The organism is Nocardia sp. NBC_00403, from assembly GCF_036046055.1.
Classification (GTDB): domain Bacteria; phylum Actinomycetota; class Actinomycetes; order Mycobacteriales; family Mycobacteriaceae; genus Nocardia.
Genome location: NZ_CP107939.1, coordinates 5,166,342 through 5,224,012 on the forward strand (window position 1 = coordinate 5,166,342; position 57,671 = coordinate 5,224,012).

The 57,671-nt window shown below is 63.6% G+C and carries 47 protein-coding genes and 8 pseudogenes (2 of these 55 cut by a window edge); 21 read left to right on the forward strand and 34 right to left on the reverse strand.

Annotated features, from left to right (window positions below; translation table 11 throughout):
* From OHQ90_RS22825 to OHQ90_RS22850, 6 genes are all read right to left on the reverse strand, one after another.
* On the reverse strand, positions 1-130 hold the 5' portion of the coding sequence (locus tag OHQ90_RS22825; protein ID WP_328400632.1) for a hypothetical protein. 641 nt of this gene lie to the left of the window's left edge; the window shows 130 of its 771 coding nt (coding positions 1-130); its start codon is at positions 128-130; its stop codon lies off the left edge, out of view.
* Positions 131-556: 426 nt separating this feature from the next.
* Positions 557-1,960, reverse strand: a complete 1,404-nt coding sequence (locus OHQ90_RS22830; RefSeq protein ID WP_328400634.1) for an MATE family efflux transporter — start codon at positions 1,958-1,960, stop codon at positions 557-559.
* Positions 1,957-3,060 carry a PLP-dependent cysteine synthase family protein gene (locus OHQ90_RS22835; protein ID WP_442941157.1) on the reverse strand — a complete coding sequence of 368 codons (1,104 nt, stop codon included), beginning with the start codon at positions 3,058-3,060 and terminating at the stop codon, positions 1,957-1,959. Before OHQ90_RS22835 ends, OHQ90_RS22830 begins: the two co-directional genes overlap by 4 nt.
* Positions 3,053-4,438, reverse strand: a complete 1,386-nt coding sequence (locus OHQ90_RS22840) for a Y4yA family PLP-dependent enzyme (RefSeq protein ID WP_328400636.1) — start codon at positions 4,436-4,438, stop codon at positions 3,053-3,055. The genes OHQ90_RS22835 and OHQ90_RS22840 overlap by 8 nt, the downstream gene beginning before the upstream one ends.
* Complete coding sequence (locus OHQ90_RS22845; RefSeq protein WP_328400638.1) at positions 4,429-5,406, reverse strand: ornithine cyclodeaminase family protein; 978 nt, start codon at positions 5,404-5,406, stop codon at positions 4,429-4,431. Before OHQ90_RS22845 ends, OHQ90_RS22840 begins: the two co-directional genes overlap by 10 nt.
* Positions 5,403-6,494 carry a TauD/TfdA family dioxygenase gene (locus tag OHQ90_RS22850; protein ID WP_328400640.1) on the reverse strand — a complete coding sequence of 364 codons (1,092 nt, stop codon included), beginning with the start codon at positions 6,492-6,494 and terminating at the stop codon, positions 5,403-5,405. Before OHQ90_RS22850 ends, OHQ90_RS22845 begins: the two co-directional genes overlap by 4 nt.
* Positions 6,495-6,942: 448 nt before the next feature.
* On the opposite strand from OHQ90_RS22850, the gene OHQ90_RS22855 reads away from it, so the two are divergent.
* From OHQ90_RS22855 to OHQ90_RS22880, 6 genes are all read left to right on the forward strand, one after another.
* A complete protein-coding gene (locus OHQ90_RS22855) occupies positions 6,943-7,134 on the forward strand; it encodes a hypothetical protein (RefSeq protein WP_328400642.1) in 192 nt (63 codons plus the stop codon).
* Between the two features lie 7 nt (positions 7,135-7,141).
* Positions 7,142-7,924, forward strand: coding sequence for a D-alanine--D-alanine ligase family protein (locus OHQ90_RS22860; RefSeq protein WP_328400644.1), 783 nt, complete (start codon positions 7,142-7,144; stop codon positions 7,922-7,924).
* 741 nt (positions 7,925-8,665) lie between these two features.
* Positions 8,666-9,532, forward strand: coding sequence for a COG4705 family protein (locus OHQ90_RS22865; RefSeq protein WP_328400646.1), 867 nt, complete (start codon positions 8,666-8,668; stop codon positions 9,530-9,532).
* Between the two features lie 191 nt (positions 9,533-9,723).
* Entirely contained in the window at positions 9,724-10,977 is a 1,254-nt protein-coding gene (locus OHQ90_RS22870; RefSeq protein ID WP_328400649.1) for a COG4705 family protein, read from the forward strand.
* 138 nt (positions 10,978-11,115) lie between these two features.
* The gene (locus OHQ90_RS22875) at positions 11,116-12,048 is read left to right on the forward strand and encodes an alpha/beta hydrolase (RefSeq protein ID WP_328400651.1); all 933 of its coding nucleotides are present in this window, start codon (positions 11,116-11,118) and stop codon (positions 12,046-12,048) included.
* Positions 12,049-12,345: 297 nt separating this feature from the next.
* Positions 12,346-13,020, forward strand: a complete 675-nt coding sequence (locus tag OHQ90_RS22880) for a response regulator transcription factor (RefSeq protein WP_328400653.1) — start codon at positions 12,346-12,348, stop codon at positions 13,018-13,020.
* A gap of 16 nt (positions 13,021-13,036) precedes the next feature.
* Here OHQ90_RS22880 and OHQ90_RS22885 read toward each other — a convergent pair whose 3' ends face one another.
* On the reverse strand, positions 13,037-14,413 hold the full coding sequence (locus OHQ90_RS22885) for a sensor histidine kinase (RefSeq protein ID WP_328400654.1): 1,377 nt from the start codon (positions 14,411-14,413) through the stop codon (positions 13,037-13,039).
* Between the two features lie 82 nt (positions 14,414-14,495).
* On the opposite strand from OHQ90_RS22885, the gene OHQ90_RS22890 reads away from it, so the two are divergent.
* Positions 14,496-15,209 carry a GOLPH3/VPS74 family protein gene (locus tag OHQ90_RS22890; RefSeq protein WP_328400655.1) on the forward strand — a complete coding sequence of 238 codons (714 nt, stop codon included), beginning with the start codon at positions 14,496-14,498 and terminating at the stop codon, positions 15,207-15,209.
* A gap of 136 nt (positions 15,210-15,345) precedes the next feature.
* On the opposite strand, the gene OHQ90_RS22895 is transcribed toward OHQ90_RS22890, so the two are convergent.
* The 3 genes and pseudogenes from OHQ90_RS22895 to OHQ90_RS22905 form a co-directional block, all read right to left on the reverse strand.
* Positions 15,346-15,777 carry an alpha/beta fold hydrolase gene (locus tag OHQ90_RS22895; protein ID WP_328400657.1) on the reverse strand — a complete coding sequence of 144 codons (432 nt, stop codon included), beginning with the start codon at positions 15,775-15,777 and terminating at the stop codon, positions 15,346-15,348.
* A gap of 140 nt (positions 15,778-15,917) precedes the next feature.
* Positions 15,918-16,523 carry an AAA family ATPase gene (locus OHQ90_RS22900; RefSeq protein ID WP_328400659.1) on the reverse strand — a complete coding sequence of 202 codons (606 nt, stop codon included), beginning with the start codon at positions 16,521-16,523 and terminating at the stop codon, positions 15,918-15,920.
* A gap of 407 nt (positions 16,524-16,930) precedes the next feature.
* A pseudogene (locus OHQ90_RS22905) lies at positions 16,931-17,278 on the reverse strand (ABC transporter substrate-binding protein); the annotation flags it as partial.
* Between the two features lie 51 nt (positions 17,279-17,329).
* On the opposite strand from OHQ90_RS22905, the gene OHQ90_RS22910 reads away from it, so the two are divergent.
* Positions 17,330-17,638, forward strand: a complete 309-nt coding sequence (locus OHQ90_RS22910) for a hypothetical protein (protein WP_328400661.1) — start codon at positions 17,330-17,332, stop codon at positions 17,636-17,638.
* A 283-nt stretch (positions 17,639-17,921) separates the two neighbouring features.
* Here the strand turns inward: OHQ90_RS22910 and OHQ90_RS22915 are convergent, their stop codons facing one another.
* The 3 genes and pseudogenes from OHQ90_RS22915 to OHQ90_RS22925 all read right to left on the reverse strand — a co-directional run.
* Positions 17,922-19,178: a cytochrome P450 gene (locus OHQ90_RS22915; RefSeq protein WP_328400663.1), complete on the reverse strand. Its 1,257-nt coding sequence runs from the start codon at positions 19,176-19,178 to the stop codon at positions 17,922-17,924.
* Positions 19,179-19,336: 158 nt separating this feature from the next.
* Positions 19,337-20,509 carry a phosphotransferase gene (locus tag OHQ90_RS22920; protein ID WP_328400665.1) on the reverse strand — a complete coding sequence of 391 codons (1,173 nt, stop codon included), beginning with the start codon at positions 20,507-20,509 and terminating at the stop codon, positions 19,337-19,339.
* Positions 20,510-20,560: 51 nt separating this feature from the next.
* A pseudogene (locus tag OHQ90_RS22925) lies at positions 20,561-20,824 on the reverse strand (DUF305 domain-containing protein); the annotation flags it as partial.
* Between the two features lie 416 nt (positions 20,825-21,240).
* On the opposite strand from OHQ90_RS22925, the gene hrpB reads away from it, so the two are divergent.
* The 3 genes from hrpB (at position 21,241) to OHQ90_RS22940 (ending at position 26,069) form a co-directional block, all read left to right on the forward strand.
* The gene (gene hrpB / locus OHQ90_RS22930; protein WP_328400667.1) at positions 21,241-23,679 is read left to right on the forward strand and encodes an ATP-dependent helicase HrpB; all 2,439 of its coding nucleotides are present in this window, start codon (positions 21,241-21,243) and stop codon (positions 23,677-23,679) included.
* Between the two features lie 839 nt (positions 23,680-24,518).
* Positions 24,519-25,223, forward strand: coding sequence for a DUF5995 family protein (locus tag OHQ90_RS22935; RefSeq protein WP_328400669.1), 705 nt, complete (start codon positions 24,519-24,521; stop codon positions 25,221-25,223).
* 558 nt (positions 25,224-25,781) lie between these two features.
* A complete protein-coding gene (locus OHQ90_RS22940) occupies positions 25,782-26,069 on the forward strand; it encodes a hypothetical protein (protein ID WP_328400671.1) in 288 nt (95 codons plus the stop codon).
* A 42-nt stretch (positions 26,070-26,111) separates the two neighbouring features.
* Here the strand turns inward: OHQ90_RS22940 and OHQ90_RS22945 are convergent, their stop codons facing one another.
* Together OHQ90_RS22945 and OHQ90_RS22950 are read right to left on the reverse strand one after the other, a co-directional pair.
* Positions 26,112-27,731: an AMP-dependent synthetase/ligase gene (locus OHQ90_RS22945; protein ID WP_328400673.1), complete on the reverse strand. Its 1,620-nt coding sequence runs from the start codon at positions 27,729-27,731 to the stop codon at positions 26,112-26,114.
* A gap of 11 nt (positions 27,732-27,742) precedes the next feature.
* Positions 27,743-28,018 (reverse strand): hypothetical protein, encoded by a 276-nt coding sequence (locus OHQ90_RS22950; RefSeq protein WP_328400675.1) that lies wholly within the window; start codon positions 28,016-28,018, stop codon positions 27,743-27,745.
* A gap of 372 nt (positions 28,019-28,390) precedes the next feature.
* On the opposite strand from OHQ90_RS22950, the pseudogene OHQ90_RS22955 reads away from it, so the two are divergent.
* The 3 genes and pseudogenes from OHQ90_RS22955 to OHQ90_RS22965 form a co-directional block, all read left to right on the forward strand.
* A pseudogene (locus tag OHQ90_RS22955) lies at positions 28,391-28,816 on the forward strand (AMP-binding enzyme); the annotation flags it as partial.
* Positions 28,817-28,892: 76 nt separating this feature from the next.
* Positions 28,893-29,522 carry a TetR/AcrR family transcriptional regulator gene (locus OHQ90_RS22960; RefSeq protein ID WP_328400677.1) on the forward strand — a complete coding sequence of 210 codons (630 nt, stop codon included), beginning with the start codon at positions 28,893-28,895 and terminating at the stop codon, positions 29,520-29,522.
* 901 nt (positions 29,523-30,423) lie between these two features.
* A complete protein-coding gene (locus OHQ90_RS22965) occupies positions 30,424-31,074 on the forward strand; it encodes a TetR/AcrR family transcriptional regulator (protein ID WP_328400679.1) in 651 nt (216 codons plus the stop codon).
* 59 nt (positions 31,075-31,133) lie between these two features.
* Here OHQ90_RS22965 and OHQ90_RS22970 read toward each other — a convergent pair whose 3' ends face one another.
* The gene (locus tag OHQ90_RS22970) at positions 31,134-31,649 is read right to left on the reverse strand and encodes a hypothetical protein (protein ID WP_328400681.1); all 516 of its coding nucleotides are present in this window, start codon (positions 31,647-31,649) and stop codon (positions 31,134-31,136) included.
* Between the two features lie 447 nt (positions 31,650-32,096).
* A complete protein-coding gene (locus OHQ90_RS22975; RefSeq protein ID WP_328400683.1) occupies positions 32,097-32,873 on the reverse strand; it encodes an SDR family NAD(P)-dependent oxidoreductase in 777 nt (258 codons plus the stop codon).
* Positions 32,874-33,349: 476 nt separating this feature from the next.
* Here OHQ90_RS22975 and OHQ90_RS22985 point away from each other — a divergent pair, with 476 nt between their 5' ends.
* From OHQ90_RS22985 to OHQ90_RS22995, 3 genes are all read left to right on the forward strand, one after another.
* Complete coding sequence (locus tag OHQ90_RS22985; protein WP_328400685.1) at positions 33,350-33,973, forward strand: TetR/AcrR family transcriptional regulator; 624 nt, start codon at positions 33,350-33,352, stop codon at positions 33,971-33,973.
* A 247-nt stretch (positions 33,974-34,220) separates the two neighbouring features.
* A complete protein-coding gene (locus OHQ90_RS22990; RefSeq protein ID WP_328400687.1) occupies positions 34,221-36,998 on the forward strand; it encodes an aminotransferase class I/II-fold pyridoxal phosphate-dependent enzyme in 2,778 nt (925 codons plus the stop codon).
* A 586-nt stretch (positions 36,999-37,584) separates the two neighbouring features.
* Complete coding sequence (locus OHQ90_RS22995) at positions 37,585-37,815, forward strand: DUF6400 family protein (protein WP_328400689.1); 231 nt, start codon at positions 37,585-37,587, stop codon at positions 37,813-37,815.
* A gap of 235 nt (positions 37,816-38,050) precedes the next feature.
* Here the strand turns inward: OHQ90_RS22995 and OHQ90_RS23000 are convergent, their stop codons facing one another.
* The 8 genes from OHQ90_RS23000 to zomB all read right to left on the reverse strand — a co-directional run bounded on the left by OHQ90_RS23000 (position 38,051) and on the right by zomB (position 43,791).
* Positions 38,051-38,449 (reverse strand): hypothetical protein, encoded by a 399-nt coding sequence (locus OHQ90_RS23000; RefSeq protein ID WP_328400691.1) that lies wholly within the window; start codon positions 38,447-38,449, stop codon positions 38,051-38,053.
* 475 nt (positions 38,450-38,924) lie between these two features.
* The gene (locus OHQ90_RS23005; RefSeq protein ID WP_328413047.1) at positions 38,925-39,329 is read right to left on the reverse strand and encodes an IS110 family transposase; all 405 of its coding nucleotides are present in this window, start codon (positions 39,327-39,329) and stop codon (positions 38,925-38,927) included.
* A 24-nt stretch (positions 39,330-39,353) separates the two neighbouring features.
* Complete coding sequence (locus OHQ90_RS23010; RefSeq protein ID WP_328400693.1) at positions 39,354-39,674, reverse strand: hypothetical protein; 321 nt, start codon at positions 39,672-39,674, stop codon at positions 39,354-39,356.
* Positions 39,643-39,957: an IS110 family transposase gene (locus OHQ90_RS23015; RefSeq protein WP_328400695.1), complete on the reverse strand. Its 315-nt coding sequence runs from the start codon at positions 39,955-39,957 to the stop codon at positions 39,643-39,645. Before OHQ90_RS23015 ends, OHQ90_RS23010 begins: the two co-directional genes overlap by 32 nt.
* Positions 39,954-40,301, reverse strand: a complete 348-nt coding sequence (locus OHQ90_RS23020) for a hypothetical protein (protein WP_328400697.1) — start codon at positions 40,299-40,301, stop codon at positions 39,954-39,956. Before OHQ90_RS23020 ends, OHQ90_RS23015 begins: the two co-directional genes overlap by 4 nt.
* Positions 40,302-40,683: 382 nt before the next feature.
* Entirely contained in the window at positions 40,684-41,109 is a 426-nt protein-coding gene (locus OHQ90_RS23025; protein ID WP_328400699.1) for a hypothetical protein, read from the reverse strand.
* Between the two features lie 556 nt (positions 41,110-41,665).
* Positions 41,666-41,860, reverse strand: coding sequence for a hypothetical protein (locus OHQ90_RS23030; RefSeq protein WP_328400701.1), 195 nt, complete (start codon positions 41,858-41,860; stop codon positions 41,666-41,668).
* Positions 41,857-43,791 (reverse strand): flagellar motor control protein ZomB, encoded by a 1,935-nt coding sequence (zomB, locus tag OHQ90_RS23035; protein WP_442941158.1) that lies wholly within the window; start codon positions 43,789-43,791, stop codon positions 41,857-41,859. Before zomB ends, OHQ90_RS23030 begins: the two co-directional genes overlap by 4 nt.
* 727 nt (positions 43,792-44,518) lie before the next feature.
* Here zomB and OHQ90_RS23040 point away from each other — a divergent pair.
* Positions 44,519-45,793 carry a hypothetical protein gene (locus OHQ90_RS23040; RefSeq protein ID WP_328400703.1) on the forward strand — a complete coding sequence of 425 codons (1,275 nt, stop codon included), beginning with the start codon at positions 44,519-44,521 and terminating at the stop codon, positions 45,791-45,793.
* A gap of 99 nt (positions 45,794-45,892) precedes the next feature.
* Here the strand turns inward: OHQ90_RS23040 and OHQ90_RS23045 are convergent.
* Both OHQ90_RS23045 and OHQ90_RS23050 read right to left on the reverse strand, forming a co-directional pair.
* Positions 45,893-46,370 (reverse strand): annotated as a pseudogene (locus OHQ90_RS23045) (transposase); the annotation flags it as partial.
* A gap of 1,767 nt (positions 46,371-48,137) precedes the next feature.
* Positions 48,138-48,380: a hypothetical protein gene (locus OHQ90_RS23050; RefSeq protein ID WP_328400705.1), complete on the reverse strand. Its 243-nt coding sequence runs from the start codon at positions 48,378-48,380 to the stop codon at positions 48,138-48,140.
* A 108-nt stretch (positions 48,381-48,488) separates the two neighbouring features.
* Here OHQ90_RS23050 and OHQ90_RS23055 point away from each other — a divergent pair.
* A protein-coding gene (locus OHQ90_RS23055) for an IS3 family transposase (protein WP_442941159.1) occupies positions 48,489-49,753 on the forward strand; the annotation gives its coding sequence in 2 pieces (ribosomal slippage) (positions 48,489-48,807 and positions 48,807-49,753; 1,266 coding nt in all).
* Positions 49,754-50,729: 976 nt separating this feature from the next.
* Here the strand turns inward: OHQ90_RS23055 and OHQ90_RS23060 are convergent.
* Positions 50,730-51,332: a hypothetical protein gene (locus OHQ90_RS23060; RefSeq protein ID WP_328400709.1), complete on the reverse strand. Its 603-nt coding sequence runs from the start codon at positions 51,330-51,332 to the stop codon at positions 50,730-50,732.
* Between the two features lie 545 nt (positions 51,333-51,877).
* Here OHQ90_RS23060 and OHQ90_RS23065 point away from each other — a divergent pair.
* Positions 51,878-53,248, forward strand: a complete 1,371-nt coding sequence (locus OHQ90_RS23065; RefSeq protein ID WP_328400711.1) for an ice-binding family protein — start codon at positions 51,878-51,880, stop codon at positions 53,246-53,248.
* A gap of 92 nt (positions 53,249-53,340) precedes the next feature.
* Here OHQ90_RS23065 and OHQ90_RS23070 read toward each other — a convergent pair.
* The 4 genes and pseudogenes from OHQ90_RS23070 to OHQ90_RS23085 form a co-directional block, all read right to left on the reverse strand.
* Positions 53,341-53,532, reverse strand: a pseudogene (locus OHQ90_RS23070) (IS30 family transposase); the annotation flags it as partial.
* 29 nt (positions 53,533-53,561) lie between these two features.
* Complete coding sequence (locus OHQ90_RS23075; protein WP_328413050.1) at positions 53,562-54,641, reverse strand: IS3 family transposase; 1,080 nt, start codon at positions 54,639-54,641, stop codon at positions 53,562-53,564.
* A pseudogene (locus tag OHQ90_RS23080) lies at positions 54,554-54,898 on the reverse strand (helix-turn-helix domain-containing protein); the annotation flags it as partial. The gene OHQ90_RS23075 and the pseudogene OHQ90_RS23080, both read right to left, overlap by 88 nt.
* A 59-nt stretch (positions 54,899-54,957) precedes the next feature.
* Positions 54,958-56,130, reverse strand: a pseudogene (locus tag OHQ90_RS23085) (IS30 family transposase); the annotation flags it as partial.
* 152 nt (positions 56,131-56,282) lie between these two features.
* Here OHQ90_RS23085 and OHQ90_RS23090 point away from each other — a divergent pair.
* Positions 56,283-56,519, forward strand: coding sequence for an IS3 family transposase (locus OHQ90_RS23090; protein WP_328400712.1), 237 nt, complete (start codon positions 56,283-56,285; stop codon positions 56,517-56,519).
* A gap of 31 nt (positions 56,520-56,550) precedes the next feature.
* Here the strand turns inward: OHQ90_RS23090 and OHQ90_RS23095 are convergent.
* Together OHQ90_RS23095 and istB are read right to left on the reverse strand one after the other, a co-directional pair.
* Positions 56,551-56,697, reverse strand: a pseudogene (locus OHQ90_RS23095) (IS256 family transposase); the annotation flags it as partial.
* A 384-nt stretch (positions 56,698-57,081) separates the two neighbouring features.
* Positions 57,082-57,671, reverse strand: partial view of an IS21-like element helper ATPase IstB gene (gene istB / locus OHQ90_RS23100; protein ID WP_442941487.1) — the 3' portion only. The gene runs 175 nt beyond the window's last position; only the last 590 of its 765 coding nucleotides appear in the window; the start codon falls outside the window, past its right edge; the stop codon is at positions 57,082-57,084.

Here is a 57,671-nt window from a genome sequence, read left to right on the forward strand (position 1 = left end):
TGAGTGGTCGCGGCATTACCGACCACCGGGCTCCCTTGCGGAAGTAGTCCATGAACACCGGTTTCAACAATTGGTTTTCGAAATAGCGCGAACGCATCATCGGTGGGGTCTCGACGATTTCATCGCCCATGATGACTACGTTGTCGCGTACGTTGAGTGCAGGGATCATTGCCGCCGACCATGCGGGAGTCTGTACCTCGGGGACCGTAGGTCCGATATCCAGTGGGCGATGAACCCGGACATGAAGGGATTCCAGCGTGCGGACGAGCCCTGCGATATCTTCGTTCAGTTCGTCGACATGGCGCTGCGAGATTCTGATTCTGGACCGTGTATCGGTCCCTGCCGGAGGCGAGAATGGTGGGTAGAGCCATGGCTTGCGTGCAAGGTCGTTGTCGCCGGAAATGTTCTCGTGAAGGAACATATCGAACGTCAGCTCGCGCTCGTGTGTGGTGTAGTTCAGCCCCGATCCTACAATTACCTCTCGGAGTGGCGACCATTCATCATAGCTATTCAGACGCATGTCGATCTCTTTCGTAAATCGGTGGATCTGGGTTTTTCAAACGAACGCGGCGGTGCGCGCGGGCTCTCGCTTGTGTAGGTCGCGGTCGAAACGCCGCAACAGCAGCGTCGCGGTGACCGCCAAGCCCGCACACAGTCCGATCCACACTCCTGGACCGCGTAGACCGAAACCATAGGCGCAGGTCAACAGCACAGGTAGCCCGACGGCCCAATAGCCGACGAGGGTGATTCGAAAGCCGCTCTTGGTGTTGCCGAGGCCACGCAGAAGTCCGACACCAATATTCTGTGCGCAGTCCAAGAATTGCTGCACGACAGCGATGAAGAGAAGGGTCTTCGCCAAAGGCAGAACGTCCGCCGCCTCTGTTTGATCGAGAAAGGGGACAAGTACCAACCGGGGTGCCGCCACATATATGATGCCCACTGCGCCCATTACTGCGACACCGAGGGTCAAAGCTATGCGGGCGGTACTTCTCGCTTCGTCGAGATCTCCCTTGCTGACCACTCGACTCACCAAGATGGACGACCCGTGCGAAAGGCCGATGGTTACCTGAAAGACGATATATGTCAATTGGATGACTACGTTGTGCGCAGCCAGCACAGTCGGACCGAAACTCCCCATGATGAGTGCGGCGACAGAGAAAAGCCCTGCTTCTGATCCATATGTCAAGCTGATCGGGATCCCGAGTCGCAGGATCGCACGAACTGTTCTCAGATCCGCGCGCCAGCCCTGGATCGACAGCAATGGTGCAAGGTGGGTGTCCCTGCGGACGATCAGGAAGAAGGCACAGCATGTCGAGAGGTTGACAAAGGAGGTGGCACAACCGATCCCGGTCAACCCCAGGACCGGAAGTCCGAACCAGCCATAGATGAAGGCGCCGTTGATGGCTGCGTTCACCCCGACAGAGCCGATGGTGACCCACAGCAGTGATCCGGGTCTGCGCATGCCTACCGCGAATTGACGGAGCACGTTCAGCCACAACATCGGCACCAGACCGAACGCCAATGCCATCATCATCGGCCGTGCCAGTTCCAGAATGCGGGCGTCCTGACCGAACCATACGAGCGAGTAGCTCAGCGCGACAAGCGCACCTCCCGCGAGCAGACCGACGAAGGTCGCCACCAGAAATGCCGCACGAACGACCTGGCGGATCTCCGATCGCGCTTGCTCGTCGAGTTGGTCGGTACCGGCGCGCGATTCCCCTTGGCCCACCGCGCCCGCCACCAAATTTCCGACCGCCGTCACCACACCCACACTCATCGTGCGCACCTGGTTGTACAGCGTTATTGCCAACCCACCCGCGGCGATCGCCTGCACACCGAGCAAGCCCATCATCGCGAGGTCCGTGGTGGTCAGTGCCACTTGCGCGAGTTGGATCCCCGCGATGGGGGCCGCGAGAGCGATCAACGGGCGACTGTCGCGCACACCGATCGCGAGGCTCATGCCGGCGTCGATCGTGCCGAGGGCCGAGTCAACACTGACGAGCCGATTTCACTGGCATATTCATCGAGCAATTGTGCGACCTCCGCTTCTGCGACCGAGTTCAGCAAGTTCTTCTCACGCATCCAATCGTCATTGAAAATCGTGTCGAGATACTTTTCGCCGCCATCGCATGCGATGGTCACCATCGTGCTGCCGGGAGGAATTTCACGCAGCCGTTTCATCGCTACATACACTGCTCCACCGACCGAACCGCCGAGCATCAAACCATTGCGTCGCGCAACTGTGCGCGCGGTCGCAAAGGCGTGAACATCCGATACCTTAACCCCCTCGTCGAGGAGGTCGTAGTCGATGGTGCTGCCGATCGGGGCGCCGGGTGGAGTGCCGGTGCCGGACTGCCAATACGGACCGCCCGGGCCACCGAATACGATCGAACCGGCAGGTTCGACACCGATCACCCTGACCGATGAACCGAGGCGACGCAGTTCACGCGCGGTACCGAATAGAGAACCGCCGGTGCCTACCGAGCTGACCAGGTAGTCCACGTCGGTAGCAAGGTCTGCACGAAGTTCGTCGGCCAGCGCCCGGTATCCCCGCGCGTTGCTCGGATTGTTGTGCTGATCGAAGAAGTAGGCGCCCTCCTCCGAAGCGGCCAGTAGGGCGGCGTGCTCTTCACGTGCGGTCGGGCTCGGACCGTCGTCGCTGGTATCGGCGACGTAGACCAGCTGTGCGCCCATGGCGACCATCGCTCGCAATTTGTCCTTGGCCGAGTGATTGTCCACGACCGCGGTGAATCGGTAGCCACGCTCGGCGGCGACCACTGCGAGGCCTAGACCTGTATTCCCTGAGGTGGATTCGATGATGTGCCCGCCTGGCGGGAGCCGACCGTCCAGCTCGGCGTCGAGCACCATCTGTCGAGCCATCCGAATCTTTGCAGAGCCCGTCGGATTGAACTGCTCGAGTTTGAGTAGCAGCCGCGATCCTGAGCCGGTTCTGCACAATTCGATGAGCGGCGTACGGCCGACCAGATCAGAGACACGCTCGGCGATGTTCTCGACTCGTTCTCCGGTACGATGATTTGTCGATTGCAGCGCATTATTCATGGCTGTGACCGCCCCCTCGATGTGAAACACCAGCGGACTCCAGTCGCCACCGGATGCGTTCCGGCGAGGTCGTGACGACGACCTTCGGTGGCAATGGCAACTGATGGAACTCCGACTCGTTCGAATCCATTTGATAGCCAGCGGTATTCGGGTAGATCAACAGATCACCTCTGCGCGGGACACGATCGAATCGAATCTTGCGCCAGGACAACATATCTGTTTCGAGGCAACTCGAGCCGCCGACGCAGGCACTCGTCGGGGTGCTCGGCTCCTGCTGGGGCCAGAGCATCGGATCCGGCAGGTACTCGCTGGCAAACCATTGTTCGGACAAGCTCAAGCTGAGCCCGGACGCGGTGATGAACCCGTAGTCCTGTCTCGGCTTGTAGCCGAGGACAGGAAAGGCCGTGAAGCCGCAGCCATCGAGCAGTGCCCGGCCTGGTTCGATCAGCAATCGGGTACCGGTCTGCGCGAACTTGGCGGCGAGATCGGAATGCTCCGTGGCAACCGAGCTGCCGAGGATCGCCGAGAGCATCTCCGCGCCTGCGGGATTCGCGTGATAGGGGTAGAACCCGCTGAAGGTCTTCCGGGTGTGGAACCAGGAATCTTGATACTCGCTGAGGAACTGCTGCCAAGGACTCGCATCGACGTAGTCGACGGCGAATCCGCCGCCGATCGAAACCGAGTTGGCTGCAAGGCCTTTGGCTCGCGCGGCCAGGCACCGGTCGATCAGATCGGAGGCTTGCCATGCGCGCGGTGCGACGCTGTACCCGGTCAGATGAAAGGAGAAGCCTTCCATCCTCAGGTGTGCGCGATGCGCTACGCACCGGTCGATCGCAAGGTCCAGCTCGTTGTCGTTGAGTCCGAATCGACTGTTGGGGTTCGACGGCGGCAGGACTCGCAACAGAATGCGGACCGCTTCGCCCGCGTCGGCAATCGCGATCACTCGGTCGAGCTCGTCGAGCTCGTCGACCGTGATCAGGCAGCGATGGCGAGTGGCCAGCCACAGAAGATCATCGCTTTTGCTGGGCCCGGTGATCACCAGATCCTCGCCTCGAACGCCGTTGGCCAAAGCATGGATCAACTCCGGCGCGCTTGCGACATCCACTCCGGTGTTCGCCTCGGCACAGGCGCGCGGCCAGCACGCGGCTTTGTTGGCCTTCTTGCCGAAATACACCTTGCCGTCGACACCGGCAGTGACCATCGCATCGACGAATGCCGCGAGATTCGTAGTGAACTGCTCGGGGTACACCACGTGAAATGGGCCGCCGCCTACCGCATTTGCCAAATCGGCGAGCAACGTCGGATCGGTTCGCACCCGAGTGACCCAGCCCAGTTCTTTTGCTGGGAGCGGCAGCGCGGCGGTCTCGGTCAGTTCCACAGTCGCAGCTCCTGTCCACGGCCTTCTTCGATAGCGCGGATTGCCAGCGCATGCCCCACTGCGATGTCGGTGACGACCAGCCCACTGTTATATGCGAAGACCCGATCCTCCGGCGTCTTTCGCCCCAGGCCGCGGCCGGCGAGTATTTCCGGTAGCTCGGCGTCGACCGGACGTAGTGTCCCATCCGGACCAGCCAGATACTTCCCCGTCACCGCCAGCTGGCCCGCACTGGTAGCAATCGCGTAGTCGGAGTCCAGCAGTGCGGAGTCCGCGACGCCGTATCCGACGTCCACCAGTAGTCCGCCCGGCTTCAAGGAGTTTGTCCGTACCTTGACCGCCGTGGCTGGGCCAGAGGCGGCCAGCACGACGTCGGCGTCGAGTACCGCACCGGTCACGTCGGTGACCACTTCGATCGTCCGATCCGGGTGGTGCTGGTGGAATACCTCCAGCACCGCGGCGATTCCAGCGTCATGGGTCCCGTAGAGCAACAGGCGATCCAAGTTCGGCAGCACCTCGAGCAGGTAGGGGAATGCCTGCCTACCCTGGGTGCCGGTCCCGATCAACAGCGCCGTCCTGGCGGCCGGTGCAGCGCTGGCCTCGACGAGAAGTGCAGTCGCGGCCGGTGTACGCAGCGACCCGATTCGAGCGCAGTCCATCAGCGCGATCGGAGCGCCGGAGTCGTCATCGTAGAGAGTGATAGTGGTGTAGTACTGCTTCTGTCCGCGTCCCTTCTCCTGCTTGTACGACGTTTTGAAGGCGACCACCCGTCGAGACCCGTCATAGCCGAGCATCGAATACGAGATCGAGTCTCGGTCCGGCACGGGAAGCGCTATCTTGGCAGGGTTTCGAGACTGGCCTTGTGCGAGAGTCACGTAAACATCGCGCACCGATTTGATCACCTCGGCGGGTGTGATAGCTATGTCCGCCAGGTCATTGCGCGAGAGCACGCGCAGCGGTATGTCATTCATTTCGACTCCAAGGAGAGATAGTCGACCTGCTGGCCGTAGCCATTCTCGGTCAACTCGGCCATCGGGCGCGGCCGATCCGGCATCGCGACATTTACCCGCTTGAGCCACCGGTCGGTGCCGTCGAATCGCGCGGTGAACGGGACGCGGCCGTGTACAACCACGTCGTTGTCGATGATCGCGACGTCACCGGGCTCGAGCACGACACGACGAGTAACCCGCTCCAGTTCGCTTCCCAACCGCAGGTAGGCCTCTCGGTATTCAGGATCGGCGTCGGCCCACGGTGTGTAGTCCGGGTCGTAGCGCAGGCACAGCCCGTCCGAGCGTTCCCACAACGTAGGAATCGGATCTGCGGCTCCCCACTTCTCCGCGTCTCCATAGGTGAGATCCGGCAGGATCGGAATCGTTGGGCGCAAGAGTATTTCGTGGTCGGCAGCGGAGAGATTCACATCGCGAACCGAGGCTATGGTCGTCGCGACACCGTCCGGGTTGCGAACGCAACCGAGAAGGAAGACGTGCGAGCGATGTGGATGAAAAGAATCTTCGGTGTGTGGGCTCAACAGAATCGAGCTGCTCGCCCCGGTCTGCACGCTCTCATACCCTCGCGCGGGCATGACATTGTTCACCAGCCGCCCCTCCTGCTGGCCTCGCCAGCCGAAAGGTTCGCCGATCATGCTGGCGAGCAACAACATTTGCAGATCCAACGGCAAACTGGCCGTGTCATCGATCGCTGCCCAGATCGGCGGAGTTCGGCCGACCGATTGCTCATCGATGAGGAGCCCGCGGATTACACATACACCCCCGTCCGTGGCCGGTGGGCATATCTTCTCGCGCAGCTCACCCTCGATATTTGCTGCCAGTGTCGAGATCGCTTGCCGGCAGCGAGGATTGGACAACCCTCCGTATGCCGCAGCCAACGTCGTGCCCAGCTGATGCAAGAACACTTGCGAATTCGCGTTCAACATGCGCATTTCAAGTGATCGTATCTCGCTTTTTACAGCAATCGACATCCTGAACTTCCCCTTTGCAGTGCCCTGCCCTGTAGAAGGACGCACGGTCGTTCGGCGATGCGCGGGAACGTGGTCGTGCACCCGGGCACGTGACCCACTCGCAAATCAAGAACGGGGTCGACCATAGCGGAGTACGGCGCGTTAGGCAAGGCATTCCTAAGCTCGGGTCAACCTGCTTAGATGTCCGAATTATGCACCCGCCCAGCGATGTTCGTGCAGACGATGACTCCTACCTCGGGGCGCTGCATGGGTAGTCGGGGCCAAGTGCTGGCTCCAGTCGGTCGGGTCTGCCCCAGGCTCGCTTGGCCGCGGGGTCCGCGATGCGGCCCGCTCGGCGTCGGTCGCCTCTGAAGGACTCGTCGCCAAACGCCTCACAGTGACCGTGGCACCTGATATGCCGCCCACTCATTACAGCCCTGACGTTGTGTCACAATGCGCCGGTGCGTATCAACGTGATCTGTGGCGGGGAGAGTGGCGAGCGAGATGTATCAATGTCTTCCGGTGCGGCCGCTGTCCAATCCCTTTGGAGATGGGGCATGAGGTCACGCTCATCGACCTTGCGGCCGAATTGCCGATACTGGCGGGACCATTGCGGTTTCCAGCCGCACTTCCTCCCTATCATGTGACGAACAATCCGCCAGATATCGAGCAGCAGCGGCTATGGCGTCGCAACATCGCGGCGTCGCTGCTCGACGAGGAAGTCCTCGCGTGCCTAACATGACGCAGATATGACTTACGTTGCGGTGCACGGCGGATGGGGGGAGGACGGGCATTTGCAGTCGTGGCTCGAAATGCTGGGTGTTCCGTTCACCGGCCCCCGCAGCGATGCCTGTTCTGCCGCATGGCACAAGTCGCGAGCCCTTGCGATCCTTCAGGTCGCGTCCGTGCCGACGGCGCCCCGTGTTATTTATCGAGCGAATGATCCGGTTGCCGAGTCGGAGGTGCGGCGGATTCTCGGTGATGGACCGGCCGTCGTGAAGCCGGCGACTGGAGGCTCCAGCGTCAATATTTCTGCCGTTCGTGGAATCGAAGAGCTCCACTTGCTCGACGACTTGGCTGCATCGGAGGGGGAACTGCTTGTGGAGTCATACCTTTCCGGCAGGGAGTTCACGGTGGGAGTGTTGGGAGAAGAAGTATTCCCTGTCGTTGAAATACTGTTGGCATCTTCACTATTCGACTATCAGGCCAAGTATCAGATAGGTGCGGTCACTGAAGTGTGTCCCGCTGAGATATCCTCAGAATTTTCTGAGCAGTTGCAGGAAATTGCGATGCGCGCGCATCGAGCGCTGGGTTTTTGTCGGTACTCGTACTCCCGCATCGACTTTCGCTGCGACGCCGATGGAATGCCGGTGTGCTTGGAGGTCAACGCTCTTCCAGGCCTCACCCCGGGCAGCTTGCTGCCCTTGGCTGCGTCCAGGGTCGGATTGTCGTACTCGCAACTCACGGAACGCATCGTCGATCTCGGGGTGGGGAGAGTCGGTGGTGCTCTGGCTGTCAGGGCGCGTGGATGACACCGCACTGATCTGGCCATGACCTCATCGGCTCGTGCGGCCGTACCGTGAAGACACAGTCGTGTTAGGTTAGCATCACCTTAGTTTGAATGGTATGCATGAACCGCTCGTCGATCGCTTCTGTGGTTTCGACGGGCCGCAGTCAGGGATGCCCTTCGACGCGGCAGGGAGTCGCCCTCTCGATGAGGGGGAGGGCGACGACCTTGTCCTACCGATGGTTGGGCGTCGGTCTCAGCGTCCCTTCGGATTCGAGCCTCAAAAGTCACGATCTGCGTACAACACTAAGTTTGCCTTGTCGAACCATGGTTATGTTCGGTGTGGTTCAGCTTGGGAGTGAATGTGATTAAGCAGATGTTCGCTTCCGGTGCGCCTTCGGTTGCCGCTCAGTTGTTCGGTAGCGACTTGATCGGGGTGAGTGGGGGCTCGAAACCGGAATCGGCGTCATGATTTTGGTCGCTTTCCTCGTGAAATCGCAACGGGACAACCTCGCCCGCAACGAATACATTGAACATGCCGGATCGGCCGAGGGTATGGGGCTGCCGAATTGTTAGTGCAGCGCTGCAAGTCGTGAGCACCGGTTCACCGTCCCCCAGCGGGCTGTGAACACGCTGAGCGGCCCAACGTCACCACCTGCGGGAACAGTCGATCCTATGAAAACTGAAGCACTCTTTCAGCGTGCTCTCAGCGGTGGGTTGTCATGCTACAGATCGGGTCGGTATCGCACTGACGAAGAGAGGATCGATGGTGAACAACACTGCTCGCAGTCTGCTGGTCGACTACAAGCTTCCCCAGGTCACGGTGATGTTCTGGGTGCTCAAGATCGCCGCGACCACGCTGGGGGAGACCGGTGGGGACCTGCTGGCGCAGACGCTCGGGCTCGGCTACGCGCAGGCGTCGCTGTTATTTCTTGCCATCTTCATAGTCGGTGTGCTGGTCCAATTGCGAGTGCGCCGATTCCATCCCGCGCTCTACTGGACGGTCATCGCCGCGACCAGCACGGCGGGCACGACGATGTCGGACCTGATCAACAGGGGGCCCGGCTCGGACACATCTACCGACGGCGGACTCGGCTACGGCGTCGGCGCGATCATTCTCATCTCCGGATTGGTCACCGTCTTCGTGATCTGGAAGTTCAGCGGGCAGACGTTCGACGTCGCGAACATCACCACCGTGCGCGGCGAAGTGCTGTACTGGGCCGCGATCCTGCTGTCCAATACCCTGGGGACTTCCCTCGGCGATTATCTGTCCGATAGTTCGGGACTCGGATACTGGGGCAGCGCCATGCTCATCGCTGTCATCATGGTCGTCATCTCGGCCGCTCACTACTTCACCGGGCTCTCCGGTGTCCTGCTTTTCTGGATGGCCTTCGTGCTGACCCGCCCGCTCGGCGCGACTGCTGGCGACTGGCTGTCCAAACCACACGCCAGTGGTGGCCTCGCGCTCGGCACGTACGGAACTTCCGCGGCATTGCTGGCGATTCTGGTATTGGGGATTACCTACAGCTATCGAAAGAATCGTCGTACGATGGTAATCGAGCCGAGCGACGTCGAGTCTGCGCTGATCAATGGCAGCGACACTACGTCCGAGACTTCGGGGTCCAGGCGGTAGCGGTCTTTCGGACATGTACCAGATCCGCCACGAGTGGACTATCGGGCGGTGCGATCCTGTCGGGCTTGCCGGTGTTCGAGTCGTGGATCTTGTAGGGCATCGGTGTGCTGCGGCTGACCGCGGCCGGGCTGAATGCACGCGCCTTCGGCTCTCAACGTCTCTTCAGCGAGCTGTCGTTACAGTCCCGCGTTGTGAGCGAGACAACGAGATCCGAGGCCGCTGCGGTCCACGTGCTGTTGAGCAAGGTGCCCGCGGTTACGGTGTGGTTCTGGATCATCAAGATCCTGTGCACGACCGTGGGAGAGAGCGTCGCCGACTGGATCAACGTGACGTTGGGTGTCGGTCTGAGCCTTACCGCTGTTATTTTTACGCTCGTGCTCGCCGCGGTGCTGGGGTGGCAGTTGCGTCTGGACCGCTATGTGCCGTTCGTCTATTGGCTTTCGGTCGTCGTGCTGAGCGTGACGGGCACCCTGTACACCGACATCCTCACCGACAATCGGGGTGTTCCGCTCGCACTGAGCACCGGCATCTTCACGGCGGTTCTGGTCATCGTCTTCGGGATGTGGTTCGCTCGGGAGCAGACACTGTCGATCCACAGCATCGTCACACTGCCGAGAGAGCTGTTCTATTGGCTCGCGGTCCTTGTCACCTTCGCCCTCGGCACGGCGGCTGGTGACTGGACATTGGAACTGACCGGTTGGGGGCCTGGTACTTCGGTACTTCTGCCGGTCGGCTTGATCATCGCGATCGTGATCGGCCGGCGGCTGGGTGCGAACGCGGTGCTGTCGTTCTGGCTCGCCTACATTCTGACCCGCCCGCTAGGGGCGAACCTCGGCGACTGGCTCGCGTCCCCGGCGACCGATCACGGCCTCGGAGTGGGTACTGCCGCCACCAGCGTGATCTTCCTCGCCGCGATCCTCGCATCGGTGGTGTACCTGACCCGCACCCACCGCGATGTCATCGCGGCGGCAGAACGGACCCACACACCGACCGTGACCACGCGTCCGGATCGTGAGCGGGTCATGATCGGCTACTACGTCGCAGTCGCTGTCGCGACGGGTGCGTTACTCGTGTGGGCCGCCGCACAGCCGCACGCAACAGTGACGAGCGAGGACGACGCCACAGCGGCGCCCGAGGTCACGTCACTGTCTTCAGGCGAGGCGACAACGCATTTCCCGCAGGTAGAAGTAGCGAAGTTCCGTACCATTGCCCAGGACACACTTCTGAAAGTTCAAGCTGGCGACCAGGCCGGCGCGAAGGCCCAGATCAAGGACCTCGAAACTGCATGGGACGACGACGAGGCAACCCTGCGTTCCCTGGACAAGAACGCATGGAACGCGCTGGATGAGCAGATCGACAGCGCCCTGAAGGCGGTACGGGCCGGCAAACCCGACAACGCGACCGAGACGAAGGCTCTCACCGCGCTATTGACCGCACTTGGTTGAGACGACGCCGACAGCCGAATCCGGCTCGCGAAATGTTCGGCTTACTCGCCGGAGTTCGACGCGTGAGTTGTAATGGCCTGATTATCAACAAGATTGTGCAGTCGGTGCGTGCAGACGAGGAGAGGGATGTGGTCGGTAATGACGTCGACAGTTCGTCTCGCAGCCGCGGTCGGCTCGATTGTGGCGATCGCGATATCGATGTCCGCGTCCGCACGGCAACCTGCCGCGTCCACGATTGCCGACCTGATCTATGCGTCGGTCGACGGTAGCGACCTGAGACTCGATCTGTATCTGCCGGCCACCACCGGACCAGCACCGCTGGTCGTGTACTTCCATGGCGGTGGATGGTCGAGCGGTTCGCGGAAGAACTATGGAAAGCTACGATGGCAGGCCGACGAGCGAACACCGTTCGCACAATTGGTCGCGGCCGGTTACGCGGTGGCAGCCGTGGACTATCGCCTCAGTAGTCAGGCGCAGTGGCCCGCCCAGATCTTCGACGCGAAGGCCGCGGTGCGGTGGCTGCGCGCCAGTGCCGAAATCTATCGCATCGACCCGAATCATGTTGCAGCGTGGGGAGATTCGGCCGGTGGCTATGTCGCGGCGATGCTGGGCACCTCGGGTGATGTACCCGAACTCGAAGGGAGCGAGGGCAGTGCCGGTTACTCGAGCCGAGTGCAGGCGGTCGCCGATTGGTTCGGCCCCATTGATCTGCTCAGCATCGACGATCAAGCCCTCGATGATGGTCGCCGCAGGATTCATCTCGCGGAGGGTTCTGGAGAGTCGTTGCTACTGGGTTGTGTCGCCACTGCGTGTCCCGAGCGGGCCCGCGCTGCCAGTCCGATCAGCTACGTCAGTCGCGATGATCCACCAGTCCTGTTGCAGCACGGGCGTTTCGACCATGTGGTGCCTTTCGGTCAAAGTGTTGAATTTCGTGATGCGTTGAACCGCGCAGGGGTGCGTACCGAATTCCACGCCTACGACTGTGATCACGAATTCGAGGGGGTCGACGCACCGCCGAAGGAGATCCGCGCTGCGTTGATTACCTTTCTCGGGCGGACCTTCGGGCGTTGACACAGCATCTGGTGACGGCCGCAGACGTGCAGTCACCGACTACAGCAGCACTGAGTTCAGTGAGTGGTGACGAGTTCAGCAGGGTAGCGGCGGTCATAGTCGGTGCGCCCTTGCTGTTGGTCGGTGACGAGGTCTTTGCCCGGGGGCTTGCGGCCTGGTCAGGGCAAGTCCGTCGCCCTATAGGCGATGATGGGGCGTGATGCGAAAACGAGCATGTCGAACGCAGGTGTTGTGTCGGATCCCCGACGCCGACTGCTCGCCCGCGGTGCGCGCGGCCCGTCGTCGGGGACTGGCCCAGTGAGGGTCTTGCTGGTAGAGGACGAAGAGCTATTGGCCGAAACTGTGCGTCGTGGACTGGAGTTGGAAGGGTTCGTGGTGCAGGTGGCCGCCACCGGGCCCGACGGACTGTGGCTTGCGACCGAAGAGCGCTTCGACATCATTGTGCTCGACATCATGCTGCCCGGTCTGAGCGGGTACGAAGTGCTGCGACGGATCCGCACTCGGGATGTGCAGACACCAGTGTTGATGCTGACTGCCAAGAACGGGGATCACGAGGAGGCGGACGCACTGGATCTCGGTGCGGACGACTATCTGACGAAGCCATTTTCGTTCGTGGTTCTGATCGCGAGAGTGCGCGCGTTGTTGCGGCGGCAGACTCCGCAGCAGCGGCCGATCCTGAGCGCTGGTGATTTGGTGTTGGATCCGGCGAGGCGTTCGGTTCGACGCGGCGCGGTGGCGTTGACGCTCACCCCGCGGGAGTTCGCGCTACTGGAATTCTTGTTGCGGCGCAAAGGGGTTGTGGTCAGTAAGCAGGAGATCCTGCGGAATGTGTGGGACGCGCACTACGAGGGTCCGGAGAACGTGGTCGAGGTGTACGTGGGGTATCTGCGCAAGAAGATCGACGTGCCGTTCGGTCGGTCTGTCATCGAAACCCACCGTGGGGTGGGTTACCGGCTCGCCGAGAATGGTTGAGTGATCGGCTCGTTGACTATGTGGGGTGTTGGTCGATGGGGAGCTCGACCACGACGCGGGTTCCGCCGTGCGGCCCATCCTCGATGGTGACCGAGCCGTGGTGGGCGGCGACCAGCTGGGCAACGATCGCCAGTCCCAATCCGGTACCGCCGGAATTGCGGGAGCGGTCGTCTTGCAGCCTGACGAAGCGTTCGAATACGCGTGCGCGGTCGCTGATCGGGATGCCGGGCCCGTCGTCATCGACAATGAAAAGCGCTCGCCGGTCGGTGGCTCGGGTGGTGAGCACGACACGTGATTTGCTGTGGGTGGCGGCGTTGTCCGCCAGATTGCGCAGCACGCGTTCGAGCGCCTGCTGATTGCCGGTCAGCCGGACCGGGTGCAGATCGGTGGTGACGTGCAGTGCCGGGTGATGGTGACGCAGCAGCGCGGCCGCTGTGGCAGCCAGGTCGTCGAGGTCGACGTCGGTGGTGCGCAGTGCGAGTCCATGCTCGTCGGTTGCGGCCAAGGTCAGCAGATCCTCGATCAGGTGGCGCATCCGCTCGGCTTCGGGGAGCAGGGTGGTGGCGATCAGTTCGCGGTCGACGAAGTCGGGATGGTCGCGGCCGACCTCGAGTGCTGCGATCATCGTGGCCAGCGGGCTACGCAACTCGTGGGAGGCGTCCCCGACGAAGCGGCGTTGTGCATCGCGTCCCGCCTGCACGCGGTCCAACATCGCATTCATCGTCGCGGCAAGTCGGGCGATCTCATCCTGGGCGACAGGGACCGGGACTCGCTCGGCGAGCCGTTCGGCGCCGATGCTTGCGACGTGCGCGCGGATTGCCTCGACCGATGCCAAGGATCGGCCGACCAGTGTGTAGGTGGCGGACGCGGCGGCCAGGACGACCACCGGTCCGCACAAGGCGATGCCGATAGTGACCTCCTTGAGGGTGTCCTCGACCGGTTCACCGCTTGTGGCTGCCAGCACGGTGAACGTGCCTGACGAGGCGTCCAGCGTCCTGGCCGACGCACGCAGATCGGCCTCGCCACCGAGCGATCGGCCGGTGGTCACTGCAGAATCCGGCACAGCGATCAACGCACCCGAGGGCGCGCCCCCGGAGGATCGCACAACCGTGCCCGTCGCATCGAGAATCTGGACGACATCGATGTGCCCCTCGGTAGTGAACAGCCCGGGACTGAGATCGGCGGGTCCTGAGCCGACGAGTTGCGCAGCGATGTCATCGACCCGGGCGCTGGTGGCGGCGTCGAGGGAGCCGATCAGCGATCGGTGCAACAGCCACAGCCACGCAATCGCGCCCACACCGAGCACGATGGCCACAACGCCGGCGCAGATCAGGGCCGAACGAACACGTAGCCCCCAGCGCGAGGGGCGTACGACGACCTCGAAAGAGTGCATGCAGCAATCATCGTCCACCAAGGTTGCTGCGCCGGACACTCTCTCAGCGTGTTCACAGCGAACAAGGAACACGGTGGCAACCATGGCAACCACTGCTGATCCCAGCCATCGGAGACGGACTGCACTGATCGCCGAGGACCTGTTGTGGCTGTTACTGGACGACGAGTCCGGTGACATGCTGATCGATCGGATCAGTATCTCCGGGGTCCTGGCCGGAGCGCTTCTGGTCGAGTTGACCTTGCCGACGCCGGCGACATCAGTTCCGCTGGTCCGAATCAGCGGGGCGGGTGAGCTGGTGAAACCGGGCAGATTGGTGTGTGCTGACACGGGCGGCTTCCCGACCGACCCGATCCTGGTCGATGCGATGGCTGCGATCGAGGCGGTACCGTGCACACCCAAGCAGGTGATCCAGAAGCTCGAGCGCGGCCTGCACAAGCCACTGCTGGCTCGCCTTTCCGCTGACGAGCGGGTGTATCGCAACAGGTCCCGACTGGCAGGGGGCATACCGTGGACGAGTTGGCCGACTCTCGACCAACGGGGCAAAGACGTGCTACGCAGGCCGCTGCAACGGGCGCTCCTGGACGGCCAGCCGCCCGATCCACGCACCGCTGCGCTGATCGCGTTGCTGCGCATCGTGCATGCACTGCCGCAGCAGTGCCCTGGATGGCGTCGCAGCATCATCGAGGAGTGCGCCGATCGACTCGTGGCCGGGTGCAACCCGCTTGTTTCTTCGCCCGTCGACGCGGTCCAAGCCGCAGTGTGCGACACCTACGCGGGGGCCTACCTGATCCTGTGACCTAGTGGGAGCGGAGGCCGCAGTTGGAACGTGATGCTGAGTGCCACTGTTCGGCGCGGCCGGTCGGCAGTGCTGCACGGTCGTGCACGACGCGAAAACATTGCCCGGCCGAGCGCATAGCAATGCCGAATTGCGCTTATTTGATGTCGTAATGTGTTGTGCCCTGAACGATTTCGAGTCGAGCGCGGCCGGGCTTTCCGGTGTTCAGCCGAGAGACCATATCGGTGGCGTGGTCTCGATACAAGGCATCGGATTCGGTGGTCATGACGAGGGCGGGCGTTTTGATCGCCAGCTGCGCGGTCCAGTCGCAATCCGGGGTGAGCAGCTGCTTGGTTTTGGTGGCAAGGGCGTTCCAGCCGGCGGGGTCTGATGCGACGCTGCTGTAGAGCTGGTACATAGGGCTGTCGCGCATGGCATCGGGGTTAATGGCGGCGATGCCCGCACGGGTCTCGGGCATCCAGCCGTCGGAACGGTAGGGAGCCGAAGTGATGGCCAGCCGATTGACCAGGTCCGGTGTCCGGGCGGCCACCTGCAGGGCCACGCCGCCGCCGAGTGAGTAACCGAACAAGATCGGCCTTGCCGAGTTTCAAGTGGGTGATCAGCGCCGCGACATCATCGGCCAGCGACTTGTAGCGACTGGCCGGAACACATACCTTCGACTCCGGCACTGTCGTCCTCGATTAACGAGACACGTGGCTCGGTGTCCGGTCAGCCGTGGGTTGGGGTGCGTCGGTTAGGTTGCGTGACGAATTGCGCGATCGCGTCGAGGCCAGGTCGGTAGCCGTTACTGGTGTCCACGGTCAGTGCGGGTGCGTCGAGGCTGATCGGGTTGAAGGATTCGATGGGCGATTCGGTGCTGGCGGCAATCGCCGCGACGAGGGCGGTGTCGTCGTGCGCGTGGCGGTGGTTGTCGGTGTCGACACGGTCGGTGATGCGGTCGTGGATCAGCGCTGTTGGTGCGGTGCAGTGAATGATGCGGATGTCGGCGATCTCGTTGAGGGGTAGCACGTTCGGCCGCCACAGCTTGTCCTGGAATGCGGCTTCGGCGACAAGCGTGACGCCGGCGCAGATCAGGGTGGTGAGGACGGCGAAGAACGTGTCCAGTGTCAGGAGGTTGAGGTCGTCGAATCCATCGGCGGGTTCGCCGCGGCCGGAGATCACCATGCCCTGTTTGATTTCGTCGCGGATTGTCGCCGGGCAGCCGATCCGGCGGGCGAGGGCATGCGCGAGGGTCGTCTTGCCGCTTCCTGGTGGGCCGCTCAACACGGCCAAGGTGGGTTTGGTCGCCATGCCGCATTCTGGCATCCCGCTCATGCCCGATCTCCTTGGACGTTGCCGGTGGGGACCTCGGCGAGGCGGTATGTGATGAAGTCGGGTTGCCCGGTCAAGGTCTCGTGCACGGCCGGATGGGCGTGGGCCATTTGGAGGCGGGTTGATGTTCGGTGATCGTCTCGACGGTGTGGTTTCGGGGATGCCTACCGCGGCGCGCCTCGATGCCGGCGATCTGAGCAGGGCGAGTGTCGACGAAAGTTGTTGTTGTGCAGCCTGACTCGCGCGCCACCGCGTCGAGCTCGCCGAAGAATTATTCGACGATCGGCTGTGGGCGATAGAGGGCTGCAGTGGCCTGCCGTATTCGACGCTGTCGGTGACGGTTTGGCCGAATAACTCACCCCTGCGGGTAGCGCGCGTTTCGGAGATGTGCTCAACCGTGTATCGCGGGGCGCAGGGGCGGCGAGCACGCGGCCGGTGTTCGAGCCGAAACTGAGTAGCACGCTGTCGTCCATATCGATCACCCGCTGGTTGTGTCCGGCGGGAGTCTGGGCGACGCCGGGGATCTTCAGCAATCCCTGGACACCACCGATCGAAGCCAAACCGTCGGACATCACGAGCAAGATGTTCGGGCCGGCGGCGATCGTGGCCTCGCTTGTGATATTCACGAACGGCTGATCGAGCCCGGCTATCGTGCCGGCGTCCTGCGCGCCGAGCGATTCGGTCAGCGCGTCAGCACCCGATCCCGGCCCGGCCAGCATGGTGAGCGCAGTGCCGCGCAGGTAGATGAATGCGATCCTCGGCTTCGGGTTCGTCCTTCACGTCGGTGCTTCATGCGCCAGGCTTCCTAGTTGGCCTCTCTGTCGCTGTGGCGCCAGGCCGGCCGCTCGCCGGGAGCTCTCGGCGTTGCCTTGAAAGCGGAAATGTTGAAGGGCACCTTCTGGACCTATTCCGCCTGGACCGACAAGGCCGCCATCTACGCCTACGCGGGCGCCGAGCCGCACAGGTCGACCGTCCGACGCAAGCGCAAGGTCATGCGCGAGGCCACGTTCGTATTCTTTACCGCGCCCGTCGATGAGTTGCCCGTGTCGTGGGACGAAGTCCGTCGTCGGATCGCCGAGGAGCGCGAATCGGCGCAGCCGCGTCCAGAAAGCCACTGATTCGAACACAACGATCAGTGGCGGAATTGCCCCGCCCGGCTCTGATGGCCGGACGGGGTTTCCTGTCCCCCAACGAGATTCAGCGGTCATGGCGTTCGGTCGACCCGGCGGCGGTGCTCTCTGGTTTGGCACGGATCAGGCGGTTGGGGGAGTGATCCACCATCGAATGCTGTTGCGAATCAAGTGTCCGCCGAACTCGCCTGACCGACAGGCGATCACGATCGAGAGGTCCGTCGACCCTGGTCGCTGCTTCAGCGCGTTGCTTGGAGCGCAATGTGCACGCTCAGTTGTGCACGTTCAACGGAGGGCAGGGCGGGAAGGCGACCGGTAGGGCGGTCAAGGCGCGGTGGAAGGGACCTGGCCGCCAGACTGGTTCCCCGGTCGGGAGGTCTGGTCGCATCTCGGGTAGCGCATCGAGGAGTTGGTCGATGGCGTCTTGCGCGATGAGGTAGGCCGAGGATTGCGCGGGGCAGGCGTGTGGGCCGATGCCCCATGCCAGGTGGGCGCGATTGCCTGCCTGGTTTTCGGTTCGGATGGTGGGGTCGTTGTTGCATGCGGCCATGCTGATGACGACCGGCTGATGGGCGGGTAGCCAGACGTCGTCGACGAGGATCGGTTGGCGTGGGTAGCTGATCAGGAGGTTGGCCAGTGGTGGGTCGTTGAACAAGACTTCGTCGAGGGCTTCGCGGGAGGAGAGGTTTCCGCCCATGACGCTGCCGCCGAACCGGTCGTCGGTGAGGATCACCAGTAGGGTGTTGACGATCAGGTTCAGTAGGAACTCGATCCCTGTGCCGTAGACCTGTGCTACGTGGTTGACGACTTCCATTTCGTCGAGTTCGGATGGATGTTGTAGTAGCACGGTGGTGATGTCGTTTGCTGGTTCGGTTCGTTTGAGTGCTACGAGTTCCAGTAGTGCTTCGAACAGTATCTTGTTGCCGTTTTCGGCATCGACTCCCTCGACGATGGCGGCCGTGCCGGCGGCGACTCGCTGCCCTATTTCCGGGGGGCAGCCGAGCAATGTGTTGACGACCTGGAACACGAGCGGGAAAACGTATTGGCTGATCAGGTCGGCTTTGCCGTCTTGGCAGAAGGTGTTGACCAGCGGGATGGCGATGTCTTCCACGATGTCGTGGAGCGCGTAGAGGTCTATCGCGTCGAGGCTTGCGGTACTGGCCTGGCGGTAGCGTGCGAAGTCGAGGCCGGTGCTTCTGCTTGCGAGTGGTCGCCATCCCAGCAGTGGGAGGATGGGGCAGTCGGTGGGGATGTTTTTCTGCCAGGTGCGGGGATCGGCGGGGAAGTGTTCGGGATCGTTGAGGATTCGCACTGCGGTGTTGTAGCCGATCACCAAGGTGGCGGGTACCTCCGGCGCAAGTTCCACCGGTGCCAAAGAGCCGTATTGGCTGCGCATTTCGCGGTAGGCGCGGTGTGGATCGGCGGCGAATTCCGGCGCGTGCAGCGGCACTCGTGGGTCGTTGGAATCGGTCGGTGAGCCGTGGTAGACCGGGCAGGATCGGGCTTGGAGCTGGGGCGGCGTATTCAAGGATGGAACTCCAGACAATTCGTGTGCACGGCGGGTGGGACGGATTCTGTGCCGAGGCGCAGCGCCGGGGAGCGCGTTACCTGATTCCGGCCGGAACCGGCTGGGGGGCATAGCGTCGGGGTACTGATCTTGGCTGTGACGAACCACCTGGAGGTTCGTCAGATGCCGAGGGCGCCCAGCGAATCGTGATCGTCCAGGGCGGTGGCGATTCGCTTCAACAACGTCAAACAGGTTTCGTCCGTTTGCATCTTGGGTTGATATGCCGCTCGGCCGATGGTGAATGCCCAGGCCGCGTAGGCGAACATGGACTGCTGCCGATAGGCCAGCCAGGCATCGTCGAAGGACGGCACCTCCCCGCCGGCGCGCCCTAGCTCGTCCAAGTAGACCTCCAGCAGTTCGCGGTCCCACGCGCGCCGGTCTTCGGGCTCACATCCCGAGTTGACGGTATACGCGAAGTCATGCGCCCAGCCGCCCTGCATCACGACTTGCCAGTCGGCGTACCCCATACGTCCGTCGCTGGTCACGTAGGTCTGTCCGATGTGTGGGTCGCCGTGCAGCAAGGTCGGGGCCATGTCCTTGGTCGCCATATCGAGCGCGCGCTCGACGCCGGCCCACAACCGGTCGCTCTGACCGTAAAGCGTCGCGGGGATAACCTCTTTGGCCCGCTCCATGCCGACTTCGCAGCGTTTCTTCATATCGATCGCGGAGCGGACGGCGTCGAGCATATCGTTCGGGGTCTTGAGGACCGCGATCGACGGATGCTTCCAGAAGGTGCCGTGTAGTCGGGCGAGATTGCGCACCAGATCTTCGATCTGGTCGCGGGCGATCGGGGCATTCGGCTCGATGAACACCGCGCCACGAGTCGCGGCGATGTCCTCCATGAGCGCAATGGACCGCCACGATGACGGATCGAAGGCGCCCCAATAGCCGATCGGCGCCTCCATCTCGACTTCGGGACGCAAGTCCATGAAGAAGTGGGTTTCGCCGTCGATCATTTTCGCCCCGCCCAGCAATATGCGCTGGCTGAGGGAGGTGGTGGTCTTCGCGAACAGCTCGGTAGGCAATCCGGCCTGCTGGCCCGCCTCGTTGTAGTCGACGCGAATCGCAACCCGCGTGGACGTGCCGTGACTGCCATTGGATGTGCTGAACGAGAGCACCTCGGCATCGGGGAAGTCGCGACACAGGACAGCCGTCAGCCAGTCGACGGTGATCGCGTCACCGGAGATGGGGACATCGTCGGCGCTCCGCGCTTTCGGCCGGGTGATCTTCTCTAGCAGCACATGACCACCGACTGTGGCGACCCGCCCGAGCAACCAGAGCTTGTGGTTCAATCGTTTGCCTCGATTCCGGAGTGTACGAAATATTCTGAGCAGCTGTCCCGTTCACAAACACGTGCCGAAGGACAGTACCCGATAGGTTCGGATCATGTTGTACGACAACATTTTCGCTGGTTGTGACGCTATCGCGACCGCCTGACTGGTCACCGCGGCGGCGGATCCGGTGTTGAACTCGGTCTGGGTCATGTCCACGCCGCCACCGTGGTGTCGAATCACCAACTGTAGGAAGAAGACATCGGCGTCGGCGCCGTGCTGTCCGGAGAGCCGGGTGATCTCGGTGTTGGAGCCATGCCGGGCCGTCGTCGGGCCGTGTCCGGCGGGTCCTGATTGCCGCCCATGGAGTGCGCGACGCCCATCGGGTGGTCGCGGGTCGTCGAGGGACCGTCATGGTTCGAGCGGTCACGTCCCATCCACCACATCGGTGCGGTGGTGGTGAGGGGCGGGTCAAATCGCCAGGCGCGCAGTTGGGCGATTTCGGCGGTCTGGGACACGCGATTCGGTCGGCGAGGCCGCGCACCTGCGGCTCGCGTCACTGGGCAGGGGATGAGCCCGTCAATCCGTCGCCCACTACCCGCTCGAGCTCGGCGTGCTTCGGTGCGGAAGGCTCGCCGCGGACAAGACCGCATTCCTCGGCACGCATGCCGTGAAGAAAACGTGAGCCATTCCAGGAGTGATCCAGGGAGGCGTTGCGAGGAGGGAATAAGCGGGCGGCAGACTGGCTGGCGATGAAACTGCCTGAGCTTCCCGATCTGCCGGTCCGTGCGGCTCTCGATCGAATTGTCGCAACCCTGGCCAACCGCGGGACCGCGGTTTTGGTGGCGCCACCGGGGACCGGAAAGACGACGTTGGTTCCATTGGCGTTGGCGGCCGGGACGCCGGGGCGGGTGCTGGTGGCCGAACCCCGGCGGCTGGCGGCGCGGGCGGCGGCCGGGCGGATGGCCGCGCTGCTGGGGGAATCGGTGGGGGAGACCATCGGGTACTCGGTGCGCGGGGATCGGCAGGTGGGTCCGGGGACGAGGGTCGAGGTCGTCACGTCGGGCTTGCTCGTGCGGCGGTTGCAGGGTGATCCCGAGCTGACCGGGGTCGATGCGGTCGTGCTCGACGAGTGCCACGAACGGCACCTCGACGCGGATCTGCTGCTGGCCTTGCTGCTCGATGCTCGCGCGGGGTTGCGGCCGGATCTTCGGGTGCTCGCGACCTCGGCGACCGTTGCGGCCGAACGCCTTTCGATACTCCTGGGTAAAGATGGCGCGGCGCCGGTCCTGGAGGTGCGGGGGCGGACTCATCCGGTTGAACTGACCTATGTTCCGTCGTTGCCGCGGGAGCGAATCGAGGCGCACGTGGCCAGGGCTACCCGGGCCGCGCTCGCCGGAACTGGCGGTGACGTGCTTGTCTTCCTCCCCGGTGCCGCTGAAATCCGCCGGACGACGCAGCTTTTGGCGGATGTCGAAGGGGTGGACCTCGTTCCGCTGCACGGCAGGCTGTCGGCCGTTGGGCAGGACACCGCGCTGCGGCCCGGGTCGCGGCGGCGAGTGGTGTTGTCCACTGCGGTGGCCGAATCCAGTCTGACGGTGCCGGGGGTGCGGGCGGTGGTTGATTCGGGGCTGGCTCGGGTCCCGCGCATCGATCGAGTGCGGGGACTCGCAGGACTTGCGACAGTCCGGGTTTCGGCGGCGGTTGCCGAGCAGCGGGCCGGACGGGCCGGGCGCGAAGCGCAGGGTCGGGTATGGCGTTGCTGGCCGGAATATGAACACGCCACCTTGCCCGCCTATCCGGAGCCGGAGATCCGGACGGCGGATCTGACCCGGTTGGCGTTGGAACTGGCATGCTGGGGTACCCCCGACGGACATGGCCTCGCCTGGTGGGACGCTCCACCGTCCGGCGGATTGGCCGCCGGGCGGGATGTATTGAGCGCATTGGGGGCGGTTGATGCGGATCAGGTGACCGAGCGTGGGCGTCGGATGGCCGGGATCGGACTGCATCCGCGGCTGGCACGAGCGTTGCTCGACGGCGCCGCCGAGGTCGGGGGGCGAGCGGCCGCGGAAGTGGTCACGGTACTCGACGACGACACCGTCGCTCGCGGCGTGGATATCACGGCTGCTCTGCGAGAACTGCGGCGGGAGCGCCCGACCCGGTGGCGACGAGAGGTCGAGCGGCTGGCGCGATTGGTCGAAGTGTCCGACGGTGTCGACGATCCGGCTCTGGTTATCGCGCTGGCTCATCCGGAACGTTTGGCGCGTCGCCGTGGTGCGGGCTCGTCGATCTATCTCATGGCTGGTGGCACCGCGGCGACGCTGCCACCCGGTTCCGGATTGGGTGATTCGGAATGGCTGGCGGTCGCGGTGGCAACTCGCGACCCTGGGCACTCCGACGGGCGGATACGGTTGGCCGCCGCCGCCGATGAACAGCTCGCCCGCCGTGCCGCATCGAATCTGTTGGTGATCGTCGACGAGGTGGACTGGACCGACGGTGACGTGGTTGCTCGCCGAGTCGAGCGACTCGGAGCGATTCTGTTGTCGGAGTATCCGATTCGGGACCCCGATCGCCGATTGCTCGGCGATGCGGTGCGTCGTGGACTGCGCGAGACCGGGCTGGGCCTGCTGTGCTGGGATGCCGACGCGATCGTCCTGCGACAGCGTCTCGACTTCCTGCACCGCACCCTCGGCGCCCCTTGGCCGCCGGTCGACGACGAGTCACTGCTCGCCGGGATCGACAGCTGGCTCGGCCCCGAACTGGCCACCGCTCGTCGCCGTGCCGACCTCGAACGTGTCGATGCCGGACAGGCATTGCGCCGCCTGCTGCCCTGGCCTGCCGCGGCGCACATGGATGAACTCGCGCCCGAACGCATCGAGGTCCCGTCCGGCAGTCGCCACCGCATCGACTACTCGGCCGACCCGCCGGTGCTCGCGGTCAAGGTGCAGGAAATCTTCGGCTGGACGGACGCGCCGCGCCTGGCCGAGGGCCACGTCCCGGTAGTGCTGCATCTGCTCTCACCCGCCCAACGCCCGGTCGCGGTTACCGCGGATCTGGCCTCTTTCTGGCGTACCGGTTGGCCACAGGTCCGCGCCGACCTGCGCGGACGCTACCCCAAACACGCCTGGCCGGAAGACCCCGGCACCGTACCCGCCCACCGCGGCACTGCCCGCAACGCGGGTCGCGGTTAGCCCATACACGCGACATCGCGTCGCACAACATGAGCACGATGACCACCATGCGCATGCTGAAAGGCAGAACTCGTTGCCGCAGTTGACAACTGGATCAATTTCTACCGCATACTCCGGCGGCATTTCGCGAACTTCGAGCGGCCGCCTGAAGTCGCGTAGGCCCCTGTCCGCCGTTCCGGACCTTACCCCGCGGGGTGCGTACCGCAACCGCATCATGATCATAAGAAAAGCGTCGTTGTCTGGTAAGTGAGCTGGATTGCCACTATATTTGGGCCGATATGCGAAGTCGGCTGCCGGATGGGCGTCGGTTCGATGCGGAAGTGATGAGCAACCCAGCTCGCCTTCGGCCAGAGCCGTCGGTCTCGTCGTCGAGTCGATCCAGGACTCTGAAGTCACAAGGATGCAACCACTCTCCGCCGGAGTAGCGCGGAGATCCTCCAGGTATCTGAGTTGCGCACCGGTGACCAACACGGGAGTCCCTATGATGTCCGTACAGGACCGTAGACGAGAGGCGAGTGCCAACGGCAACGTCGGCATCGCCCAGCATTCGATCAACTTGACTACGGGCGTCGCTGCGGTAGTGCAGCGGTGGCCGATGCGAAGCGCGTCACTGTGATCTAGGCAATCCGTCGCGCCATTGCCGTCTGGAATTTGATCGAGATCGAGAAAGCTTTTCGATACCGGGATCGGATATTCACGCGAACGGGTTGGTCGGTATTATCCCGAGTTCTCTCGAGCAGTGAAATCAGCACCGCGCCAACGGATTACGAGATATATTCAGAACGGCATTCACGCAATGTCGTGTGACAGGCACAACGATCTACGCGGAGGAGGGCGCCATGACAACTACACAAATTCCCGGACCCGTCGAAGAGGTTATCCGGCGGATGCGTGCCATCAAGGAAGAACTCGATCCGCGAGACGGAGTCGCGAGCTTCAACGGCATGTATCTGCACGTCACCGAATTGGTGGGAAAGCAGATCACTGAAGGATTTTTCGCGGATCCTGAATTCGTCGAACGCCTTGATGTGGTCTTCGCGGGATTGTATTTCGACGCGGTCGACGCCGCCAAGCTCGGCAAGCAGCCCGACGCGGTCTGGAAACCGGTCTTCGATTCCCGTTCCAACCGCACCGTGTGGCCATTGCAGTTCGCACTGGCAGGCATGAATGCTCACATCAACCACGATTTGGCGGTCGCGGTGGTCGAGACCTGCAAGGAGCGGGCCACCACGCCCGACACCAAACCGGTGCACGCCGACTACCTCGAGGTCAACGAACTGCTGGCCGAGATCGAGGCGGAGGTTCGGGCGGAATACGAGCCCGCGCTGGCCAAGCTGGCCACCAAGGACGCCGAAACACTCGAGCACATCCTGAGCAGTTTCAGCATTGCCCGCGCCCGAGACGCCGCCTGGGCCACCACCCAGATGCTCTGGATACAGCGCGACAACAGCATGCTGCTCGGAATGACACGGCGAACCCTGAAGCAAACCGTCGCCACCGCTAGCCGGATGCTCCTCACACCGGTCATTCCGCCGCCAGTCTGACGATCGGACGACTTGGCCGATACCGTGCACCGGTTCGGCCAAGTCGTCCAGAGCTGTCAGACGGCAAGTTCGTCGAAACCGTCGGGAACTGTGTCGGCAACGGTGATGCAATCGCGCGCCCAGGGGCCGGCCAGTGCGAAGAAGCGGAATTCTCCCAATCCGTGACACGCTGGAGCCCGAGCAGTCGAAAAGCCCGAATAAACCAGATGACGTCGTGGGAATCGGTCGCGTGCTCGGTCATCGGCTAATCGGTTGAACCCACGGTCGTCGATCGTGGGGCGTTGTCTTCGGGTCGCTGTGGGTTGGGGGGTTACATGGGCATGTTGGGGAAGGTCATGTTCCACATGTTGCGCATCATGTCCATCATTTGCGTACACATCGGTATCACCACCTTCATCATCTCCTGCGTTCTCATAGCTGAGCGTTTACTGACTACCCAGCGATGAGGCGGACATGCTCGGTATCGGGAGGATTCGAGGGTTGTTTCGTTGGCTGTCGTGCTGTCGGGGTGATGGAGACGTGGAGAGCAGGATTTGCCACGTCGATCAGCTCTGGCCCATGCCTGAGGCGGTCAGCAACACCAGTACCACGGTGGTCACGGCGAACACCGTGACCGGCGACGATCGCGATGGGGAAATGCCGTTCGGCCGGATCATCGATGCGGTGCAGATGGTTGATGTGCCGGTACTGATCAACCTTGGTGGTTCGGCGCTGACGGATGACGTTCAGACCGCGGTGGCCGGCTATGACCAGCTGCTCATTCGGACCAACGTCGATGACAGCGCCCATGCCGCGGCTCCAGCGGTTGCCAGATCGCTTCTGGCCTATCGTGCTCGGGGGAGTTGATGCAACAGTTCCTGGCAGCCACCGGACACGCGGTGCGAGTCCTCACAAGTAGAGTGCGTCGATCAGGTTGCCGTACATCTCGTGTACGTTGCGCCTTCTGATCTTCATGCTCGCGGTGAGTTCTCCGCCGTCCGGAGTCCATTCGGTGGCGAGGACGGCGAAACGTTTGACCTGTTCAACGCGAGCGAGGTCCTGGTTGGCCTCCGCGACCGCACGGTCCAGTTCTGCGATCAGGTCGGGGTGGGTGGCAAGGTCATCCGCGGATTCGACGACGATGCCGCGGGCTGTCGCCCATGCTGTTACCGCGTCTTGGTCGAGCACTATGAGGGCGACGACGTACGGTCGGCGGTCGCCGTAGGCCAGTGCTTGGCCGATCAAGTTGTGCTTGGTCAGCAGCGCTTCGATCGCGGTGGGGGCGATGTTCTTGCCGCCCGCGGTGATGATGAGGTCTTTCTTCCGATCGATGATGTAGAGGTGCCCGTTGCCGAGCCGCCCGACATCGCCGATATGCATCCAGCCCTCGTCGTCGGTGACGGGTGTAACGGATCCGTCCGCCTGGAGGTATCCAGTGGCCACGATGGGACCACGGACGAGGACCTCACCGTCGTCGAGTAGCCGAACCTCATTGCCGGGGATGGGCTTTCCGACCGATCCGAGATGGAAGTCCGCCGCTCCGGTCGCCGTGGCTACGCCCGTGGTTTCGGTCATTCCCCAGGCCTCGAGTATCGCGATGCCGCGGGTCCGGAAGTACTCCTGCACATCCATGGGCAGCGGCGCGGCGGCGCTGCAGGCCCACGTGACCTGATCCAGACCGACGTCGGCGAGGGATGACTCCGGGCGTGCGCGCAGTGCGGCCGCGAGCTTCTCCCAAATGCGGGGTACCCCGAAGAAGCTGGTCGGGCGGGTCCGAACGAGCAATCCCACGAAGTTGCTCGGATCCGGACAGAACGTCACGTGACCGGCCTTGTGAATGGCCATGTAGACCGACACCATGCGTTCGGCGATGTGCGCCAAGGGCAGATAGCACACGCTCCGGAAATGTTCGGGGGTCGGTGCTGCCGCGTCCCGGGCTTCCGCATTGGCGATCACGTTGCGGTGCGTCAGCAGTACACCTTTCGGCACGCCAGTCGTCCCCGAGGTGTAGATCAGCGTGATGGGATCGTCGGACGATATGTCACGCCAACCGGCTTCGAACGCGGTGAGATCCGTCTCGCCGGTGATCGCGTCGGACCACCGTATGAAGCGGTCGTCGTCGATACAGGCATCGGGATCCAGCACGATGACATGTTCGAGCTCCGTCAGCTGGTCGAGAACAGGGAGCCAGCGATCGACCTCCGCCTTGCCTTCGAGCACCGCGACGGTGGCGCGGCTGTGCTCGGCCAGGTAGGCGATCTGCGAGGACGGCATCGTGCCGTACACCGTTGTCGGTAGCGCCCCCACGTGCACGACGGCCTGGTCGATCAGCCAGTGTTCAGGGCGGCTGGACATCATGATGGCCACTCGCCCGCCTTTGCGCACACCCAGCCGGGAGAGTCCGTACGCGACCTCGGCGATCCGCGACCGGGTTTCGTTCCAGGTGAGGGTGTTTCCGTCGTAGGACAGCGCGGGCTTGTTGCCGAAGTGCTCGGCGTTGCGGTGGAGTAGGAGTGGAATTGTCGACATGGTGGAGCCTTTCAGAGGTGGCGGAGATAGTCGGCGCGCCGGACGAAGCGAGAGCGGATCCAGTACGACACTGTGGATCGAGGCCACAACAGCGTGTTACGCCCAGTGACGGGATCCTGGTACCAGCTCTTGCAGCCGCCCGCCTGCCATACGGTCGAGGAGAGCCGCCCCTGCAGGAACTCGTTGAAACGGTGCTGGGCGTCCGGCTTGACTTCGATCACGCCGCGGCGACCGGCGTACCGGAGGCACTGGATCATGTATCGGGCCTGCGCCTCGATCATGAACACTTGAGAGTTGTGTCCGAGACCGGTGTTCGGGCCGCACAGCAGGAAAAGATTCGGGAATCACGACACCGTGGTACCCATGTACGCCTCGGGCCCTGACGCCCATTGTGCACCGAGTGGAATGCCACCGCGTCCACGGATCGGCACCCGGGTGAGGCTGTTCTGGGCGTCGAAGCCGGTGCCGAAGATGAGGACATCGGCACCGTATTCCGTTCCGTCCGTGGCGAGTACCGAATGTGTGCGCACTTCCTCGATGCCCACGGTGACGAGGTTGACGTGCGGCTTGGTCAAGGCCGGGTAGTAGTCGCTGGAGATGAGTAGCCGCTTACAGCCGATCTCGTAATCGGGGGTCAGCTTGGCCCGCAGTTCGGGTCGGCGACCGCCGCCGCGATCCCCGACGGCTGGTTCCGCACCGGAGATCTGGCTCGACGCGATGCCGATGGCTACTACTACATCGTCGACCGGAAGAAGGATGTCGTTATTCGCGGCGGCTACAACGTCTATCCCCGGGAAATCGAGGAAGTGCTGTATGAGCACGCGGCCGTCGCCGAGGTCGCGGTCATCGGCGTGCCCGATGCGCGGCTCGGCGAAGAGGTGTGCGCCGTCGTGGCGCTGAAGCCGGGCGCTACGGCAACAGCTGAGGAGTTGATCGACTTCGCGCGACTGCGTGTCGCCGCCTACAAGTACCCGCGCCACGTGCACTTCGTCGACGCACTGCCGAAGGGTGCGACCGGGAAGATCCTCAAACGCGAGATCATCGTGCCGTCCTTCCCCGAAAACGGGCAGCGGCCGTCTCGTTGAGGGCGGCGGGCGTGCTTCGGGCGCGGCCCCTCCTGCTAGATTTCCTCTGCGGAACACCTGACGTCGGAGGGCGGAAGTGGCGAGAAATCTTGGACTCGACGGCGGCGTGGACGTAGCCGATCGGATCAGGGTCGAAGCGGCGCAACTCTTTCACCACCGCGGCTACGGAATGACCGCGATCCGCGACATCGCCGAAGCCGCGGGGATCTCCTCCTCGACGATGTATCACCACTACCGCAATAAGCAGGACGTGCTGTTCGCGATATCCCGGCAGTTCATGACCGACTTCAACAATGCACTGCTGCCGATACTGAGCGACTCGACCCGCCCGCATCAGGAGCGTCTGGATGCGGCCATCAAGCTCCACCTGATGATCAGCAACGAACGGCGCACCGAGCTACTGACCATCCGGGGCAATCGTGGCGCGCTGTCTCCCGATCAATTGAGAACGATCGTGCGTCTCCAGACCACCTACCAACGGGCCGTTCGCGAGGTCGTCGCCGCTATCCAAGGCTCCGGACCCGTTGACGCTGAGCTGATCACGATGGCATTGATGGATCTGATCAATGGCGTCTGTCAGTGGTTTGCCCCGTCGGGCTCACTGACGATCGACGAGATTGCGGAACGCTACCTGCGAATGGCAAGGTCCTTGGTGTCCGGTGGGGTTCCGCCACGTCGGGCGACGCGGATGGCCACGCCCGGGTAGTTGCGTCCGCAACGCGGCGCGAGCGGCGGCCGCGGCCGCGGGATTGCCGACCTCACGCGCGGCTACGTGAGCCCGCCCGGAAAAGAGCGCAGCGGCGAATCTCGTTCCGCTCCTGACGCAACCACCGGAAGCGAACTGCTGCGAGTCGCGTAGGGCGAGGGCGGCGTTGCGGCGGCTGGCGATTTCGATGTGGAGTCGAAGGACGAGGGGTGCCGAGTTCACGGTCGTCGGAACGGTCGCACGAGCCCGAATCAGTTGGTACGCGGTGTGTTCCACACGAATGTAGCGTCGCCAGCAGCTGAGCAGTGCGGGAATTGTTCTGCCTGGCAGACTCCGGTTCCCCGGCCGCGTACGGGCCGGAGGCATTGAGTTCTGCGAGCTCGTGCGGGCGAAGACGGAGCGATTCATGGGTCGTGATGGCGGTGAACCATGCGTGGTGGCCCAGCCGCCGCAACTCTGGTTCCAAGGCATGGAGTCGCTGCCGAATCGCGAGAATCTGCGACCGGTGACCGTCAGGGTGATCCAAGCTGTCTCGCGCTCGATCTCCCGAGCGAAGCGCTGCCCCTGGCTGTGGCGTGCCGCTCGGCGGCGGCGATGACATCCCTGCTTCGCTGGAGCCGGGGTGGCGTGAGATTCGCCGTAGGAGGCACTGATGCGTAGGCGGCCATGATCGCTGGTGCGAGTCCTCACCGTGGGTGATGTGGTGAGGACCTGCTGGTCGGGCGGGACCAGTCGGGTCGGGAAGTCGAGCAACGCCCGATCCGGCACGGCTGACGATCATGGAGTATCCAGTCTTGGTGGTCGACCAAGTCGCAGGTCATCGCCGCCAGGGCGTCGACCGATGCACCTAAGTTACACTGTGTATACAAATGTGAGGGCCCAGATCGAAGGAGAAGCGGAGATGGCTGAGCCTGCGGCTGCGGGGGCGCGTCGGGTGCGGATGAGTGCAGCCGAGCGTGAGCAGCAGTTGCTGGATGTGGCGGAGGTGTTGTTCACCGAGCGGGGGTATGAGGGGGTGAGCGTGGATGAGATCGCTCGGGTGGCGGGGGTGACTCGGCCGATCGTGTACCAGCATCACGGTTCGAAAGAGGGAATCTTCCTGGCGTGCGTGTATCGTGCCCGTGCTCAGTTCGAGCAGAGCCTTGTCGCGGGTGTGACGGAGGTTGTGGAAGCGGGTCGGAACTTACGGGCCATTGCTGCGGCTGGGGGTGCCCCGTACTTCGACCTCATCGTTTCCAATCCGCAGCGGTGGGCGCTGTTGTTCACGACGTCGGCAAATCTGGAAGGAACGCTGGCGGAGCAACTGGGGCAGTTGCGGCATTCGACGATCGTGCAAGTCGGGCAGTTAGTGCGCCCTCTGGTAGGGGTCGTGGGGGAGGACGATCTGATGGCGTTTTCGTATGCGGCTTCAGGGATTGCCGAGCAGTTGGGTCGCTGGTGGCTGCGCAACCCACAGATTCCGCGTGAGCGGGTATTGGCGTTGTACGCCGATCTTGTCGTGGGGGCGGCATCGTTGCTGCAGTCGCCGGTGATCGCAAGATCGGGCAACTGAGCCGACGGGCCCTCGCTCAGATCACCGGCCGGATTGCGCCACGCTGTTTCGCGTCGGGCTTATCGAAGCTGCGGTCTCTCCGTGACGTAGCACAGCTGGGTCAGGATTTCTTCGAGGGGGCGGGCGATCTGCGCGGCAAGTCGCCGCATGACGCTGAGCATGGTGGCACTGTCGAGTTCATGGTCGACCAGGACCGCGTCCAGAACCATCGCGGCATACGCCTGCCGACGATTCAGGACTGCATCGGGCAACCAGCTCAGCAGCCACGCCTCGCCGGGGCGGTCGTCGGCCAGCCGAGCCGCGAAACCGTGGCACCGTTGTCCGGCGATGCTGAACGGGGTGATGACGAACTCATCGATATAGGTCGTGATCAATCCGCGCAAGGTCGCATTGGTCGCGGTGTCGGGAAGGAGCTCTTCGGCAGTGGGCGGCGCCGGCACTGTCGAGCGCGTGGGGACCGAGGGAATGAGCTGCGGCGGTGCGGCTTCCGAAGCGGGGCCGTGCTGGTGATGGTCACCGACGGGGTGGATCCGATCGGGGGTATGCACGACCGTGACGGGCAACATGATGGGCATATGGTCTCGTTGCATAGGTTCCATGTGTAGGGGTCGAGGCTACGCGGCGAGTGCGGCCGTAGCGAGTCTTCGAGGCCAACCGGAACGGATGGTTTACACACTGTAACTATACAGGCTGTAGGTTTGCAAGTGTTGCTTCGAGCACGTCACAGTGCAGGTAGAAGTACTCGCCGCGAAGTTGCCGGAAGTTTGGTGCCGCGAAGACGTCTGCGGAGATTCGGTCGTTGCAGAAGATTCAGGCTCCCGTAGAAGGAGCTCGGTGCAGTCACATGCCCGACACGCGCGGGCATGTTCTGCGACGTCATCGCGGGGATTGCGATCGGCCACGGTCCAGTGAGCGCATCGACACGCTGCGAGAGCGCCGCCACGACCCGGCACGCCAGAGCGATCGGTGTGCGTCGACCTCGTCGGCGACCGGGAGGATGGGGCCATGCTCGTGGCCGAGGTTTACGCCGGAGGCGTCTGCGTGAGCGCTCGGACGTGGCCGAGGACATCGGGGTATCGGCGCAGGTGTGCGCCTCCGTTGAGGTCGATGGTGGAGCCGGTCATCCAGGTTGCTCGATCGGAGGCGAGGAACGCTGCCATATCGGCGATCTCCTCGGGGCGTCCGCTGCGTCCCAGGGGAGTGTTTTCCAGGTAGTCCTCGGTCAGGCCCGGCACCAGTGCGATTCCGGCCACCAGAGGTGTGTCGACGAGCCCCGGAGAGATTGCGTTCACGCGGATTCGGCGTTCGGACAGTTCGAGCGCCGCGACCTGCACGAGCATGAGCACTCCGGCTTTGGCCGCGCAGTAGGCGGCCATTCCGGTACCTGGTTGGCGTCCGTTGAGTGAGGCGATGCAGGTGATGCTGCCGCCGTCGACGATATGGCGGCCCGCGTGTTTGAGTACCAGGAAGGTGCCGGTCAGGCAGACGTCGAGGGTGATGTGCCAGTGTTCGAGTTCGAGTTCGGTGATCGGGCCGGGCATCGAGAGCCCGGCGCAGTTCACCACAGCGTGCAGGGCGGGTGCCGTGCGAAATCCGGCCTCGACCGATGCCTCGTCGGTGACGTCCATGCCGATGCTCGAGGCGGTCGAGCCGATGGCGATGGCCGCGTCTGTGGCTCCGGTCTCGTTGAGGTCGGCGACGATCACCCGGTATCCGTCGGCGGTCAGGGCGTGCGCGGTCGCCAGGCCGATGCCCGACGCGCCGCCTATCACCATCGCCGTGCGCTCGTCTGTGGTCATGCTGCTCCCTTGGTGCTGTGGTGGACTGTGTAGTCGAGTAGGTGTCGGCGCAGGAATCGCAGTTGTTGTGCGACAGCCGGTTCGAACCATGGGTTGGGCTCGAGTGGTCTTACGGGGAGTGCCTGACTTCGGCACTTGATGTGGCCGCGGCGTGTGGTGGGGCGGCGCGGTCGAGGTCGGCGATCTGGACCAGGGGGTCGCGTCGATGTGTTCGGCGCGCCGGTGGGTGGATGCGCGACCGCGCCTACATCAACCTGCGACACGGCATGTTGAGCACCATGCCCGTGGTCAGGCCGCTGGTGTCGGCGCCGATGACCGCGGTTCGCGGTGGGGACATGGCTACATTTCCTTTCGGCGCTGTAGACACATCTTGAATTTTGTCTACGGATAGACACATTCTCAGATCTGTCTAGTTTTTGCTAGGGTTTGAGCGAAACCGCAGTCGTGCTGATGAACCCGTACCGAAAGTGAGCCGCATGATCGAAGCGGAGACCGCCACGGTGGTCGACAGGCTTCTCGATGCCGCTCAGAAACTGTTGGCACGCAAAGGAATCCGGGCGACTACCGTCATCGAAGTCGCCGAGGAAGCGGGTGTCTCGCGAGCGTGGCTCTACCGGCACTTCCAGGACAAGGCTTCGCTGCTCGGCGCGGCGATCGTCCGGCTCAACGACGCGTTGTGGAGCGGCGCGCGCGCCGAGCTCGACACGCTCGGAACCTTCGCCGAACAGCTCACAGCAGGTGTGCGCATCGGGCGCGGGGCCTACGACGATCCAGGGACATTGTTGCTGCGGTTACGAATGGCCGAGCCCGAGGAGTTCGCACTGTGTGCCGGCGCGGGGGTTTCCGGTCTCGTTCCCGATCTCGCCGCCTTCTGGCGTCCCTACGTCGAGGCCGCCGCCGCGCGCGGCGAGATCCATCCACATCACGACCTCGCCGAGGTATCCGAGTGGGTGGCGCGCATTCTGATCAGCCTGGGCACTGTCCCGGGAGATACCATCGACGCAGACGACAGCACTGCTGTTCTGCGCCACGTGCGCCGCTACATCCTGCCGGGCATGGCCGCGGACCCTGATGGATTCGACGCCCGCACGAATAGGTGATCCGGGCATCGTCGACGATTTGTGGCCGGTTAGGGCACAAAGTTGCGCCGGTTATAGTCCCAAATTCGATAGCCACCGCAGTGTCATCGGTGCGGCAGCCTTGGGGCCACCGCCATTAATTCCTGAATGCCAGCTAGGAATTTGATCGACGGCGGGACACAATATTTGTAGGGATGAATGTTCCAGGGCGATCTGTTGTGTTCGGCAGATCACCTCGCCTGCACTGATTGGAGGCGGAACTGACGATATGCATCGAGACGGAGAGCGCCCGAAAGGGCTTTGTGTTTCCGCGCTGGCGGCGGTAGCGAACCCGTCGTACTCGCGAATCGATACGTGGAATCTGCTCGATGACGCGTGCCGGCAGCTGGCCGATGTCAATCGTGCCGGGCTGGACACCACCCGCGCCACTGCCCGAGTGCAGCGCCTGCTCGATCGTCTCGGCGCTTACGAGCGGTACTGGCTGTACCCAGGCGCGGCGAGACTGGCGACGTTTCGCGGATACGTCGCCGATCTTGCCACGACGCGGCTCACCGAGGAGGTGTCGCTGGCCGTGCGCCTGCTCTCCGAGTACGGCGACCGCACAGCTGTGTTCGACACATCCGCGCCGATGGCCGATCAGGAACTGGTGGCGCGGGCCAAACAACAGCAGTTCTACACTGTCCTGCTCGGCGACGATTCCCCGCCCGAGGCTCCCGAGAGCCTGGCGGAGAGCCTGCGGGCGCTTCGCGACCCGTCGGACGATGTGCAGTTCGAGCTGCTTGTCGTGGCGAGCATCGAGGACGCCATCACCGCCGTCGCGTTGAATGGCGAGATTCAAGCGGCGATCATCCGGGATGACCTGCCGCTTCGTTCACGCGACCGGGTGCCGTTGATGACCACGTTGCTCGGCGCCAACGACGAGGTGGTCGTGACCGACCGCACCCACGCCTGGGTTGAATGTGGCGAGTGGATCAGGGAGCTGCGGCCTCATATCGACCTGTATCTGCTCACCGACGAGTCGATCGCCGCGGAGACCGAGGACGAGCCGGACGTCTACGATCGCACATTCTATCGACTCAACGATGTCACCGACCTGTACAGCACGGTGCTCGCCGGCATCCGGAGCCGGTTCGCCACACCGTTTTTCGACGCCCTGCGTGCCTATGCGGCCGCGCCGGTCGGCCAATTCCACGCCCTTCCCGTCGCGCGTGGCGCCAGCATCTTCAACTCCAAGTCACTGCAGGACATGGGCGAATTCTACGGCCGCAACATCTTCATGGCCGAGACGTCGTCCACCTCGGGCGGGCTGGACTCACTGCTCGACCCGCACGGCACGATCAGGGCGGCGATGGACAAAGCCGCCGAAACGTGGTGTGCCGATCAGACGTACTTCGTCACCAATGGAACATCCACCGCGAACAAGATTGTCGTGCAGGCCCTGACCCGGCCGGGCGACATCGTTCTGATCGACCGCAATTGCCACAAGTCGCACCACTACGGCCTGGTGCTGGCCGGGGCGTACCCGATGTACCTGGACGCCTACCCGCTCGAGCCGTTCGCGATCTACGGAGCCGTGTCCCTGCACACCATCAAGAAGGCGCTGCTGGACCTCGAGGCGGCCGGACAACTGGACCGAGTGCGCATGCTGCTGCTCACCAACTGCACTTTCGACGGCATTGTCTACAACCCCCGGCGCGTGATGGAGGAGGTCCTGGCGATCAAGCCGGACATTTGCTTCCTGTGGGACGAGGCGTGGTACGCGTTCGCAACCGCGGTGCCTTGGGCACGGCAGCGGACCGCGATGGTTGCCGCCGAGCAACTCGAATCGACGTTGTCGTCGCCCGGGTATGTGGAGGAGTACCGCAAGTGGCGTGCGTCGATGCAGGGAGTCGACCGTGCCGAGTGGAGCAACCACCGGCTGCTTCCCGACCCTGGGCGCGCGCGGGTACGCGTGTACGCGACGCATTCCACCCACAAGTCGCTGTCGGCGCTTCGGCAGGCGTCGATGATCCATGTCCGCGACCAGGATTTCAAAGCTCTCGTGCGCGAGGTATTCGATGAGGCGTTTATGACCCACACCTCGACGTCGCCGAACCAGCAACTCTTGGCGTCGTTGGACTTGGCGCGTCGGCAGGTCGACATCGAGGGATTCCAGCTGGTCCGGAATGTCTACGACATGGCGCTGGTCTTCCGTCACCGCGTCCGCAAAGACCGGCTGATCGGCAAGTGGTTCCGCATCCTCGACGAGGACGACCTGGTGCCCGACGAGTTCCGGGCCTCTGAAGTCAGCTCGTACCGGCAGGTCAGGCAGGGTGGCTTGGCAGAGTGGAACGAGGCGTGGCGGTCCGATCAGTTCGTGCTCGACCCGACACGCGTCACCCTGTTCATCGGCAAGACCGGTATGAACGGGTATGAGTTCCGCGAGAAGATCCTCATGGACCGGTTCGGCATCCAGATCAACAAGACCTCGATCAACAGTGTGCTGTTGATCTTCACGATCGGCGTCACCTGGTCGAGCGTGCACTACCTGCTCGACGTGCTGCGTCGGGTGGCTACCGACTTCGAGCGCAGCCAGAACGCGGCCGGTAAGGCCGATCGCGCTCTGCAACAGCGCCGGGTTGACGAGATCACCAAGTATCTGCCAGGGCTGCCCGACTTCAGCGAGTTCGACAGCACGTTTCGTCCCGACGGCGCCAGCTCGTTCGGCGACATGCGATCGGCCTTCTATGCCGGGTATGAGGAGTCCGACCGCGAACACGTCCTGCTCGGCGACGCTGGGCGACGGCTCGCCAAGGGGAAGACTCTGGTGTCCACCACCTTCGTCGTCCCCTACCCGCCCGGCTTTCCAGTGCTGGTCCCGGGCCAGGTGATCTCGACGGAGATCCTGTATTTCCTGGCCGAGCTCGACGTCAAGGAAATTCACGGATACAACCCCGACCTCGGGTTGTCGATCTTCACCGAGGCCGCACTTGCGCGGCTGGCCGCGGCTCGGCACGTGAGTGCCGCGGCGCCCGTCGGTGCGCCCGCGCCGGCCACCGTCGGGTAGGGGAGTCGTGAGCTGTCCAGCAGACTATCTGTTGTCCTGCCCCCGTCCGAGGGCTCTGATCGCCGACCGTTCCCCCAACCGTCCGAGTGTATTAGAAGTTGTGGCGCAATGTAATTCGTCAGATGCTATGCCGGAGACGGTTGGGGGGAATCGAAGGGGAGGCCGGGAAGGTGTTTGGCATGCACTCCGGACGAGTACAGGCCGTCGAAACCGATTGTCATTGCGTGGGTCCGACACTGGCCGTGGTGTAGCCGATTCGACTCGGCGTCGGATCAAGCAACGCTGCCGCCGGCAATTCGAACCTGGTTCGAGTCTTCGAGCGGCTACGGGCATTGACTCGATTGACGGGTGCTGAGGGCACGCGACAGCGCTTTCGCGCCGATTCCGCATTTCATGTGCCCGATTTCAGCGGTGGACGTGTCGTGGCGACTATGTGGACGCGTTTACTCCGCGGTCCAGTCCGGGCACGAGCATCGAATGTGACGAAGTCCAACCGAGGAACGTGATGCACGTCATTGCCCGAGAAGGCGTGGTTGGGCATCGTCGTCATTTCGTTTTTGGAAAGAACCGGGTTGGAGATGCCCATATGGCCGACCATACTTTTGCTTACGACCTCACGCTGGACGAGGCACGACGGCGCAGCGCCGTCGTCGCGGCGCTCGGTGACGACTGGGATCCGGTCGCGGTGCTCGCCGAGGAAGATCTGGCGTACGACATGCTGTACTCGAATCTCGACGATGAGCAGCAGCGGATCTACGAGGAACTCGTCCGGGCCGGGATCCTGCCGGATCGGGCGACGCGCCATATTGCCGACTGATCTCACCGCCGAGCACGAACCATGACTGGTGTTCGGCGTGTTGCCGCCGGCGAGTCGTGACCTAGCTGTTCCGGCTCTCGGGCGGGTCCTGACACCAGTCTCTAACTAGCCGCATACCGAGGTTCCCAACGGCCACGCGGCCGCACCCGGGGTTCGACGGTCGGTGGCCGTGTCGCGGGGTCCGGAGAGGACCCCGCGACCAGCTACCAGTTGTGCTGCGCCGGCCGCGCACCTGTCAGGCGGCGTCGAGGGCCGCGGTGATCTTGCGGGCCATCGCCGCCACGGCGGGGCTGGGCTGACCCTTGCCGGGCCCGGTGGCGGCTTCGACGGCGACCAGGACGGTGTCGCGGAAGTTGTCGGCCTCGCCCGGATGCTGTGTGCCGAGCAGGCTCATGGCTGCGGTCAGGGCAGGCAGCACCTGGTCGGCGAGTTCGGCGACGGACTTGCCTGGCAGGTGGATGTCTTTGGACTTGGCGGCGAGCACGTGCCCGACCAGCCCGGTCGCCGAGGTCAGGGCGATGGAGCCGTGTGTGATGCCCTTGTGCGGTGCACCGGCGGCGGCCAGCAGCGACACCGCGCCGTAGGCGGCGGTGCGCAGGGTGGCCTTGTCCTGGTCGGTCAGGGTGATGGTCATGTCGTGTGCTCCTCGTAATCGGTTGTGGCAGCGACCCGTACCGTGTCGGTGCCGGTCGTTTTGTTCGATGGACACACTGTTGCCGGGCTGGCTGACACCGACCTGACACACGCCTGACGCCTCCACTGACACCACGATCGGCCATCAACACACCAGCTAACGCCGCCGGCGATCACACGGCCCGAGATCGCTGTGGCTCAGGACATCCCGTAATGCCGCGTACGGCGCGGTCAGCGGTGCGAGATGCGCTGCGGCGCAGAACATCCGCTCATCAGCGTAAGGCGTTTTGTGTCAAGCGGTTGGTCGGTGCCTCGCCCGTTGTCGTCCCTGCATAGCGGTGATGGGGTTGATCCCTGCAGCGTGTAATCGGGTTGGTGTGACGACGGGCGGGGCTGCCCATGATGAGCGTCGAGATCACGGTGTGTCTCAATGCCGCGTGGGGCTCGCCCCGACCGACCGCTCGATAGCCACTGAATTATTCAGGCGGCCACCGAGATTGGGGGATGACTGGCCATGTGCCGTGGGTGGCGATGCGTGGATCCCAGCATTGGCCGGTGGTGACGACCGCATGCAGATGTCGCAGGATCGTGGCGGCGATGGCGGCGATGGCGGCGATGGCGGCTTGGGCTTGGGTGGGAGTGAGTTTGTTGTCGTCGCGGCTGGTCAGGTGCTGGTAGCGAGCGGCATAAACAGGGTTGGCGCGTTGGGCGCCCCAAACCGCTCGCCAGGCGGCCAGACGCAAGCCGGGCCGTCCTTGGCCGGTGAGTTTGGTGCGTCCGGTGAAGGTGCCCGACAGTTTCTCGCGCGGTGCCAGACCGGCGTGTTCGACCAAGGCGCGGGCGGTGGTGAACCGGGCGGGATCACCGGTTTGGGCCAGGATCGCCGCGGCCCCGACCGCGGAAAGTCAGGTGATGGAAGTGACCAGCTCGGTAACCCGAAGTTCGTTGAGCACGTTGATCATTCGAGCCTCGGTGTCGGTGAGACGCCGTTGGTTTTCGGCCCAGTCGGCCAGCAGCAGCCGCACTCGATCGAGTGCGCCGCGCCGGTGCGCGATCACCCCCGCCGGATCATCGGGCGCGGCGAACAGGTTGCCCACGATCCGCAGCGACGGTTTCTGGCCACCTCGCCGGGTGATCTCGCGGCGGACCGCTTGTTCGAGGCGGGCCGAGCCGAGACGGCGGGTGCGGGCCAGGTCACCGCCGTCGCGGTCGCAGATCACGCTCATCGCCGCGACCGGAGGTGCGGGAACGAAACGGCTGTCGCGCGGTGTCCAGCGCGGCCGGCCCTACGCACTCCAGCAACGCCCGCAGTTGTTGGATTTGGCTGACCATCTCCACGATCACCTGCTCGCGACGAGCACCTAGATGCCACAACCGGCCCCAGGTCTCATCGACCGGCTCAGGGATATAGCAGCGCAACTGCGCGGTCAACCGGGCGATCAGCACCGCGTCCTTCTCATCGGTTTTGTCGCAGGTCAGGTCCTCGGCGCGACGTGACCAGGAGGTCATCGACGGCTGGACACACACAACGCCATACCCTGGTCAGCGGCCAACTGGCCCAGCACCCGCCACCGGTGTCCGGTCGGCTCACACGCCACCGTCACCCCAGCGAAACCCGCGCCGGCTGCCCGCTGGACCGCCCAGTCCAACGCGGCTCCCAGATCCCATGCCCGGCATCGGAATGTTTTGCGGGCCGATACTTTCGAGTCGTGATCGGTCACTACCACCATCTGTTTCCGGTCGGCCAGATCAATCCCGACGATGGTGTTGTCGGTCGGGACCAGCGCCCGAAGCCGCCCCAGACGGGCGTTTCGGTTGCGATCACCCCGCGACAAGCCACTACCGTTACTCACGAACGTCCTCCTACTGCGATGGGACACCAAGCCCGACAAGCGCATCAGGAGGATGTTCCCTCGTCCAGACACCCGGCGCATAGAACGTCTTTCTATGCCGCTGGGCGTGAACATCAGCCCGCGTGGGTGCATGTCCCACCGTTGCGCCGCAACACCTTTGAAGACGGGTCCGCGGGATGCCGTTCACCGGACGGCACGCCGGTGCCAGCCTTGCCGTGAGGGGCGAGAATCTCCGGAAAGAACTACGCGACAACGGAATCCACTCGTCGCTCCGGGAAATGGAGTACGAGTTCCACCATGGTGTGCACACCATGCTGATCCTGCACGGTGGCTGACCGCCGAGTGCGTCGTGTCCAGCGATCGCTGGACACGACGCACTCGCTCAGCTCAGTGTGAACGTCGCCGTACCCGAGATCTGCTCCATCTCCCTGTCGTTCGAGTCCAGCGCGACGATCCGAGCCTCCACCCGGCCGACGCCCGGCGCCGTGCCGAAGCCGACGATCACGCCGTCCACCGTGTTTTGGACGACACCGTTCACGACGCGGTGCTGTTGCCCGTCCGTGTACCCGGTATCCAGGTTCTTGAAGCGCACAGCGACCTTCCAGTCCGAGCAGCTGTCCCCGGTCTGGGTGACGTTCACCCGCACGCCGAACGTGCCAGGCTTCTCCTGCCGCACGGTGACCGCGTCGATGATCGCGGAGCAGCTGGTCGGAATCAGGCGCGTCAGGGTCGGCGAGAACGGAAAGCCTGGGTCATGCGGAATGGCGGTAGATGGCGCTGCGAGCCCGACCACCCCGGCGACGGTCACCGCTGCGATCACACCAGCGCGGGCCAAAAACTGTTGCAGCTGCTTGCGATTGAGAGTCATGCCTGGTTTACCGGGTCACCAGCAGCCGTTGTTACGACAATAGTTGCGTTAGTGAAATCACTGTAACATCCGGAATGGACGCTGTTGATGATCTCGTCGGCCAGGGCCGAAAGCCGTTACAGCTCTGAAGATCTCAGCTCCACCGCTGATCCGGCGGCAACGGCAACTGCTCCAGCCCGCCGAGATCCCCGTCGCTGGGCGAACTCACATCGCGAGGAGTATGACCGCAATCGTTATCAGCACCAGCAGCCCCACGCACAGCGCGCGACGATGACACCGGCTCTGGAGCGGGAACGCGACGCTTGCCCAGTCGGCGTCAAGGACTGAAGTCTGACGTCGTGGGGCGATCTCGGTCCATGCTGTGCTGGCATCTGCTGCCCGCAGGCCGATTGCGCGGGCACCGGCCGCCCGAAACCAGGCTGTGCGAACACCGGCTGTCGCGGCACGGATTGCCCTGTAGCGGAGGGGCGTGGGTGGCCACGTCACGCCGGGCGGGTCATAGCTTTGGTTGGCGTGAGCCGGTGAGGTCCATGTAGTCGGGCAGCATGCGCAGCACCTCGACGAGTCCGTAACTGCTGTAGCGATTGGCGTCGTCGGTGTCGAGATGACCGATACGGACCGGTGTCGCGATCTGGATCTCGCGGGCCAACGGGTTGCACTGGCCGGGCGTTTCTGCCGAACGCACGCTCATGGCTCGCCTATGTCAAGTCGCAACCTCGATGCGTTAGGGTCGCTCCGGTCGACCACGTGGCACCGCTCGATCTCGTGCTCAGGCACCCGGTCGATGCGGTACTTGGCGTATTCCACCGACTGCTGGATGTTGCGCCGGAATCGGTCGAAGGTGAGCGGGGCGCGGGTGGAGGCCAGCATATCCCGAGTTTCCGGGCAGCTCAGGGCGGTTCGGATCCTGGTCACCCAGCCCTCGTCCAGGAACCATGGCATCCAGGGATGCTCGTCCGCCATGCCGGCGTCCACGACCACCCAGTCCGAGTCGAGGTTCTTGTCATGGCCGATACGGGCATTTGGGAACCGGAAAGTGTGTGCGGCAAGCGGATACGACAGACCCATCGGATCGAGGACGCGGACATCGAGGGGCATGTTCATGCCGATCATGCCGAGGTTCACGAAAAACACGGTATGCCCGGCGCTGCCATCCGGGATCGGTGTCGGAGGCGGGACGATGGTCCAGCTCCAGGACGGCGAATTGATGAGCAGACCGCCGTTCGGGCTTCTTGCGATATCGCCGACCATGGCGCGCATACGCGGGTAGTCCAGGTAGTCCTCGGCGCGGAGCGGGTGATCGTGGCCGGTGGTCTGGACGTAGTAGAGCCGCTCGTCTGCGATACCGGAGGTGCTGATCTTGCTGTCGGTCTCGATGGCGGTGGCGTTGGCCGCGAACAGCGCCCAGCCCACGGTTCCGGCGAGAGCTACGGGCACGATCAGGGAGGCCCGGCCGGTGCGGCGCGGGTCCGCCTGCGCAGCCCAAGACTTCAGCGGCAGCACCATGACGGGCAGTAGCAGGCAGAACAGCTGCGGCAGCAGCATCCGGCCGTGCATGAAGTCGCCGCCGACACGGATCTCATAGACGGCCAACAGGACACCGCTGCCGAACATGAGTGCGACCACTGCGACCGGGGTCCGCAGCCACCCGCTGAGTCGGTGAATGCGTTCGCGCAGGGCCGGTTTCGCATCGCGGTCGGACGCGATAGCGGCATGACCACCGATACGTCGGGACCGCACCGCCATCACCGCCGCCACACCCAGCACCACCAGCGGCACCCACAGCCAGTACGGCCCAACCAGATTCCACAGGTAGACCAACCCCTGCCGCCATTTCGCGCCGCCCGCATCTTTGGCAACGGCCGTATTCGGGTACGGCAGACCGTAATAACCCATGCGCCAGATCTGATAGGCGACGGGCGCCACGCCCGCCATCGCCACCATCAGTGCACGGAACATCCACGGCCGCATCCGGATCCCCGGCTGTGGCGCGCAGCAGATCATGAGCAGCGCCAGCGCGCCGACCAGCGTCATCTCCGGCCGGATCAGCGGCGCCAGACCTGCGACAAAGGACAGGCCGAAAATGCTTGCGAAACACACTGTTTCGGCGCGGCTCCAGCGGATCAGCCACCACCACAGCACCGCCAGCCAGCAGATGACCAGGCTGGACTCCAGTCCCGAGGTGGCATAGTCACGGGCCGGGGGCACCGCGATATAGACCAGAGCGCCTGCCGGAAGTAGTAATCGGGCACCGCCGCCATCCCACAACCGGGCCGCGCCCAGCATCGCGAAGACGATGGCCGCAACCGACAGCGTCAGCGCGATACCCAGCACCAGGTATTCCAGCCGCGCCTGCGTCAGCCAGCCGAAGAACCAGATGAGGTAGGTCCAGGCCGTACTGGTGTTGACTTCGACGCGCTCACCCGCATTGAAGACTGGGCCGTTGCCCGCCAGTAGGTTTCGCACCGTACGCAGCACGGTCAAGCCGTCGTCGGCGATCCAGCGCCGCTCCCAGCCGCCGATCGCGAAAAGCGCAGCGGTGAGCACAATTCCGCTGACGAGAGTCGTGCGAGATGGTCGCTGTGTCGCCGGCGCAACCGCAAGCTCTTCGCTCATCACCATGTCAGGCGAAATAGTCAGCGTCACCTAAGCGAACCGAACGCCGTGATGAGCAGGAACCACTGTGGACAGCCGGATACCGGCGACCATCCCCCCGGCTACCGCGCTCAGCGGGAAGCCGGAGGACACGAGACCGCCGCGCTGTCCGGGCTGCCCGGAAAGGTAACTCATGGATCTTCCCCTCATTGGTACGGGCGAACCATACCGTGCGATCCAACGAGGGGCCAAAATCTTGGGGTCAGCCATGCGGCCGGGCCGACGTCGAGGATCTCTTGCGCACAAGCACTTTCAGAGCAGAGCGCCGAGCCTGCACCAGCCGGCCGACTACGGTCGCGGGCCCATCGGCGAGCATCCTGGGCGGCTTCCTCATTGGACGCGCGCTTGGGCGTATTCGGGGGTACTGCCGTCCCAGCGTAATGCCGAAAGCGGTTGCCTGCTCGTGGGAATCCCACGTCGGAAGAATCCGCCTCGAGAGCGGTCTCTGCGGTTTGGTACACGACTCGCGGCCTGCCTGAACCGGACACGGCACCCGGACTCTCAAAAAAACTGACTGATCGATTCCCGTACCTGGCATAGATACCCTCACCGCGCTTCTTCGGCATTTCTGCCCGAATGGTACCGACCGATTGACGTAGTCCACTACCCCAGCTGTTGACCCAGCCGCGCAGTAACGTCTGCCACACGTTCGTTCCGGCACCGCCGGGGAAATGTCAAGAAAGGTCATAGGAAAATGACGAGAACAATTCAGCTGCACACGATTCGCTGCCTGGAAGAAGTAAACGAAGATTCTGCCTCAGAAGAAATATATGTACTCATTTCAGCCGTGGACATGCGACCATCGAACTTTCCGGTTCCGGTTCCGCCGGTGCCGAATTTCGAAGTATTTCGCTATGGCATTTTCAAGGATTTCGACGCTGGCGAGGTACGCACCGTAAACGATCCTCCCTGCTGGGGGCCCAGCAGAACACCGCTGGAGATTGCAAGTCCGGACCATGCGGCAATCGTCGTCTCGGTAATGGAACAAGACAATGGTTCCCCGGAGCAATACCAGGCGCTTGTCCGAACCACGATTCCTCTGTCTCTCGCCGCGTCGCTGGGTGAAAGGAATCAGGCTGTCAGGGCGACCCGTTTAACCGACACTATTCGTGACAATCTGAACGGCATCGACCTGCCCATACCGTTCGCCCTTGATGATGATCACATCGGAACGCAGCAATTGATTCTCGACCGCTCGGACATCTTCGTTCAGGGTGCCGAAAACAAGGTGATGATTTTCGACACCTTGGAAGGAAGGTACGAACTGGTCTTCCGGGTGGCGGGCGAGACGGGCTGGTCGGATTGGGAGAGTCTGGGCGGCGGCATCACCACCGCGCCGACCCCGGTTTCATGGGGGCCGGGTCACCTTGACGTCTTCGCACGTGGCGGTGACAACGCGCTTTGGCACAAATGGTGGACCGGCAAGACCTGGTCGGGTTGGGAGAGTCTGGGCGGCGGCATCACCACCGCGCCGACCCCGGTTTCATGGGGGCCGGGTCACCTTGACGTCTTCGCACGTGGCGGTGACAACGCGCTTTGGCACAAATGGTGGACCGGCAAGACCTGGTCGGGTTGGGAGAGTCTGGGCGGCGGCATCACCGACACGCCCGCCCCGGTCTCGTGGGGGCCGGGTCATCTTGATGTCTTCGCACGTGGCGGTGACAACGCGCTTTGGCACAAATGGTGGACCGGCAAGACCTGGTCGGGTTGGGAGAGTCTGGGCGGCGGCATCACCGACACGCCCGCCCCGGTCTCGTGGGGGCCGGGTCATCTTGATGTCTTCGCACGTGGCGGTGACAACGCGCTTTGGCACAAATGGTGGACCGGCAAGACCTGGTCGGGTTGGGAGAGTCTGGAAGGCACCATCACCACCGCGCCCGCCCCGGTCTCGTGGGGGCCGGATCATCTCGACGTCTTCGCACGTGGCGGCGACAACGCACTCTGGCATCGGTTTTGGAGGGGGCTCTAGTAGGACTTTGTTGGGTGGGGAAGGTGTGGTGGCAGAGTGGGCAGGTGCCGATCCAGATGGCAAGGGCGCGTTGGATTATGCGCAGGATGCCGTAGAGGGTCAGTCCTGCCCGCTGGCTTTTGGGGTGTAGAGCCCGAGGGTGGTGAGGAACAGGTGGGCGGCGGTGACGAGGGTGGCGTGGTGGTGCCAGCCGAGCCAGGATCGGCCTTCGAAGTGGTCCAGGCCGAGGGCGTGTTTGAGTTCCCCGTAGTCGTGTTCGATGCGCCAGCGGATCTTCGCCAGCCGGACGAGTGCTTCGATGGGGGTGTCGGTGGGGAGGGTGGAGATCCAGTAGTTGGTGGGTGGGTGCGCCGGCGGGCCATTCGGCGATCAGCCAGGCCTGGGGCAGGGTGCCGTCGCAGGCGCGGGTTATGGTGCGGTTGGCTGGGCGCACCCGGATCGCGGTGAAGCGGGAACGCATCTCGGCCGCCGGGTTGGCGGGGCCGGTCTTGGTGCCCTGGCGCCAGGTCACCTCGGACAGCGCTGTTTCTCCGGCGGTCAGGGCGAGGTCTTTGCATGTGGTCGGTGCGTCTGGGTAGATCTGGAACCTGCTGATCGCCGCCAAGGTCATCTAGACCTCGGTATGTTCCGGCCGGGCCGCACCGACCGGAACATGCCGAAATGACTCGTCGCCACGTGTTCTCGACCGCGGACCATCTCGGCCACAAGCCCTCACCGATCTCCATGCAGCCGATAAGGTCACGCACTCATCGGCTACCGGGTGTTCGAGTTTGTCCGGTTATGGCCTGACCGATGGACATCTGCTCCCTCTGCACGGAAGCGATTGATCAGTGATGAGCCGTTGCGATGAGGCATCGCAGTGCGGCATGGGCGGGTGGGGACCATGTGCGTTTGCCGCCGGGGCGGCCGTGGGCGCCGGCGTCTGCTTGACATGCGTGGCTGACGGTCCCGGCGGGTGGCTCCGGTAGGTCGCGACGCGCGAAAGTCGGTACACGGGATTTCTGGCGGGGCGGGCCGCCGAGGGGCACATCGGCATCGTCGGCGTCGTTCAACCTGGCACGGGGACGGGGACAACACTGGTCGCGCACTTCGCGGAGCATGCTCGCCGAGCCGGTGCTGAACAGCTGACGATCGCGTTGGACGGCGAGACGGCCGCACGCTGGAAACGTCGAAAATTCCTCGAGGGGGCTGGGTTTCAGGCACAAGGCCGTGGCGCGATTCACTTCGCCCGGTTGCTGGCTGCCGGCTAGCGACCCGTAGCCGTTCGAGCGCAGTGGGCGATGTGTCGCACGCATCGCGCGCGGACAGTCGAGTGGGTCTCGCGCGGCAGTGCTCACGGTCCGTGAGTGATATGCCCGCCCAGCGCGCGGGCACCGTACGTCGCGCTCGACCTGATTCCGGACGTAACGTGCGCGCTCGCCGGACAGCGACAAACCGATCGAGCCGCGCGCGAGGCCGCTCTTGCGTTCGACTATGACCACAGTGGCGCACGGTTTGGAGCGACTGGTGTGCTCAGTGGGCGCGTGGTGCGTGGCCGGAACGCGCGCGCCACGCACGACAGTGTCCTCGTCCTCGGCCATGAGAACTTGGCCATGACGGCGACAATGCGTCAATCTGGAGTTCGCTGAGCTCGCCGGCGTCGGGTCATCGACGGTGCATGTACGCGAAGGTCGCGGACTGAGCGCCTTGTGCAGCGACTCGGCGCACCACTGGCAGCGCGGTCTCATCAAATTCCGGGTGCTCGATCTCGGACTCAGGCGGGTGTCGCCGCATCGTTGCGCCAGCATCCGCAGCGACTTCTTTGTCGCTCAGGTCCGACAGAAGGGATTGATCACTCTGCAGTGTTGAGGATCAAGATCCGATCTGCAGTGCTTGTTCAGTCTGTGCGAGCGAAGTTCATGGTTCTCTCCGTTCTTGTGTCGGTCCCACCACTCTCGCTGCGCGCCAGGCGAGCACGGCGAGTAGTGCGGTACCCCATTTGAAGGGCACCTCAGCACGCGCAAGCCCAGAGATTCGCCACGAATCCGCTCCGTCGCATCAGCCGGTTGCTCGCGCTGGTCTCCGCCATCTCGGACCGGGTGGTTCCCCATGGATCGTGCGGTGCGGTGTCGCTGCAGGGATCCGAAGGCCGATTGGGGTAGCCGACTGCGTCTTCGACCGCTGTTGTCCAGGCCAACACTCGAACCCGACCGGCACTCGTCGGCTACCAGTACTGGGGCCGTCGCGGCGCTGCCTGGCATTGCATCGGCGGCAGATGTGACGCCGGACTTGATCAGGGGCAGGGGGCGGGTGACGGTGACCGTCACCTCCACCGCACCCGGGCCGCTGACCTGCAACGTCAATATCAACGGCAAGTCCAGGCGTCGTTCCCGGTCGTGACCGGCGGAAAGAACAGCACCGTGATCGCACAGGTTCCCCCTGGGACGGCCACCGTGCAAGTGTCATGTGGCGCCGCGCTGGATGTGACGCACTCGGTGCCGATCGACTTGGCGAACGCGGCGTTGGACGATGTCGACTCGGTGTTCATCAGCGCGGGCAGCAGCGCGTTGGCCACCGACCCGGCACTGAGGCGACCCTGCCATTCCATTACAGGTCGGAAGTCCAGGCGGCGCGACCACGGCCGCGCCGCCTGGATGCCAGCAGGTGAATCCCCCCGGTGAGTCCGGGGACTTCATCTTCTGTGAAGGATGGAGCTGTGTCGTCGAGGAAGAAGTACCCGGCCGAGCTGCGTGAGCGGGCCGTGCGGATGTATGCCGAGGTTCGGGAGCAGCACGAGTCGGAATGGGCGGCTATGCGTGCGGTCGCCGAGCTGCTGGGTGTCGGGACACCGGAAACGGTCCGCAAATGGGTGCGGCAAGGCCAAATCGACACCGGTGCCCGCCCGGGCATCACCACCGACGAGTCCGCCGAGTTGAAACGACTGCGGCGGGAGAACGCAGAACTCAAGCGCGCCAACGCAATTCTGAAATCTGCGTCGATTTTCTTCGCGGCCGAACTGGACCGGCCACAGCGCTGACCGTCAAATACATCAGCGAATATCAGGGCCATCGTGAGAACGGTGGCCTGCGATGGGGTGTCGAGTCGATCTGCGCCGTGCTCACCGAGTTAGGCGTCGAAATCGCCCCATCGACCTATTACGAACACCGCAACCGGATCCCGACCGCACGGGAGCAGCGCGACGAGGAACTGAAAGTAGAGATCACACGGGTGCACACGCAGAACTACGGTGTCTACGGCGCGAGAAAGGTGTGGCTGCAACTCAATCGGGAACGGATCCGGGTCGCCCGCTGCACCGTGGAGCGGTTGATGCGCGAGCTGGGACTGCGTGGGGCGGTGCGGGGGCGGGTCAAACGCACCACGATCGCCGATCCGGCCGCGCCGCGGCCGGCGGATCTGGTGCAACGAAGATTCGCGCCCACGGCACCGAATCGGTTGTGGGTGGCCGACATAACCTATGTCCGGACGTGGTCGGGGTGGGTGTATGTCGCGTTCGTTGTCGATGCCTATGCCCGACGCATCCTGGGCTGGCGCACCGGAACGTCGATGACCACCGCATTGGTGCTCGACGCGATCGAGCACGCCATCTGGACGCGCGAACGCGACGGCTGGGATGTGAAAGATGTTGTGCACCATACGGATAGGGGGTCGCGATACGCATCTATTGCGCTCAGTGAACGACTCGCCGACGCCGGGATCCACCCCTCGGTCGGAGCGGTCGGATCCTCCTATGACAACGCGCTCGCCGAGACGATCAACGGTCTCTATAAGACCGAACTGATCAAACCACGCGGCCCCTGGCGCACGGTCGATCACGTCGAGTTGGCCACCGCCGAATGGGTGGATTGGTTCAATCACCGGCGGCTCTATCAACACTGCGGTGACATGCCGCCTGCCGCGATGGAGACCGCCTACTACTGTCAACAACCAGCCCAGCAAACCGCTGAGCTGTCACACCCGTAAGTCTCCGGACTCGCCGGGGCGGTTCAGGCTGCGCACGGGGTTCTGGGGGACAGATCAGCGAGAGGGTTCTAGGTGGAGTCGGCTCGGCGGCGAGATCGGTGATGGGCCGTCGAGGTGATGGCACGCTGGGAAGGCGGCAGGGTGCGCTCAGCTGATGCGCTGTCGGCGCAGTCGCAGTCGGGGAAGCCGGATTCGCACTCGAAGCACCAGCCGCATGTGCCGCAGTGTCGGCTCGTGCGGTTCGCCTCGAGTGCTCCGCAGTACCAGCACACGTATCGGCGGGGTTGTGTCGGCCAGCGCACGGAGATCGGGAGGTGGGATCGCCGGCGGAAGCGCATCTGCCCTGCGTCAGGGGCGGTCCAGCCGATGTCGCCATCCGGTCCTGCGATGAAACCCGTCCAGCGACACGCTCATCGAGTAGATCACCGGCAGCATCGAGCCCTCCTCGGCGACTGGGCGGTGCGTTCGAGTAGGTCGAGGGCGTCGTTGAGGCCTTCGGTCATATAGTGGCGCAACGCATCGTGATCCGCCACGTTGCCGTATCGGACCAGATGCGCGGGACCGCAAGCGTGCTCATCGGCAGAAGCCGACGTTCATGACCGCTCGGTAGGCGGCTACTTCGAGACTGGCGGCAGGACCGGTGCTCGGCCAAGTTCTGGTCCAGGTGCCCGGCGAGATGCTCGATACACCGGGCTGTCGGCGACCGCGGCGGACCCCGCTCGGTGTAGAACCGCAACATCAACCCGAACCCGAGCTTCGCCGCACCACGCTTGGACGCGACCAGCCCCAACTCCTCGCCGACAAGCGTCCACCGATCGATCAGCTCATCCTTGTCAAGCCCCCCTCATCACGCGGCAAACTACACCCGCCACCACCGTTACCAGGCAGTTGCGCCTCATGTACCAGATGACACGGTTCTTGCCGGCACCTGGTTCTGATCGCGACTCTGGGCAGCAGTTGGTCGTGAATCTCGACATCACTTGGTGGAGTAGGATTTTTGTGATCGCGAATTTTGACACCGTTGTTGTGGCAGGTCCTCGCTCAGACCTCGCGCCGACCACCAAGCAGGGGACAGGACAATGGACCACACATCGCCCACCCTGTGCTCGGCAGGGCCTTCCGCACCCACGTCGGCGTATCCACAAGGATCAGCGTCGGCGACAACGAAGACCCGCACACCGGACTCGGGGACCCGGTAGTGGCGAATGTCCGTGGTCGTCGCGTCGTTGTCCGGTTCGATGCGATAGCCCAAACTGGTGATGAGGGCAGCTAATTCGTCGAACTTCACCCGAGGTGTGAACTCGCCGTACTCGTTCCGCAGGGGCGCTGGCACGGTGGACACGTCACCTCCGCTCAGACGGTGCGCCTGCACGCTGATGCCGAAGCAGTGCCATGTGCCCTCGTCCGCCTGGAACGAAAGCTCTACGAGTCCGTAGTCCCGCCGCATGAGGTCCTGTGCCCTGTCGTCGAGATAGTCCGGCCCCAGCTTCGCTTCCCACTCGGCAGGATTTGTGTCGAATCCGGCCCCCAACACTTCACCACGCGTGGCGAAGTGGACATACAAATCCAGGTCAGGCATCGACATCTTCTCCCTTGTCATTACAGGATCTGCGCCTCTGTCCGGCCGCGGGCGCCGCCATCACCGACGCCTACAGACCCGCCCACGCCCGAGCAACCCACCGCTGACCCCTCACAGCACAACACGCCAATCCGACACACCAACTCAGGTGATGTCAATTTTCGCGACCGGGATCGGGAATCACCCAGCCCAACCGATGCCTAAATCCGCTATCAACCGGCAACAGAATTCGCGAACAACGACACCGGAATTCGCGAACAACCGGCAACAGAATTCGCGAACAACCGGCAACAGAATTCGCGAACAAAGCCCAGGCGCCCGAACTGGACGGCGGCGCCTCTCAAAGCCGCGCGACAAGGTCACGCCTGGTGTCTAGTTTCCCAATAGCTATCGGCCGAACCCGAAAAACGGACAAAGCCGCACCGGGGGTGCATTGCCAAAGTGCCGCAACTGGAGGGTTACTGGGCATAGGCAGCGCAACTAACGGCCAGGCCCGTGCTGCTGTGGGAGAACCCTTTTCACGTTCACTGATAGAAAGCAAGAAGATGGCACCTGTTATCACCTCGCTGACACCCTCTTTCGGCCCTCCAGCGGGTTTCAACTCTGTAATCATCGCCGGCTCCGGATTCAGCAATGTCGGTCCCGTGTCTGTCCGGTTCGGCACGACGGCGACGACATTCACCATCGACTCCAATACCCAGCTCACGGCCATCGCCCCACCGGGAACCGGCACGGTGAACGTTACCGTACAGGTACTGCTGGACGGCACGAGCAACCCGCTGCCCTACACCTATGGCGTGCCTGCTCCTATCTTGACCAGCATCAGTCCGGCTTCGGGGTCGGCGGCCGGCGGAACGGCGGTCGTGCTCACCGGGACGAACTTGACCGGAGCCACCGCAGTGAGTTTCGGTGGGACACCGGCAACCTCGTTCACGGTCAACTCCTCGACGCAGATCACGGCGGTGACCCCAGCCCATTCGGCTGGGACGGTGTCGGTCACTGTCACCACCGCCGGCGGAACCAGCAACGGTGTCGCGTTCACCTATATCGCGGTGCCCACCCTCACCAGCATCACTCCAAGCTCAGGGCCGCCAAGCGGTGGGACAGTGGTTGTGCTCACCGGGACAGGCCTGACCGGAGCCACCGCAGTGAATTTCGGCGCTACCCCATCGACCCTGTTCGTTGTCAACTCGTCGACGCAGATCACCGCCCTCACCCCAGCCCATTCAGCTGGGACGGTGTCGGTCACTGTCACCACCGCCGGCGGAACCAGCAACGGTGTCGCCTACACCTACGTTTCAGGTCTGGCGCCGGTCAATTTAGGGACAGCCGCGTCGTTCGCGGTGCTGGGTGCCGCGACAGTCACCAACACCGGAGCCACGGCCATCACCGGTAACCTGGGTGTCAGCCCGGGCACCGCAGTGACCGGATTCCCGCCCGGAACGGTGACCGGCGGAGCCATCCATGCCGGGGACCTGGTCGCGGCGCAGGCACACACCGATTTGCAGGCTGCCTACATCGACGCGGTGGGCCGGACGCCCACCGCTTTCGTGACCACTGATCTCGCGGGACAAACCCTGACCTCCGGGGTGTACCACGCAGTTGCCGGGATCGGCCTCAACGGCACCGTCACCCTGGACGGGCAAGGCAATCCGAATGCGGTGTTCATCTTCCAGGCCGGGACGACACTGATCACCGGGGCGAACAGTGTGGTCAGCCTTATCAACGGCGCCACCGCAAGCAAGGTGTTCTGGCAAGTCGGTAGCTCGGCCACACTGGGCACCAACACCAACTTCGCCGGAAACATCCTTGCTTTCACCTCGGTCACGGTGACAGGCGGCACCACCTCGAACGGGGACATCCTGGCCCTCAACGGTGCGGTCACCCTGGACACCAACACCATCACGGCACCCTGAGCCCCGATCCACCGAAAGGATTCCGACCCTGTCCGCGCGCCTTCGGCGCGCGGACAGGGTCGTATCGGGTGTGGGTAGCCGCTGGCCCGGACTCAACCGGTCGTCGCAACACCACGCTGTTGGAGCAACGATAGCTGTTCCTCGAGGGCCTCGGCGGGGGTCTTCCAACCGAGTGTCTTCCGAGGACGATTGTTGAGTGCTGAGGCGACCGCTCCGAGTTCTCTCCGACCGTATCGAGATAGATCAGTTCCCTTCGGAAAGTATTGGTGTAGAAGTGGAGTGGTCCCCGAAAGTTGGACCTTGGAATTAAACCTTATGCGGCGGCGGAGGTTTGGGCGAGGTACTCGTCGGGGCTGAGGTAGCCGAGCCGTTGTTGGATGCGGGTCGTGTTCCACCACTGCAGGTAGTCGGTCAGTCCGGCGTGGAACTCGTCAGTGGTCGCGGGCTGCTGGATTCGGAACCATTCCTCTTTGAGATGGCTGAAGAATCCTTCCATGACGGCGTTGTCGAGGCACGTGCCTTTTCTGGACATGGATTGCGTGAGGCCGGCCTCGCGGAGCACGTCCTGCCAGAGGGGGTGGCGGTACTGAAATCCTTGATCGGAGTGAACCAGCGGTTTCTCACCTGACTGCAGGCTGTCGATTGCGGTGCGCAGGCCATCGGTAACCATCTTCACGCTCGGTGATGGCCCGGCCGCGGCAGAGATGACTCGGTTGTTATAGAGGTCGAGGACTGGCGAGACATATACCTTGGAGGCCCCGATCGCGAACTCGGTCACGTCCGTGACCCACTTGGTGTGCTTGACTGCTGCGGTGAACTGGCGGTTCAACACGTTGTCGGCCGCCTGGCCAACCTCGCCCCGGAAGGAGTTGTATCTCCGCCGACGGCGCACAGGGCACTGCAGGCCGAGCGTGCGCATCAGTTTCAGAACGGTCTTTTTCGACACCCGCCACCCGCGACGCAGCAGGATCGCCAGGATGCGCCGGTGCCCGTATGCGCGTCTTGCCTCTTCAAAGGCTTGACGGATGGCTTCTTTCAGCTCAGCATGCCGATCCGCGCGGGCGATTCTGTTCCGGTGGTCGTAGAACGTTGACCGGGGAAGGTGCGCGATCTGCAGCAAGAGCGACAGTGGGTACTGCGCCTTGAGGTCTTCGACGGCTTGAACCTTCAGCGGCGTTCCTGTGACTTCAAGGCCCGCAATTTTCCCAGGTACGCGACCTCTGCGCGCAACCGCTCGTTCTCCTTGCGCAGCGTCTCGATCTCGTTCTGCGGTGGAGGGTTTCCGCGATCGGTCGGGGGCCGGCCGCGTCTCTTGGGTCGCAGCCCGTCTTCGCCCTCGCGTCGATAGATACTCGTCCAGTTGGCGACGGTGCTGGGCGAGGGGAGCCCGTATTCCTCGGCGAGAGCCCGTCCAGACTCGCCCGCAACATGACGGAGCACGATCTCGAGCTTGGTCCCGAAGTCGTACTGCCTGCGTTCCCTCGTCACCAGCGCATCCCGTCCTCTCAGCTGCCATCGCTGGTACAACATTTGAACGGGGTTCGGGGCGAGGTCAAGGGACAGGGACGCGGACTTCGCGGTGAAGCCATGTTCAAACAGTTCGACGGCCAAGCCGGCGTCGGCCTGACTCAACGTGCTTCCCGAGTACATCGGCCTGCCCTCCTGAAGATGGACGCTTACTTACGGTGTCCAACTTCTGGGGACCACTCCAGAAGACCATTCGTGTTCTCGTTCGTGCCACGCTGCCAGGGACTGTAGGGGTCGCAGAAGTAGACTCCGATGCCTGTAACGAGCGTCAGTTCGGCGTGCCGGGCGAGTTCTTTGCCGCGATCCCAGGTCAACGTCCGGCGCAGCGGTTCGGGCAGCGTCGTGAGCGCCGAGGCGATAGCCTCACCCACCGCATCGGCGCCGCGACCTGCCAGCGCGGGGCCGTTCTTGACCGGTGACTGGATGCCGTGTCCGACCATGCGGGGCAGGTGCAGCAGCATCGTGAACCGGGTGGTCCGCTCGACCAGGGTGCCGATCGCGGACCTGCTCGAGCCGATGATCAAATCGCCTTCCCAATGGCCAGGGACGGCGCGGTCGGTGACCTCGGCGGGACGAGCGCTGATCATCACCTCAGGCGTGACGAATCCGTTGCGGCGACGACGGCAACGAGCCCTCGGAACACGCAACGCCCGCCCGGTGCGCAGGCAGGCGACCAGTTCCCGCTCCAACGCTCCACGCCCCTTGATATAGAGGGCCTGGTAGATCGCCTCGTGAGAGATGCGCATCGACTCGTCATCGGGATAGTCGATGCGCATCCGCCGCGAAATCTGTTCAGGACTCCACGAATTGGCCCACCGGCGGTCGGCGCGGCGGGCCTTGTTGCGGCCGATCCATCGTGTCACCGGACCAAGGACCTTCTTTTCGGCGTCGGTCCGGATCGTTCCGGAGAGCCGATCGGAAACGTAGGCACGCAACTGGTCGTTGTCGGCGAGTTTGGCTGTTCTCGGCCGCGTGGCTCGACGGTCCCGATGCCACTGCGCCGTCGTGGCCCGATAGAGCAGGATCCCGCCACGAGTTGCCGCGTTGCGCCGTAGCTCACGCGAGATCGTCGAGGGTGAACGGCCCAGATGACGCGCTATCTCACGAACCCCGAAACCACGGGCATGGCATATCGCGATCTCTTCCCGCTCAGCGAAAGACAGATAGCGTTCGGTGTGAATTGCAAAGGGAGACTGCGACACTCCGCCAGCTTCGCGGAACCAACGGCTCCCGACCGCCGGCGACACACCGGCCTCGACACCCGCGTTCTCACTCGTAGATCCGCGACCGATCGCTTCCCAGAAACGCTGTCGATGCTCACGCCGCGCCACCGGCGGCCGACCCGGCGACCGCATCACCGGCCTGCCGGCCGCCGCTGCCGCCCAACCTTTCGGTCGTCCCACTGAATACCTCCGAATCGAAGGTGTTGCGACGACCGATTGAATCCGCCACCTACACGGCGATCAGGTTCGCGAATCGATTGGCCGACAACGGTATTGCGCAATCGATGGGGTCTGTCGGCGATTCCTACGACAACGCGTTGATGGAGAACTTCTTCTCCACCCTGAAGACCGAACTGGTCTACCGCTGCGCGTGGCAGACCCGCGACGAGGCGGAGAACGCGCTGTTCGCCTACATCGACGGCTGGTACGACTCCCAGCGCATCCAGAAGAAGCTGGGTTGGCGATCACCCGACGAGTTCGAAGCCAGCTACCATCAACGGGTTCCGGCTGGAACCAGGTAATTCGCTCTCCAGCTAAGCGGGGGAACCTCATGGTGAACTGTTTGAGCAGCCCGTTCGGCCCAGTCAGCGATAAGCCTTGCTCTTTGGCCATCCGGACCAGCTCCTGGGCGGCCAACTCCTCGGCCGAAGCCTCTGCCGGCTTCTTCTTCCTCGTCACGGCATCAAGTGTCGTCATCACGGCACCTTCCCGCTGAGCATCGCTCAGCGAATCAGGCCGGAACACCGTTGAATCCACAGTCTCGCCGGGACTGGCGCAGGCGGTCGAGAGCACGATCGTCTGCTGTTGCGACCCCCTCGCAGGGGCGATGAGGACCCCACGGTAAAAACGCAGGCCAAAGCCGCTAGCTAAGGGTTGTAGCGAAAGTATCTGCAGACCTCCGGTGATGTAGTTCGGCCAGGTGTGGCGCTGAAATCAGGCAATGTATCAGCATTGGCACAGTCGCAGACAAGATCGACGACGGACCTGCCTGGCCTGGAATAACAAGACGAACAGGGAGCATGACTGGTTTGCGGCTACGCGAATCAAACTCGACCGAACAGTTTTAAACTGGCCTCGGGCAGGTCAGCGGGGTTTGTCGGTGGTTTCGGTTGCCTTGGCATGGGACCCGCGATAGCTGTGGGTGCCGGTCTCGATGATGTTGCCGCCGAAGGTAAGTCGGTCGATGATCGCGGCGCGGAGCCCAGCGTCGGTGAAGGTTCGGGACCAGCCGGCGACGCTGCGGTTGGAGACGATCGCGACCGACTTCCTCTCCTCACGTTCGGTCAATACCTGGAACAGCAATTCGGCGCCGCGGCTGTCCAGCTCTGTGTAGCCGAGTTCGTCGATGCAGAGCAGGTCGACGCCGCTGTAGCGGGCGATGGTGTTGGTGAGCCGTTTACCATCGACGGCTTCGATCAGTTTGTTGACCAGCCTGGCAGCCAGGGTGTATCTGACGCGGTATCCGGCTTTCGCCGCCTCGGTGCCCAAGGCGATGAGCAGATGGGATTTCCCAGTGCCGGAGTCACCGATCAAACACAACGGCAGCCCTTCCTTCACCCAGTCGCATTTAGCGAGAGTGTGGATCATGCCAGGGTCGACACTGGGGTTGGCACCGAAATCGAAGTCACGCAACGTTTTAGCACGAGGAAACCCGGCGGCCTTGATGAGCCGTT

Coding starts and splice junctions, on each gene's coding strand:
- OHQ90_RS22830 (WP_328400634.1), bottom strand. CDS start 1,960: ATGAGCCTCGCGATCGGTGTGCGCGACAGTCGCCCGTTGATCGCTCTC.
- OHQ90_RS22835 (WP_442941157.1), bottom strand. CDS start 3,060: ATGAATAATGCGCTGCAATCGACAAATCATCGTACCGGAGAACGAGTC.
- OHQ90_RS22845 (WP_328400638.1), bottom strand. CDS start 5,406: ATGAATGACATACCGCTGCGCGTGCTCTCGCGCAATGACCTGGCGGAC.
- OHQ90_RS22855 (WP_328400642.1), top strand. CDS start 6,943: ATGGGGCATGAGGTCACGCTCATCGACCTTGCGGCCGAATTGCCGATA.
- OHQ90_RS22860 (WP_328400644.1), top strand. CDS start 7,142: ATGACTTACGTTGCGGTGCACGGCGGATGGGGGGAGGACGGGCATTTG.
- OHQ90_RS22865 (WP_328400646.1), top strand. CDS start 8,666: ATGGTGAACAACACTGCTCGCAGTCTGCTGGTCGACTACAAGCTTCCC.
- OHQ90_RS22875 (WP_328400651.1), top strand. CDS start 11,116: ATGACGTCGACAGTTCGTCTCGCAGCCGCGGTCGGCTCGATTGTGGCG.
- OHQ90_RS22885 (WP_328400654.1), bottom strand. CDS start 14,413: ATGCACTCTTTCGAGGTCGTCGTACGCCCCTCGCGCTGGGGGCTACGT.
- OHQ90_RS22890 (WP_328400655.1), top strand. CDS start 14,496: ATGGCAACCACTGCTGATCCCAGCCATCGGAGACGGACTGCACTGATC.
- OHQ90_RS22900 (WP_328400659.1), bottom strand. CDS start 16,523: ATGAGCGGGATGCCAGAATGCGGCATGGCGACCAAACCCACCTTGGCC.
- hrpB (WP_328400667.1), top strand. CDS start 21,241: ATGAAACTGCCTGAGCTTCCCGATCTGCCGGTCCGTGCGGCTCTCGAT.
- OHQ90_RS22935 (WP_328400669.1), top strand. CDS start 24,519: ATGACAACTACACAAATTCCCGGACCCGTCGAAGAGGTTATCCGGCGG.
- OHQ90_RS22940 (WP_328400671.1), top strand. CDS start 25,782: ATGCCTGAGGCGGTCAGCAACACCAGTACCACGGTGGTCACGGCGAAC.
- OHQ90_RS22945 (WP_328400673.1), bottom strand. CDS start 27,731: ATGTCGACAATTCCACTCCTACTCCACCGCAACGCCGAGCACTTCGGC.
- OHQ90_RS22965 (WP_328400679.1), top strand. CDS start 30,424: ATGGCTGAGCCTGCGGCTGCGGGGGCGCGTCGGGTGCGGATGAGTGCA.
- OHQ90_RS22970 (WP_328400681.1), bottom strand. CDS start 31,649: ATGCCCATCATGTTGCCCGTCACGGTCGTGCATACCCCCGATCGGATC.
- OHQ90_RS22975 (WP_328400683.1), bottom strand. CDS start 32,873: ATGACCACAGACGAGCGCACGGCGATGGTGATAGGCGGCGCGTCGGGC.
- OHQ90_RS22985 (WP_328400685.1), top strand. CDS start 33,350: ATGATCGAAGCGGAGACCGCCACGGTGGTCGACAGGCTTCTCGATGCC.
- OHQ90_RS22990 (WP_328400687.1), top strand. CDS start 34,221: ATGCATCGAGACGGAGAGCGCCCGAAAGGGCTTTGTGTTTCCGCGCTG.
- OHQ90_RS22995 (WP_328400689.1), top strand. CDS start 37,585: ATGGCCGACCATACTTTTGCTTACGACCTCACGCTGGACGAGGCACGA.
- OHQ90_RS23000 (WP_328400691.1), bottom strand. CDS start 38,449: ATGACCATCACCCTGACCGACCAGGACAAGGCCACCCTGCGCACCGCC.
- OHQ90_RS23010 (WP_328400693.1), bottom strand. CDS start 39,674: ATGAGCGTGATCTGCGACCGCGACGGCGGTGACCTGGCCCGCACCCGC.
- OHQ90_RS23015 (WP_328400695.1), bottom strand. CDS start 39,957: ATGACCTCCTGGTCACGTCGCGCCGAGGACCTGACCTGCGACAAAACC.
- OHQ90_RS23030 (WP_328400701.1), bottom strand. CDS start 41,860: ATGAGCGTGCGTTCGGCAGAAACGCCCGGCCAGTGCAACCCGTTGGCC.
- zomB (WP_442941158.1), bottom strand. CDS start 43,791: ATGGTGATGAGCGAAGAGCTTGCGGTTGCGCCGGCGACACAGCGACCA.
- OHQ90_RS23040 (WP_328400703.1), top strand. CDS start 44,519: ATGACGAGAACAATTCAGCTGCACACGATTCGCTGCCTGGAAGAAGTA.
- OHQ90_RS23050 (WP_328400705.1), bottom strand. CDS start 48,380: ATGGAATGGCAGGGTCGCCTCAGTGCCGGGTCGGTGGCCAACGCGCTG.
- OHQ90_RS23060 (WP_328400709.1), bottom strand. CDS start 51,332: ATGCCTGACCTGGATTTGTATGTCCACTTCGCCACGCGTGGTGAAGTG.
- OHQ90_RS23065 (WP_328400711.1), top strand. CDS start 51,878: ATGGCACCTGTTATCACCTCGCTGACACCCTCTTTCGGCCCTCCAGCG.
- OHQ90_RS23090 (WP_328400712.1), top strand. CDS start 56,283: ATGGGGTCTGTCGGCGATTCCTACGACAACGCGTTGATGGAGAACTTC.